At 56.1% G+C, this 56,472-nt stretch carries 63 protein-coding genes and 1 tRNA gene (1 of these 64 only partly in view); 3 read left to right on the top strand and 61 right to left on the bottom strand.

The genetic code is table 11. The features are described 5' to 3' along the window. Both glnL and ntrC read left to right on the top strand, forming a co-directional pair. Positions 1-985 carry the 3' portion of a nitrogen regulation protein NR(II) gene (gene glnL, locus CLH62_RS19035; RefSeq protein ID WP_099619774.1) on the top strand. The gene continues 110 nt to the left of window position 1, outside the view, so 985 of the gene's 1,095 nt are visible here — the last part of the coding sequence; its start codon lies off the left edge, out of view; the stop codon is at positions 983-985. Then, a complete protein-coding gene (ntrC, locus tag CLH62_RS19030; protein ID WP_099619773.1) occupies positions 982-2,409 on the top strand; it encodes a nitrogen regulation protein NR(I) in 1,428 nt (475 codons plus the stop codon). Before glnL ends, ntrC begins: the two co-directional genes overlap by 4 nt. A gap of 100 nt (positions 2,410-2,509) precedes the next feature. Here ntrC and CLH62_RS19025 read toward each other — a convergent pair whose 3' ends face one another. The 19 genes from CLH62_RS19025 to CLH62_RS18935 form a co-directional block, all read right to left on the bottom strand. Further along, the gene (locus CLH62_RS19025; protein ID WP_099619772.1) at positions 2,510-7,174 is read right to left on the bottom strand and encodes a DUF6701 domain-containing protein; all 4,665 of its coding nucleotides are present in this window, start codon (positions 7,172-7,174) and stop codon (positions 2,510-2,512) included. Beyond that, complete coding sequence (locus CLH62_RS19020) at positions 7,171-7,572, bottom strand: pilus assembly PilX family protein (RefSeq protein ID WP_099619771.1); 402 nt, start codon at positions 7,570-7,572, stop codon at positions 7,171-7,173. The genes CLH62_RS19025 and CLH62_RS19020 overlap by 4 nt, the downstream gene beginning before the upstream one ends. Next, entirely contained in the window at positions 7,562-8,350 is a 789-nt protein-coding gene (locus CLH62_RS19015; RefSeq protein WP_099619770.1) for a PulJ/GspJ family protein, read from the bottom strand. Before CLH62_RS19015 ends, CLH62_RS19020 begins: the two co-directional genes overlap by 11 nt. Next, entirely contained in the window at positions 8,350-8,865 is a 516-nt protein-coding gene (locus CLH62_RS19010; RefSeq protein WP_099619769.1) for a type IV pilus modification PilV family protein, read from the bottom strand. The genes CLH62_RS19015 and CLH62_RS19010 overlap by 1 nt, the downstream gene beginning before the upstream one ends. Further along, complete coding sequence (locus CLH62_RS19005; protein ID WP_099619768.1) at positions 8,865-9,344, bottom strand: pilus assembly FimT family protein; 480 nt, start codon at positions 9,342-9,344, stop codon at positions 8,865-8,867. The genes CLH62_RS19010 and CLH62_RS19005 overlap by 1 nt, the downstream gene beginning before the upstream one ends. 124 nt (positions 9,345-9,468) lie before the next feature. Next, entirely contained in the window at positions 9,469-9,975 is a 507-nt protein-coding gene (locus CLH62_RS21600; protein ID WP_099619767.1) for a prepilin-type N-terminal cleavage/methylation domain-containing protein, read from the bottom strand. Positions 9,976-10,010: 35 nt separating this feature from the next. Next, complete coding sequence (locus CLH62_RS18995) at positions 10,011-10,529, bottom strand: type II secretion system protein (protein ID WP_099619766.1); 519 nt, start codon at positions 10,527-10,529, stop codon at positions 10,011-10,013. Beyond that, complete coding sequence (locus CLH62_RS18990; protein WP_228152909.1) at positions 10,526-11,149, bottom strand: hypothetical protein; 624 nt, start codon at positions 11,147-11,149, stop codon at positions 10,526-10,528. Before CLH62_RS18990 ends, CLH62_RS18995 begins: the two co-directional genes overlap by 4 nt. After that, positions 11,150-12,379 (bottom strand): type II secretion system F family protein, encoded by a 1,230-nt coding sequence (locus CLH62_RS18985; protein WP_099619765.1) that lies wholly within the window; start codon positions 12,377-12,379, stop codon positions 11,150-11,152. It lies immediately after the preceding gene. Continuing rightward, positions 12,379-14,148 carry a GspE/PulE family protein gene (locus tag CLH62_RS18980; RefSeq protein WP_099619764.1) on the bottom strand — a complete coding sequence of 590 codons (1,770 nt, stop codon included), beginning with the start codon at positions 14,146-14,148 and terminating at the stop codon, positions 12,379-12,381. Before CLH62_RS18980 ends, CLH62_RS18985 begins: the two co-directional genes overlap by 1 nt. Continuing rightward, positions 14,148-15,194: an MSHA biogenesis protein MshN gene (locus tag CLH62_RS18975; protein ID WP_099619763.1), complete on the bottom strand. Its 1,047-nt coding sequence runs from the start codon at positions 15,192-15,194 to the stop codon at positions 14,148-14,150. The genes CLH62_RS18980 and CLH62_RS18975 overlap by 1 nt, the downstream gene beginning before the upstream one ends. Further along, positions 15,191-16,030 (bottom strand): ExeA family protein, encoded by an 840-nt coding sequence (locus CLH62_RS18970; protein WP_099619762.1) that lies wholly within the window; start codon positions 16,028-16,030, stop codon positions 15,191-15,193. Before CLH62_RS18970 ends, CLH62_RS18975 begins: the two co-directional genes overlap by 4 nt. Before the next feature lies 1 nt (position 16,031). Continuing rightward, entirely contained in the window at positions 16,032-17,741 is a 1,710-nt protein-coding gene (gene mshL / locus CLH62_RS18965; protein ID WP_099619872.1) for a pilus (MSHA type) biogenesis protein MshL, read from the bottom strand. Between the two features lie 17 nt (positions 17,742-17,758). Then, positions 17,759-18,112: a hypothetical protein gene (locus CLH62_RS18960; RefSeq protein ID WP_099619761.1), complete on the bottom strand. Its 354-nt coding sequence runs from the start codon at positions 18,110-18,112 to the stop codon at positions 17,759-17,761. Between the two features lies 1 nt (position 18,113). Further along, a complete protein-coding gene (locus CLH62_RS18955) occupies positions 18,114-18,803 on the bottom strand; it encodes a type II secretion system protein M (RefSeq protein WP_099619760.1) in 690 nt (229 codons plus the stop codon). Continuing rightward, positions 18,803-19,408, bottom strand: a complete 606-nt coding sequence (locus CLH62_RS18950; protein WP_099619759.1) for a PilN domain-containing protein — start codon at positions 19,406-19,408, stop codon at positions 18,803-18,805. The genes CLH62_RS18955 and CLH62_RS18950 overlap by 1 nt, the downstream gene beginning before the upstream one ends. Then, entirely contained in the window at positions 19,405-20,337 is a 933-nt protein-coding gene (locus CLH62_RS18945) for a type IV pilus biogenesis protein PilM (RefSeq protein WP_170005830.1), read from the bottom strand. Before CLH62_RS18945 ends, CLH62_RS18950 begins: the two co-directional genes overlap by 4 nt. Before the next feature lie 231 nt (positions 20,338-20,568). Next, on the bottom strand, positions 20,569-21,102 hold the full coding sequence (ssb, locus tag CLH62_RS18940; RefSeq protein WP_099619758.1) for a single-stranded DNA-binding protein: 534 nt from the start codon (positions 21,100-21,102) through the stop codon (positions 20,569-20,571). Positions 21,103-21,160: 58 nt separating this feature from the next. Continuing rightward, positions 21,161-22,531, bottom strand: a complete 1,371-nt coding sequence (locus CLH62_RS18935) for an MFS transporter (RefSeq protein ID WP_099619757.1) — start codon at positions 22,529-22,531, stop codon at positions 21,161-21,163. Positions 22,532-22,715: 184 nt separating this feature from the next. Between CLH62_RS18935 and uvrA the strand changes: the two genes are divergently transcribed. Then, on the top strand, positions 22,716-25,538 hold the full coding sequence (gene uvrA, locus CLH62_RS18930; RefSeq protein ID WP_099619756.1) for an excinuclease ABC subunit UvrA: 2,823 nt from the start codon (positions 22,716-22,718) through the stop codon (positions 25,536-25,538). A 115-nt stretch (positions 25,539-25,653) separates the two neighbouring features. On the opposite strand, the gene rplQ is transcribed toward uvrA, so the two are convergent. The 42 genes from rplQ to CLH62_RS18720 all read right to left on the bottom strand — a co-directional run. Next, a complete protein-coding gene (gene rplQ / locus CLH62_RS18925; protein WP_099619755.1) occupies positions 25,654-26,052 on the bottom strand; it encodes a 50S ribosomal protein L17 in 399 nt (132 codons plus the stop codon). Positions 26,053-26,085: 33 nt separating this feature from the next. Continuing rightward, on the bottom strand, positions 26,086-27,090 hold the full coding sequence (locus CLH62_RS18920; protein ID WP_099619754.1) for a DNA-directed RNA polymerase subunit alpha: 1,005 nt from the start codon (positions 27,088-27,090) through the stop codon (positions 26,086-26,088). A 35-nt stretch (positions 27,091-27,125) separates the two neighbouring features. Next, positions 27,126-27,746, bottom strand: a complete 621-nt coding sequence (gene rpsD / locus CLH62_RS18915; protein ID WP_099619753.1) for a 30S ribosomal protein S4 — start codon at positions 27,744-27,746, stop codon at positions 27,126-27,128. Positions 27,747-27,764: 18 nt separating this feature from the next. Continuing rightward, positions 27,765-28,154, bottom strand: coding sequence for a 30S ribosomal protein S11 (gene rpsK / locus CLH62_RS18910; protein ID WP_007153992.1), 390 nt, complete (start codon positions 28,152-28,154; stop codon positions 27,765-27,767). Positions 28,155-28,167: 13 nt separating this feature from the next. After that, a complete protein-coding gene (gene rpsM / locus CLH62_RS18905; protein ID WP_099619752.1) occupies positions 28,168-28,524 on the bottom strand; it encodes a 30S ribosomal protein S13 in 357 nt (118 codons plus the stop codon). Positions 28,525-28,666: 142 nt separating this feature from the next. Then, on the bottom strand, positions 28,667-28,780 hold the full coding sequence (gene rpmJ / locus CLH62_RS18900; protein WP_008174902.1) for a 50S ribosomal protein L36: 114 nt from the start codon (positions 28,778-28,780) through the stop codon (positions 28,667-28,669). 30 nt (positions 28,781-28,810) lie between these two features. After that, positions 28,811-30,133 (bottom strand): preprotein translocase subunit SecY, encoded by a 1,323-nt coding sequence (secY, locus tag CLH62_RS18895; protein WP_099619751.1) that lies wholly within the window; start codon positions 30,131-30,133, stop codon positions 28,811-28,813. Positions 30,134-30,150: 17 nt separating this feature from the next. Next, positions 30,151-30,585: a 50S ribosomal protein L15 gene (rplO, locus tag CLH62_RS18890; RefSeq protein WP_099619750.1), complete on the bottom strand. Its 435-nt coding sequence runs from the start codon at positions 30,583-30,585 to the stop codon at positions 30,151-30,153. Position 30,586: 1 nt separating this feature from the next. Further along, positions 30,587-30,775, bottom strand: coding sequence for a 50S ribosomal protein L30 (rpmD, locus tag CLH62_RS18885; protein ID WP_012139786.1), 189 nt, complete (start codon positions 30,773-30,775; stop codon positions 30,587-30,589). Positions 30,776-30,779: 4 nt separating this feature from the next. Beyond that, a complete protein-coding gene (gene rpsE / locus CLH62_RS18880) occupies positions 30,780-31,280 on the bottom strand; it encodes a 30S ribosomal protein S5 (RefSeq protein WP_008174892.1) in 501 nt (166 codons plus the stop codon). A 12-nt stretch (positions 31,281-31,292) separates the two neighbouring features. Then, positions 31,293-31,640, bottom strand: coding sequence for a 50S ribosomal protein L18 (gene rplR / locus CLH62_RS18875; protein ID WP_048497751.1), 348 nt, complete (start codon positions 31,638-31,640; stop codon positions 31,293-31,295). 9 nt (positions 31,641-31,649) lie between these two features. Then, on the bottom strand, positions 31,650-32,183 hold the full coding sequence (gene rplF, locus CLH62_RS18870) for a 50S ribosomal protein L6 (protein WP_048497750.1): 534 nt from the start codon (positions 32,181-32,183) through the stop codon (positions 31,650-31,652). Positions 32,184-32,192: 9 nt separating this feature from the next. Further along, on the bottom strand, positions 32,193-32,585 hold the full coding sequence (gene rpsH, locus CLH62_RS18865) for a 30S ribosomal protein S8 (protein ID WP_099619749.1): 393 nt from the start codon (positions 32,583-32,585) through the stop codon (positions 32,193-32,195). Between the two features lie 88 nt (positions 32,586-32,673). After that, entirely contained in the window at positions 32,674-32,979 is a 306-nt protein-coding gene (gene rpsN / locus CLH62_RS18860) for a 30S ribosomal protein S14 (protein ID WP_099619748.1), read from the bottom strand. A gap of 12 nt (positions 32,980-32,991) precedes the next feature. Next, complete coding sequence (rplE, locus tag CLH62_RS18855) at positions 32,992-33,531, bottom strand: 50S ribosomal protein L5 (protein ID WP_099619747.1); 540 nt, start codon at positions 33,529-33,531, stop codon at positions 32,992-32,994. A gap of 15 nt (positions 33,532-33,546) precedes the next feature. Then, complete coding sequence (rplX, locus tag CLH62_RS18850) at positions 33,547-33,867, bottom strand: 50S ribosomal protein L24 (protein WP_099619746.1); 321 nt, start codon at positions 33,865-33,867, stop codon at positions 33,547-33,549. 17 nt (positions 33,868-33,884) lie between these two features. Beyond that, positions 33,885-34,253, bottom strand: a complete 369-nt coding sequence (rplN, locus tag CLH62_RS18845; RefSeq protein WP_007154005.1) for a 50S ribosomal protein L14 — start codon at positions 34,251-34,253, stop codon at positions 33,885-33,887. An 18-nt stretch (positions 34,254-34,271) separates the two neighbouring features. Further along, positions 34,272-34,538, bottom strand: coding sequence for a 30S ribosomal protein S17 (rpsQ, locus tag CLH62_RS18840; protein ID WP_008174879.1), 267 nt, complete (start codon positions 34,536-34,538; stop codon positions 34,272-34,274). Position 34,539: 1 nt separating this feature from the next. Then, entirely contained in the window at positions 34,540-34,731 is a 192-nt protein-coding gene (gene rpmC / locus CLH62_RS18835) for a 50S ribosomal protein L29 (protein WP_048497745.1), read from the bottom strand. Further along, a complete protein-coding gene (gene rplP / locus CLH62_RS18830; protein WP_048497744.1) occupies positions 34,731-35,144 on the bottom strand; it encodes a 50S ribosomal protein L16 in 414 nt (137 codons plus the stop codon). Before rplP ends, rpmC begins: the two co-directional genes overlap by 1 nt. A gap of 12 nt (positions 35,145-35,156) precedes the next feature. Further along, positions 35,157-35,840, bottom strand: a complete 684-nt coding sequence (gene rpsC, locus CLH62_RS18825) for a 30S ribosomal protein S3 (protein ID WP_048497743.1) — start codon at positions 35,838-35,840, stop codon at positions 35,157-35,159. Positions 35,841-35,851: 11 nt separating this feature from the next. Then, on the bottom strand, positions 35,852-36,184 hold the full coding sequence (gene rplV, locus CLH62_RS18820) for a 50S ribosomal protein L22 (protein WP_048497742.1): 333 nt from the start codon (positions 36,182-36,184) through the stop codon (positions 35,852-35,854). Between the two features lie 16 nt (positions 36,185-36,200). Continuing rightward, positions 36,201-36,476, bottom strand: coding sequence for a 30S ribosomal protein S19 (gene rpsS, locus CLH62_RS18815; protein ID WP_007154011.1), 276 nt, complete (start codon positions 36,474-36,476; stop codon positions 36,201-36,203). 23 nt (positions 36,477-36,499) lie between these two features. After that, positions 36,500-37,327, bottom strand: coding sequence for a 50S ribosomal protein L2 (gene rplB / locus CLH62_RS18810; protein ID WP_099619745.1), 828 nt, complete (start codon positions 37,325-37,327; stop codon positions 36,500-36,502). 17 nt (positions 37,328-37,344) lie between these two features. Further along, positions 37,345-37,638, bottom strand: a complete 294-nt coding sequence (gene rplW / locus CLH62_RS18805; RefSeq protein ID WP_099619744.1) for a 50S ribosomal protein L23 — start codon at positions 37,636-37,638, stop codon at positions 37,345-37,347. Next, on the bottom strand, positions 37,635-38,240 hold the full coding sequence (gene rplD / locus CLH62_RS18800) for a 50S ribosomal protein L4 (protein ID WP_099619743.1): 606 nt from the start codon (positions 38,238-38,240) through the stop codon (positions 37,635-37,637). The genes rplW and rplD overlap by 4 nt, the downstream gene beginning before the upstream one ends. Before the next feature lie 11 nt (positions 38,241-38,251). Next, positions 38,252-38,890, bottom strand: coding sequence for a 50S ribosomal protein L3 (gene rplC, locus CLH62_RS18795; protein WP_099619742.1), 639 nt, complete (start codon positions 38,888-38,890; stop codon positions 38,252-38,254). Between the two features lie 76 nt (positions 38,891-38,966). Next, a complete protein-coding gene (rpsJ, locus tag CLH62_RS18790; RefSeq protein WP_041341420.1) occupies positions 38,967-39,278 on the bottom strand; it encodes a 30S ribosomal protein S10 in 312 nt (103 codons plus the stop codon). A gap of 185 nt (positions 39,279-39,463) precedes the next feature. Continuing rightward, on the bottom strand, positions 39,464-40,660 hold the full coding sequence (tuf, locus tag CLH62_RS18785) for an elongation factor Tu (protein ID WP_099619741.1): 1,197 nt from the start codon (positions 40,658-40,660) through the stop codon (positions 39,464-39,466). Positions 40,661-40,695: 35 nt separating this feature from the next. Then, the gene (fusA, locus tag CLH62_RS18780; RefSeq protein ID WP_099619740.1) at positions 40,696-42,801 is read right to left on the bottom strand and encodes an elongation factor G; all 2,106 of its coding nucleotides are present in this window, start codon (positions 42,799-42,801) and stop codon (positions 40,696-40,698) included. An 18-nt stretch (positions 42,802-42,819) separates the two neighbouring features. Next, positions 42,820-43,290, bottom strand: coding sequence for a 30S ribosomal protein S7 (gene rpsG / locus CLH62_RS18775; RefSeq protein WP_099619739.1), 471 nt, complete (start codon positions 43,288-43,290; stop codon positions 42,820-42,822). Between the two features lie 115 nt (positions 43,291-43,405). Next, a complete protein-coding gene (rpsL, locus tag CLH62_RS18770; protein ID WP_044387678.1) occupies positions 43,406-43,780 on the bottom strand; it encodes a 30S ribosomal protein S12 in 375 nt (124 codons plus the stop codon). Between the two features lie 167 nt (positions 43,781-43,947). Further along, positions 43,948-48,162 carry a DNA-directed RNA polymerase subunit beta' gene (gene rpoC / locus CLH62_RS18765; protein WP_099619738.1) on the bottom strand — a complete coding sequence of 1,405 codons (4,215 nt, stop codon included), beginning with the start codon at positions 48,160-48,162 and terminating at the stop codon, positions 43,948-43,950. Positions 48,163-48,238: 76 nt separating this feature from the next. Beyond that, positions 48,239-52,318 carry a DNA-directed RNA polymerase subunit beta gene (rpoB, locus tag CLH62_RS18760; protein ID WP_099619870.1) on the bottom strand — a complete coding sequence of 1,360 codons (4,080 nt, stop codon included), beginning with the start codon at positions 52,316-52,318 and terminating at the stop codon, positions 48,239-48,241. A gap of 241 nt (positions 52,319-52,559) precedes the next feature. After that, positions 52,560-52,937 (bottom strand): 50S ribosomal protein L7/L12, encoded by a 378-nt coding sequence (gene rplL / locus CLH62_RS18755; RefSeq protein ID WP_099619737.1) that lies wholly within the window; start codon positions 52,935-52,937, stop codon positions 52,560-52,562. A 39-nt stretch (positions 52,938-52,976) separates the two neighbouring features. Beyond that, on the bottom strand, positions 52,977-53,507 hold the full coding sequence (gene rplJ / locus CLH62_RS18750; protein ID WP_099619736.1) for a 50S ribosomal protein L10: 531 nt from the start codon (positions 53,505-53,507) through the stop codon (positions 52,977-52,979). Between the two features lie 225 nt (positions 53,508-53,732). Next, positions 53,733-54,431: a 50S ribosomal protein L1 gene (rplA, locus tag CLH62_RS18745; RefSeq protein ID WP_099619735.1), complete on the bottom strand. Its 699-nt coding sequence runs from the start codon at positions 54,429-54,431 to the stop codon at positions 53,733-53,735. A gap of 1 nt (position 54,432) precedes the next feature. After that, positions 54,433-54,864 carry a 50S ribosomal protein L11 gene (rplK, locus tag CLH62_RS18740; RefSeq protein WP_099619734.1) on the bottom strand — a complete coding sequence of 144 codons (432 nt, stop codon included), beginning with the start codon at positions 54,862-54,864 and terminating at the stop codon, positions 54,433-54,435. A 118-nt stretch (positions 54,865-54,982) separates the two neighbouring features. Further along, positions 54,983-55,516, bottom strand: coding sequence for a transcription termination/antitermination protein NusG (gene nusG / locus CLH62_RS18735; protein ID WP_099619733.1), 534 nt, complete (start codon positions 55,514-55,516; stop codon positions 54,983-54,985). Between the two features lie 12 nt (positions 55,517-55,528). Beyond that, positions 55,529-55,897, bottom strand: coding sequence for a preprotein translocase subunit SecE (gene secE, locus CLH62_RS18730; protein WP_099619732.1), 369 nt, complete (start codon positions 55,895-55,897; stop codon positions 55,529-55,531). 33 nt (positions 55,898-55,930) lie between these two features. Beyond that, positions 55,931-56,006, bottom strand: a tRNA-Trp gene (locus tag CLH62_RS18725). Positions 56,007-56,043: 37 nt separating this feature from the next. Further along, positions 56,044-56,472 (bottom strand): EF-Tu C-terminal domain-related protein (locus CLH62_RS18720; RefSeq protein WP_265734815.1); only part of this gene is annotated, 429 nt, incomplete at its 5' end.

Raw genomic sequence — 56,472 nt, 5'->3', positions numbered from 1 at the left:
TGCTGAAAGCCTGTTCGAAACCAGCATGACCCGCAGCCACGGCCAGCCCTTCCGTGACATCCTTGTCGATTCCGAAGATGCCCTGAAAACATTGTTTGCCGCCGTCGATAACGGCCAGTCCTACACCCGCCGCGAGGCCGAATTCCTGTTAACCAGTGGTTCACGCCTCACCGTGGATTACTCCGTCACCCCGATCAGCCTGGATCCGACCGAATTACTGATCGAAATCCAGCCAAGGGACCGGCTACTGAGGATCAGCCGTGAAGAGGACATCATCTCCCAGCAGGAAACAACCCGCATTCTGGTCCGGGGTATGGCCCATGAGATCAAGAATCCGCTCGGGGGAATTCGTGGCGCCGCCCAGCTTCTGGACCGGGAGCTCAGCAGCGAGGATCAGCGCGAGTATACCCGGGTAATCATCGATGAGGCCGACCGCCTGAGAAGTCTCGTAGACCGGATGCTCGGCCCGAACAAGGCACTCAAACTGGCACCGACGAACATCCATGAGGTGCTGGAACGGGTGGGCACTTTGCTGGAAGCCGAGAGCAAGGGCCGCCTGCAATTCAGCCGGGACTACGACCCCAGCATTCCCGAGTTCCGGGGCGACAAGGAGCAACTGATTCAGGCGTTTCTGAACATTGCCCGCAATGCCATGGAAGCCGCGTTCGAGAACCAGGGCGGCCACCGCAGTGAAGAGCCGCCAACCATTACCTTCCGGACCCGCACCCTGCGCCAATTTACGATTGGTCACCGACGCCATCGCCTGGTGTGCCGGATCGATGTGATTGATAACGGCCCGGGCATACCGCCGGAGCTGTTGCAGAACATTTTCTACCCGATGATCAGTGGCCGTGCCAGCGGCACAGGCCTGGGCCTTTCAATTACCCAGAGCATCATCGGACAACACCATGGACTGGTTGAATGCGAGAGCGAACCAGGACGAACCGACTTCATCATCTTCCTGCCTCTGGAGGACACCCCATGAGCCAACCGGCAAACGTCTGGATCATAGACGACGATCGCAGTATTCGCTGGGTGCTGGAACGCGCCCTTAACCAGGCCGGTATGCAGCCCCGCGTTTTTGACAGTGGCGAAAGCATCATGATGCGACTGGAACACGAGCAGCCGGATGCCATCGTCAGCGATATCCGGATGCCCGGCGTTGACGGGATCACTCTACTCTCACAGATCGTGGAAGTGCACCCGGACGTGCCCGTGATCATTATGACGGCCCACTCTGACCTGGAAAGCGCCGTTACCAGTTACCAGACCGGGGCCTTTGAATATCTTCCCAAGCCGTTCGATGTGGATGATGCCATGGCACTTGTCAAACGCGCCGTTGCCCACAGCCACGAAAGACGTGCCAGCGCCGAGCCGCAGGCAGAAAGCACCCAGCGTGCCGCCGAAATCATCGGTGAAGCGCCGGCCATGCAGGAGGTTTTCCGGGCCATTGGCCGGCTGTCCCATTCAAACATTACCGTACTGATCAATGGCGAAAGCGGCACCGGCAAGGAGCTGGTGGCCCAGGCACTGCACAATCACAGCCCCCGGGCCAAACACCCGTTCATTGCACTGAACATGGCCGCCATCCCGAAGGACCTGATTGAGTCCGAACTGTTCGGCCACGAGAAAGGGGCTTTTACCGGCGCCGGGGCGGCCCGCCAGGGCCGCTTTGAACAGGCCAACAGTGGCACCCTGTTCCTGGATGAAATCGGGGACATGCCCGCCGATACCCAGACCCGCCTGCTGAGAGTACTGGCCGATGGCGAGTTCTATCGGGTCGGCGGCACCACTCCGATCAAAGTGGACGTCCGGATCATCGCCGCCACGCACCAGGACCTGGAAAAACTGGTGCAGGCCGGCTCCTTCCGGGAAGACCTGTTCCATCGCCTCAACGTAATCCGGGTGCACCTGCCGAAACTGGCCGAGCGGCGAGAAGACATTCCCCGGCTGATGCAGCACTTCCTCAAACGGGCCGCCAAGGAACTGGCCGTTGAAACCAAAATTCTGAGGACCGAGGCGGAAGAATACCTCACCACCCTGCCCTGGCCTGGCAACGTCCGCCAGCTGGAAAACACCTGCCGGTGGCTCACCGTTATGGCGAGCGGCCGGGAAATCCACATTGATGACCTACCCCCGGAACTGCTGCACCAGGCCGAGGCTCCCACCACCGGAGCCACCTGGCAGGAGGGCCTGAAAAACTGGGCGGAACAGGAACTCAAGCGTGGCAAGAAAGGCATACTCGATACCGCCGTTCCGGAGTTCGAGAAGATCATGATTGAAACCGCCCTGAAGCACACCGGCGGTCGACGGCGTGATGCTTCAATCCTGCTGGGCTGGGGCAGGAATACACTGACCCGGAAGATCAATGAACTGGGGATGGACCATCCGGAGCATGAGGACGATTGACGATTGGCGAACCACCGGGGTTCGTTGATGTTTGGGGTCAGATGAAAAGGTTATCTGACCCTGTTTTTACCCTGTTTTTACCCTGTTTTTATCCAAGCGTTCAATTCAGAATTTCCTGCCAGTAGATGATGCGGTCGTTGCCGCGATAAACACCAAACGTGGCGACTGCTTCAGGATCCTGAAGTTCATCCTTCCCAGGATCTCCTGGCCCTGACGGCTCACGCCCCCAGTAACCTTTCAGCCAAACAGGCATCTGCCAGCGTACCCGCTCCTCACCCCGCTGCCCTGTTGGAGCAAGCAATAAAGCTGGTGCCTCCCCATCGCTGAGCGTTCCTGTCTCGGATTCGTTTTGCAACTCGTGAAACTGTTGCTCGTTCTGAAGCGGGGTTGGCGTGGAGGTGTCCCAGCTCGAGCAGTTATCAAGAGTATTGCGCACAAACCGGGCACCATTCCAATAGGTTGCCTCCGCAGGCATTATTAGAGGCTGATCGGCATTCTCAGGGCCAAAAACATTAGTCATTTCAAGGCGCCCATAGCGGATATCGCCCTCCGACGCCGGCTCAAACATCAGAGGCATTGGCTGCGACACCAGTGTCATCACCCCATCGAGGTCAACAACACCATCCACGGAAAATGGAAGGACCGGCGTAAACGGCGGGATCCGGGTATTTGTTGACTTGGGCACCAGAAAACTGTCGTCGTTGCTGTAACGGAAGATCACTTCCTGCGCATCGACATCGCCCGAGACGTTGCCAATGCCCTCGTCATAATCAATCGGCACCAAGGCACTATCGTCAGCCAGGCGCGCGGTCCTGTCACTGTCTGGTGCAGTTCTGGCAACGCCCGAAGCAGACAGTTTCATAAAGTCATTGATCAGGTAATTCGTGGTAATCGTGGTGCCATCGGCGGCCCTAGGCACTATTGCCACTTCCGGTGTTAGAGCCCAGTCAAAGGATTGCCCGACATAGGTAAACCCGAGTGGCACCGAGCATACCGAACCGAGCATGCCTGCATCATTCAAAGACACCGTAAATCCGGCAGGTGTGAAACGTCCCACAGGCGCGCTGAATCCGCCGGGTAGTGTCTGGCCAAGATATGGCTGGCCAGTTGGCACGAAAAACTCGAAAACACCCACCTCAGAGACCGACTGATTGACATCCCGGCGTCCTTCACCGGTGGGCAGAATCCCCACCGTTTCATTCAGAATTGTGCCCGGTTGCCCGGTTACCGGTGCCAGCAGTCGATGCCCTATCTCAAGGTCAGCGTACTCGAAGTTGGGAGTAACGGAGTTATCACAAAACTCTGGGCCACTCTCCCCGGCGCCTCCCCACGCAGCAGCAGAAGCGCGCAGATTGAAGATTTCACCAGCCACCGCACCGGCCGAGCATTCCGCGTCTACTGTTGCGCACGCCAGGTCAGGATCGATCGCTTCAACACAGAAGCCGGCAGGGACGACTGGAAACGGTCCGCTGTTACCAACGATTATTTCTCCAGTGGGTATGCCCTGATCATCGACCAAAGGCATCTGGGCGAACAAACTTATCAGACCCGAATCGTTGTAGCTCAGGTTTACAGCTGCGCTACTGTTAGTGTCGTCACCAAAATCAAAGACTACCGGCGTCGAATTGGCAGCATTTCCTGCTGAGTTGTTGCCAACAATGGTTCCATTTACCTCCATAGCTCCAATAGCCGAGCAATTGCCGGGACTCTCGCAAACCTGGCCTATGTTCACTGTTTGTGGGCCTGTCAAATAGGCTTCACAAGAACCTGTCGTGTCACTCTCCCTTACGGCCGTCAACCTCAGGTCTTGGATACCCGGCATGACATTTGAGGGCTTGCCACTAACCTGACTTCCGATTGGGACGGAGAAATCATTGCCCTGATGGAATACAAACCCGGTCCGCTGCACCACAAGGTCTGGATCAGCGCCGGTCAACTCCCGCACGCCTCCGTCTGTAATATCAAGATTCACCGTATCTGGCTGAGTGTGTTTGAGCCCCAGAGTAACCACACCACCATCAGCAGGGTCGAACTGATACGAAGCCTCGCCACTGTCACCCGGAACAAGTGTGAGATTACCGGCTAAGCTGCCCAAAGCCTGCCAGAACCCCTGCCCGGTTGATGTCGACAAAAAGACCTCTCCCGCATAGTCCGTCACGATATCACCCAAGGCGTTCCGGGCCTCAAAGGTAATCGGAGTTGGCTGACAAGTGACCCCGGCACCTCCGTGGAGTATCCGGAAATGATCAACGGCGCCACCGGTATCCGGACACTGGAAAAACGCCGTCGGAGGAATGAGTTCAAACTGGCCCTGTCCCGGACGACGCCAACTTAGCTGGGCAACAGCTCCACCCGCATTCTCATACATCTCCATCCGAATATTGTAGCTGCGCCCTCTTTCCAGGATGATGTCGCCCGATTCGTGATTGGTCGGAGAAAAATCACGCCATTCATCAATAACCGGGGTGGCCAGATCATCCACGTATAGCCGAACCCCATCGTCTGTACGGGTACGGAATTGGTATGCACCGCTTTCAGGCGGCACGATGAACCCACTCCACCTGACAGAAAACTGGTTGGAATTGATGACTCCGGGTACAGGGCTTCCATTGCCCCAGTTATTGTCAATCTGATTGGTGATTTCTGAGTAGACAGGCGGGCCGTCAAGATTTCGATTGTTCCAAAATTGTGTTGCCAGGCCACTAGCCGCAGCAGTGAACTCGAGTTCTGACGGATTCGGCTCAATGGCCACGCCACCAACATCTTGCAAATCAGTAACGACAACCCGATAACTATCATCAAGAGAGAGTTGGTCTGCCAGCTCCAGCATTACGCTGTATCCGTTCTGGCCAGGAGTAGCCCCGAGCACCGATACTGGCTCACCGTCACTCACCCGCTCAATCCGATAAAATTCGGTGTTGGCTAACGATGATTCCAGCAGCGGTCTTGACCGCTGATTTTCGAAGAACGTCAGTTCAACCAGGTCCGAACTGCCGCACACGGCAGCGGCAGACTCCAACCTTGGTGCAGCGACGGGCAGACACCCAAATAGGAACTGCTCTGGAATAACCTCTTCGGTGCCATTCGGGCGGCGCCAACGAAGACGAGCCTCTGCTACACCACCGTTTTCGTAGTACTGCATTCGGATAGCGTAACGCTGACCCGCCTGCAGCATGACGGAAACGGCAGAATTGCCGACGGACCGATCAGACCAATCATCAATAATCGCGGTATCCAGATTATCCACCCAGAGCCGGACACCATCGTCCGTTCTGGCGATGAACTGATACTCTCCGTCCACCGGCACTTCCAGAGATCCCTGCCACTGAACCGCAAACTGATTGCTATTGATGGCAGGATCTGGAGGTCCGCTCCCCCAATTGAAATCCACAACTGGATCCAATCGGGTTAGATCCGGCGTCTCCGGAAAAGGATCGTTCCGGTTGTAATTGTTGTAGTAAGTCGCCTCAAGACCGTTCTGATAACATTCACAGGACACAACGTCTGACCATTGCTGTCCGGCCGCAACTTGCCCCACCTGCACACGGGCATCCCCCGACAGGTTCTCTGACCGAAAACCAATTTCCGAAACTTCGGCTACCTGTGTCGAGGGTGAAGACACAATAGATGCCGACGGAGTTGGTGGCGGACTATCCGTGCATTGGGGATCAACCCAAAGCTCACCCTGCTCGTAGAAGTTGCGACCGTTTTTGGAGAATCGTGCAACGAGCAAATAGGTCTGGCCCGGTTGAAAATCGGTAGAGTAGGCCGCCTGGGTATCCAACCGGACAAAAAAGTCTCTCTGACCACCGCCTCCTTCATTTACCTTGATACCAAACTGCGGCGAATCACCAAAACTGGGGTTCTGAAGCCAGAACCCCAGAAAATCATTATTGCCGGGAGTGCCCTGAAATCGGACCAGCATACTCACGTAAATGGTTTCGCCTTCGTAGATTCCGGAAAGTGGTCGGGTCGCTACACGACTGGCATTCCCGAACACTTCCAGTGTGGTATCGGAACGGATGCTCAAACCATTTGATGCGAGAAATTCAAGGCGATTTGTTGATGTGTCCACAATGCTCTGGCCAGCTGAGCCACTCCAGGTATCGCCCCAACCCGAGCCACCATTGCGACTATCAATCGATCCCGGTGGATAAGACTCGAAATTGTCTCGGACAGGCAAAACACCGGCAGGACCAATGTCGCAAAGCCCTCCCAACAAGGCAGGGCTGAGTGCTTCGGGAACGTTGTTAAAGACAGCGTTTTTGTCCAGATCGACATCGTCCTCACTGCCGATCAAACCATTCACGACGCTGTTATTTTTAAGGTCAACCTCATTCTCTGCATAAAGAACACCATTAAAAATGGCGTTGTTTCCAATTTCGACCTCACCATTAACCAATAGCAGCAGCTGGCCGGCCTGACCGAACTGATTAATGTTGGCGTTGTTTCCAATGTCAAAATCGCCATCCACGAAAATGCGTACCACTGCATCCGTGGCAATTGACAAGACATAGCCATTGTCCAGGTCATCATTATCAAAATAATAGTCGCCACTGGACAAAACGGCAGGAGATTCCGGCCAGTCACTCTCAGCTGGCCAGTCGTCGCTGTCGAAAGTCAGTCTTCGGTTTTCGGGCAAACCTTCGTTAATGCCATTGCCTGAGCGAAAGACTTCAGTGCACTCGGCCGCCAGCAAACTGGTGCTTAGTAAAAACATCAGAAAAAAGGCAAACACCTGGCGGACAACAACAGTCGGGATCATTGCACTCTCACCTCAATGGTTCTTTCGGCACGATCAGCACCGGTTCCACACCTGCCGACACTGACCAGTGTGTGCGCGCCGCCAGACACGGTATCGCAAGCGTATTCAACCGAGCACGATGTCAGACCGAGAGAGGCGCCAAAGCTCGTAATATCGGCAGGGCAGGAAACTGCGGCACCATTGTTCAGCTGGCTGAGAATCCGATGCACTCCCACCTGCGCTCCGCTTTCAGCTGCGAAAAAAGCCCGCTGGGACTGTATCTGCAGGCTGACTGCCTTACCGGAACTTTCCTGTAACTGAGCCATGCCGATCACCAGCAGGGCCAGCACCGTGATGATAAACAGCGCGATGGGAAGGCCAGCACCGGTTTGTTTGTATAGGGGACGCTTAGGGGGCATTCCGGATTTGCACCTCCTGGCTGACCTTGGTGGTTTCGTTGCCATCCTCGTTTACCAATTCGAACCCGAAATTGACTACTGCGGCACGGCGCAATGATGGTGGAACGACTTTCAGATCGAAAGAGTTGGCGACCAGATTGGCACTCATCACTTCCCGGGTTCGGTTGGCACTTCCGTTCAAACTGTTGGCGGTTTGCTGACTCTCGCTTCGGGCGTAGTCACTGAAACGGTATAGCCACGGGCCGATCTGGCAAAGACTGACAGGGCCATCTACCACATACAGCCTTTTTTGGGGTGACCGCTCTCGAAAACGATGGTCCTGGGATAACGTCACCATATCTGAATCTGCCGCAAGAGCCTCGATCCCTGGCGAAACTGGGCCGGGGTTTTCACTGCCGTACAAATCCGACTCGGCCGAACCGTAGCCATAAACCACCAGCCTGGCATCAGCGGAGATGGCCCGTCCAAAGGGCACGATGGAGACTTCATCAAAATCCGGGCCAGTAGTCAGGACCTCATAGCTGGTGGCAGCGATAATTGGCAACCACTCCAGGCATTGGCCATTGGAGCGGACGGACAGAGGAAAGGCTTCCCGCACTTCACGGGTGATCTGCTCACTGATTACCACGCTTTGCAGCGCCCGTTGCTGGCGGCTACTCACATCCAGAGCGCCGCGGGTCGAGAGAGCAACGAACTGGACGGAAATGGTGGCGACAATGCCCAGCAACACGATCACTATCACCAGTTCCACCAACGTAAACCCCGCTTGCCTGGGCATCAGAAATTCCCCCGATAGGCACTGAACAGGTAGGTATTGTTGGATGGGTCGGTGATGGTGATGTCGATACGTTTGGCCTCGTGGTTGGCCAGGCCCACTTCGGTACCGGCACAGGCCACCAAAATGGATGCCCGGAAACGGTTATAACCCGCGAGCTGTTCCTGTTCGCTATTTTCTGGCGGGGAGTCATTCAAGTTATGGTAATCATCCACATCATTAAACGTGCGCCGGCTTTCGCCGTCCGGGCCTAGGTTGGTGCAATCGGCCTTGGCTGCGGACACCAGGCCACCGCCAATGGGCGTTCCATCGGCAAAGGACTTAGCGAGAACTTCATCCATATACAGCTGGGACAAAGCCACTGCCCGGGTCTGGTTGAGGGGGTCAGCACTGCGGCCAGCAATCAGAGCGAAAGCTCCCACTACGCCGGCTATGGCGATGCTGATAATGACGATCGTCATCACCAGCTCCACCAGGGTAGCGCCCTGCTGGCAATTCAATCGAAGCCTGATGGCCATCAACAGCGCCCCTGATAAACCGCACCCAACGAACTCAGACAGAGGAAAAACGTGCTGTCGCCGGTTATCCGGAATTCGGTGCTTTGACGGGGCGCCGGAGAGGCAACACGCCCCAGGGAGTCAAAACCAATGAAATAACCAGAAGACGGAATGGCAGAGTAACCGGATTGGCCCTCAGACTGATAAGCCATTCCAGCACCCTCGCTGCGAATGGAAAACAGGGAGCCGCCAGCTTCAAACTCGAAGGCGTTTGGAAGCTGCCGGATGATAACGGAATTCGAGGAATTGCCCGCCAGCGCTGCTTGCTGAGCAAGCAGCGTGGCGGAGGCAAGTTGTTGCGTGGCCAACAGGGGCGAGAAGGCTGAGCGGCTGGTGAACAGGCCAATGCCCAAAGCGGAGAGAACTCCGATCAGGATAATGACCATGACCAGTTCAACGAGGGTGAACCCCGATGACCTTGGAGCTGCTTCCATTGTCATACCCCCTCCCTAAAACCCGACGATGCAATGACGTAGGTCGGGTTAGCGAAACGTAACCCGACACAGTTTCCACCAACTACCGATATGTCGGATTACGCTTCGCAAATCCGACTTGCCGCACTGCTTAAGGGGCAGGGAATACTCCGTTGCATGTGGTAGCGTCATCCATGGTTCCAACTTCGCTCACTTCAGAAGGCGAGTTCGCTGCACTCGATTCATTAAAATTGAAGCACGGTTTACCCGCCTCGTTTGCGATGGCAACAATTGCTGATGGGGGGGTCGTAGTATCATCGGGGGTCACAACAAAATCACCCAGTTTGGCTGCATCATCAACGGAAGAAGCAGCTAAATAGCCATACACAACATTAATATTGTTGGTTCCTTCCAATGACACGGTTCCGCTGGCCGCAGTTGCGCTATTCGCAAGAGCTGTCGAACGAACGATTCCCATAGCAGACTTCACGCTGCCGCGAGCTCCCTCGATAGCGGCCTCTTCCGCATCACCACTCAAATCCGCAAACCGCGGCAAAGCAAACGCCGCCAGAATCCCCAGAATCACAATCACCATAACCAGTTCGATCAGGGTGAAACCTTTCTCTTTTCTTGCTGCAATGGCTGTCATCGCTTTCATGGTACTTCTCCGTTTTCTCAGTTGATGTCTTTCAATCAGTTAATCGTTGTTACAATCGCACCATCGCTGGTGTCGTATTCAATCGTGCTTCCCTGACCATCAAGTTGGTATTGGTATTCACAGACATCGCCAGTTACCGAGGCCCAGTAGTCGGCATTGGCATCAGCGGCAGTTGCTGTTGAAATGGTTGGCGCGTTGGACTGCAGGAGTCCCCGCCATACCTGAACGCATCTATTTTCGTTCGGCGAGCCAGTGTTGCCGTTGGTGGACGTTGCCCAGCCTTCTGCGTTTACTGCAACATCGTCGTTGCCAAAACCTTGAACCGCCGGGACTGCGCCCGTGATTCCGTTCGTCACCCATTGGGCTTTTACCAACGCCACGCCCGCACTTAACGCACCGGCTGTCGCCCTTATACTGGACTGATGTGCCTGTTCCGAGAGCTGCGCAAAACGCGGCAAAGCAAAGGCTGCCAGGATGCCCAGGATTGCAATAACCACCACCAGTTCTATCAGGGTGAACCCTTGCTGCTTCTGTTCTCTGTTGTACTGCCTCATTCGTCAGCCTCATATCCGTTTATCAAGTTTATGGCCACGCGCGTCCGGGCATCCTGCCGAACCACGGTGGTATCAGCTAACGGTACCGAAACCAGCTTCAGGCCGGTAAGCCGCTCTTCCTGCTCCCGCACGCCATTCCCGTTGCGGTCTGCAAATTCCGTTGTCACTTCCCAGGCCAGAGGCTGTCCGGCTTGTGCCTGCTGGTTATCAACCATCACAGGCTGCCTTGGGTTATAAACTAACCAACCTTTGGGCCCGTTTGCTGTTTCTTTTTGTTCGTCGACCCGGAAACACCAGTCTCCCGGATTCGGCTGAGGCGTCTTACACAGACCCTCGTAGTTCCCCCACTGATGTTCAACCAGCTCAAAGGGGTTGATGCTACGATGCTGGTCCAGGCGCCCGTCTCGGCTCAGCATTACTTCGGCCCCCTTGATAACCAGCGCCGATCTCAGCTGACTGATCACCATGTTGGCAGCACGTCCCTCGGCATTGCGCGTCTCCCGTTCCAGCACTCCGAGCAGGAACCACCAGAGCGTTCCAAGCACCACCAGCACCACCAACAACCGATACTTGCGGACGTGGGTTAATCCGCTTGCGCCAGACAGCGTTGCCGATCTCACTCAGCCCCGCCCCATGGCGGCGGCTCCCAGATCCCAGATCGGGAGGAATACGCCCAGCGCCAGGATTAGAACGAGAACGCCCATGGCAACAATCAGTATTGGCTCGATGGATTCCGCCAGCCGCTTCAGGCCGTAATCCACGTCTTCATCATAGAAATCCGACACGTTGTTGAGCATGTCGTCCATTGAACCGGTTTCCTCGCCCACCGCGATCATCTGCAGAATCAGAGGCGTAAACATCTCACTGTTTCGCGCGGTTCTGAGCAGGCTCTCACCATGCTCGATACCCGTGCGCATTTCCTTGATATGACTCGCTATCCAGGCGTTGTCCGTGGCGTCGGCCACCACTGTCAGGGCTTGGGTCACCGGCATACCAGCGGACAGCATGGTAGCAAAGTTCCTCGCAAACCGACTGAGCGTGATCAATTCAAGCAAGGGTCCGATAATCGGCATCTTGAGTTTGTAGCGATCCCAGGTCAGCCGCCCCTGTTCGGTCTGCTTCCATTGGCGCAGCATCAATCCGCCGGCGGCCGCGGCAAACAGCAACACGTACCAATAGCCCAGCAGGAAGTTGGAGGTACCTACCAACACCTGGGTCAGAAACGGCAGGTCCGCACCCAGCTTGCTAAAGACCGAGGCAAACTTCGGAATCACCAGGAAGTTCACCACCATCAATGCAGCCAGCAACGCAATCATCACAAAGGTTGGGTAACGCATGGCCTGCTTGAGCCGCCGCCTGGTGTCCCGCTCAAGCTCAAGAATCTCCGACAGTCGCTTGAAGGCGTCGTCCAGCATCCCGGTGTTTTCACCCACATGGATCATGGCAATGAACAGTTCCGAGAAGACCTTGGGGTGTGCCTGCATGGCCGTGGCCATGGTGTTGCCGCCTTCGAGCCGACTGGTCACGTCGTCGAGTACTTCGGCCAGCACGGGGGAGCGCGATGTTTCCGCCAGGCCCCGCATGGTGCGAATCAGGGGAATACCTGCCTTGGTCAGTGCGTACATCTGGCGGCAGAACACGATCAGCTCGTCGAGGGTGACCTTTTGCCGGAAGATCGGCAGCCGGTTGAGCCGATCAATGACCGAGTCGTTTTGTTCCTGCTCACGTATCGTGAGCGGTGTAATGCCCCGTCGCATCAATTCAGACGCCGCGGCATCGGCATTGGGCGCCGCCAGGGAGCCTTGCTGAACGCTGCCACGATTGTCCTTACCCCGGTAGCTGAACTGCATCAGGCGTGCTCCCCGATCGGTTCATCCGGCAGAGGAAGTTCATCGTCCGGTGAGAACTCACCTTCGGATGTCGCGGCCACCCGGGCCACTTCTTCCAGGCTGGTCACCCCCTGAAGCGCATAATCCATGGCGCACTGCCCAAGCGGTCGGTAAAGATCGCCTTTACGGGCCGCCTTGGTGAAGCCGGAAACATCCTGCCGGCGCAGGGAATCCAGCATCGCCTCGTTCATTTCCAGCATTTCGTAAACGCCAAGCCGGCCCTTGTAGCCGGTGTTGCTGCACTGGTAACAGCCACGGCCATGAACGAACCCCGCCTCGATGTCTAGCGGATCAAGACTGAAGCTGTCCAGCCATACACGTTCCTGGTCCGTGGGCTGGTAAGGCTCTGAGCAGTTTTCACAGACCCGGCGCACCAGGCGCTGCGCGATCACCCCCAGCAGGGAGCTGGCCACCAGGAACGGCTCCGCGCCCATGTCGATCAGCCGCATGGCGCTGCTGATGGAGTCGTTGGTGTGCAAGGTGGAGAGCACCAGGTGGCCGGTCATCGCTGCCCGCAGGCCGATTTCCACAGTCTCGCGATCACGCATCTCACCCACGAGAATCACATCCGGATCCTGGCGCAGGGCGGCGCGAAGCACATTGGCAAATTCCAGTCCGATCTTTGGGTTCACCTGAACCTGAGTAATCCGGGGCAGGCGATATTCCACCGGGTCTTCGGCCGTGATGATTTTCACTTCCGGGCGATTCAGCTCCGACAGCGCCCCGTAGAGCGTGGTGGTCTTACCGCTACCGGTAGGGCCGGTTACCAGAATCATGCCGTGGGGCTTCTTGATCATCCGCCGGAACCGTTCGAGAAGCTGCGGCGGCATGCCGGTGCCATCCAGGTTCAGCATGCCCTGGCTCTGGTCGAGCAAACGCATCACCACGGACTCGCCATACTGGACCGGCATGGTCGAGACCCGCACATCAATGCTCCGGCCCTTAACCCGAACGTTAAAGCGCCCGTCCTGGGGCATCCGCTTTTCGGAGATATTCAGACCAGCCATCAGTTTCAGGCGCAGGACCAGCGCGGCATTCACCCGCTTCTCCTTCATCACCTGTTCCTGGAGCACGCCGTCCACCCGTTGCCGGATGCGGACTACGGTCTCGTCTGGTTCGATGTGAATATCCGAGCTGCGGGCCTGCACCGCATCTTCGAACAGGGTCTGAAGCAGTTTGACCACCGGCGCTTCAGCACTTTCGGATTCGGCAGAAAGGTCGGCCAGATCGAAGGCGTCATCACCCAACTCGTCTTCCAGCTCTTCGGCCAAAGAGGCGATTTCGTCGGTGCGCCGGTAGACCAGGTCGAGGGTGTTCAGCAGTTCACTTTCACGCACCACCGCCTGTTTGATGGGCTGCCTGAGAATGCGTACCAGCTCGTCGTAAGCAAAGATATCCAGCGGATCGGCCATGCCCACCAGCAATTCACCGCCCTGCTCCGCCAGCACAATACTGCGGAACCGGCGCGCCATGGCTTCTGGCAGTTTCTTCACCAGGTCGTTGTTGAACTGGTAATGACGCAACTGCACAAAGGGCACATCAAGCTGCCGGGACAGGATATTGAGCAGGCTGTCTTCGTCCACATAACCAAGATCGGTCAGGGTTTTGCCCAGCTTCCGGCCGGTGCTTTTCTGCTCGCGCAGGGCCGCCATCAGCTGCTGCTCAGTAATGACATCATTCTGAACCAGTAGGTCGCCTAACCGGACTTTCTTTTTCGGTTCTGTCGTCATCATCCTGCCTGCAGCGTTTTCAGTCGTTCACGAACATAATCCGCCAGGGACGGCGAAAGGCCGGGCAACTGAGCGGCCTGACCATAGGCGCGCACTGCGCCAGTCACCTCGCCACCGGTTTCCAGGGCGATGGCCAGCCCCACCCACCAGGCAGCACGGCTGTCGTCCTGGGCTATCAGCACAGACCATTGCCGGGCAGCCTCGGCGCTGCGGCCTGCCTGTTGGAGCAAGGTAGCCAGAGTCACCCGGTATTCCATGTTCTGCCCCGCGGCGGGTACGTCTCGCTCAAGCGTGGCCACCGCGCCAGGCAGGTCGCTACTGGCATGAAGGGCCCTGGCTCTTAGCAAACGCAAGCCGGCATCGGACGCAGCAGCGGATTCCGGCAACCATACCAGGGCGCGGCCCGGCATCCCCTGCACCAGCATCTGGCGGGCGAAGACTTCCCTGCTGGCGATTGCGGGCTGTGATGCTGCCAGTTGCTGCAACCTCTGTTCGGCTTCACGTGTTGCACCGGATCGCAGCAATGACGCCAGTTCCCGGCTCACCCGCAGATCGATGGATTTCGGCGTTTCGCGGATCTGTTTTACCTGCGGTTCCGGCGCATCAGCCGCTGGTTTCGGGGCGCTTAATTCGGGCTCTGGCTGCGCAACTTTGGCAACCGGTTGCTCGACGATCACTTGTTTTTTCTGCTCTGGCACTGCTGGTTCAGGAATTCTGGTGATTTCTGGCTCAGGCACCGGTTCAGGATCAGATTCAACAGACAGCTCTGGCTCTCTGGCCGGCTGCCTCTCAACGTCTGCCAGAACAGGCTCCGACTCGGCGACCGGCGTGGCGCTGACCAAGGCCGGCGGTTTCTCGCTGCTGGTCTGAGCCTGAAACCAGTATGCGGAAACGGCGATCACCCCGGCCGCCAGCAACAGCACTATGGCCCACAGCCAGGGTTTGCCCCGATCTTTAGCCGAAACCTGTCCGGTATAGGCGCCAGCGACCTCTGGTCGGTTCTGCCGCTGCTCTGCTGCACGCAGGGCATCATTGAGCAGGCTCATAACCACCTCCTGATCAAGCCGGGAGACCGAACGCTTTCGGTGTCCCGAATGGCCTGCAGGGCATGGCCACGCTGAACCACGCGATCGCCCTTACCCCAGGCCGCCAGCATGGACTTGTGGGCAAGTATACTGACCAGACGGGGGATCCCGCCCGAGGCCCGGCTAATCAGGCGAAGAGCGCCGGGAGCGAACAGATCCGCTCCGTTGTAGCCCGCCTGCGCCAGCCGATGTCGCAGGTATTGGGCAACCGAGTGCCTGTCCAGGGGTGCCAGACGGTAGTGAAAGGTAATGCGCTGGTTCAACTGCCGGAGGCTCTGTTTCTGCAACAGCGCATCCAACTCAGGCTGGCCAAACAGCACCACCTGCAGTAACCGTACACTTTCGGTCTCCAGATTCGTGAGCAGCCGTAATGCCTCAATCGTCTCTTCCGGCATTGCCTGAGCCTCGTCGATCACCAGAACGACTTGTTTACGTTCCATGGCGTGGGCGATAAGGCGCTCGTTGATGGCCTTGAGAACCTGGTGAGGATTGGCACAACCGGAAACATCAACGCCCAGCTCTTCAGCCACCGCTTCGTATAGCGTGTCGGGCGTCAGGTGGGGGTTGGGCAAATACGCGGTATAAGCTTGCTGCTCCAGTTCGTTGAGCAACAACCGGCACAGCAGGGTCTTGCCGGTGCCGACCTCGCCGGAGATCTTGATAAAGCCTTCCCGCTCTTTCAGTGCCACCAGCAGCAACTCCAGCGCATCGCCATGGCTGGGCGCCCGCATGAAGTAACGGGTGTTGGGCGTCAATGCAAACGGTGCTTCCTGCAGTCCGAAATGGGATTCGTACATCCTAGCGAACGGCGTTCTCCGGTTCCGGGGTGACAGACTCGGATGACTGCAGCAACTCCCTGAGCACACTCATGCGCTCACGGCTGGCGGCAACCTCGGCATTCATTTGGGGGGATCCCGCCACCACCGGGCGCAACAGGATCACAAGCTCACTTTTTCGGGACTGGAAGCGCCGCTGCTTGAACAGCTCTCCCACCACAGGAATATCACTGAAGAAGGGAACCGCCGAATTGTTGTCCTCGCTGGTGTTCTGGATCAGCCCACCGATTACCACGATCTGCCCGCTTTCGGCTCGGATCACGCTATCGGTTTCACGAACGGTGCTGCTGGCCAGGGGCAGGGTCACATCACGCTCGCCAATGGTAATCAGCTTTTCCTGGTCACTCACTTCACTTACCGAGGGATGAACGTGCAGGGTGATTACACCTTCTTCAGAAATCTGCGGAGTCACGTCCAGGGAGATACCCGAAAAAAACGGTGTCAGTTCGACGGATGTCGAGGTTTGATCGGTCGCCGTGACAGCAGAGTTGTTCTCATCAAAGTCGATGTCTGTTACGAAGAACTCGTCGGTGCCCACCTTGATGACGGCTTTCTGATTATTCAGCGTTGAGATACGAGGGCTGGAGAGAATCTGCACGTTGCCTTGACTTCCCAGCAGCTCGATTAAAGCCGTGAAGCTACCCTCCCGGAAAGTGGCCGAGAACAGCCCACCAATATCTGACGTCTGGATAGCCTGGCCGGCCAACGCTTGAGCCGTGAATTCTGCGGGCAGGCCATCGCTGGCCACCAATGACGATGCGCTCTGGATATCTGACCAGTTAACTCCCTGTTGGTAACTTTCGTTCAGGGCAATCTCCAGAATCTTCGCCTCCAGTATTACCTGGCGCTGCATAATGAGTTCGGTACGGCGCAAATACTCCTCCACCAGCTCAAGGTCTTTGGTGCCGGCACGAACCATTACCAACCCGGCCTCGGGGTTAACAACAACCTGCGCGCCATCGCCGTCGATAATCATGTTCAGGGCGTCGCTGATGCCCTGCCAGAAGTCAGAAGCCGTCTCCGTGGAAATGGCCGTGCCAACCAGGCTGCGGGTTTCGCTTGAACCGCCACTGTCACCGTAGTCGCGGTCACTTCCTGAATTACCGCCCCCGGAGTTGGTTACCTGGCCTGAACTGACCCGCGTTTCGGAGCCACCCCTGCGTTTGAAATGCAGGTAGTCAATGGGAAACAGGCGGGTCTTGATCTGGTTTGTGTCTACGCGGAATAACCTGCCTGTACGTTTGATATCCAGGCCATAGAGGTCGCCGGCAATGTCCATGACTTCCGGTACGGTCACATCTCCCAGTCGAAGCGAAATACTCGTATTTACCTCGGGATGAACCACCACGTTGTAACGGGTGCCCTCTACCAGAGCCTGGAAGAAACTGGCGGCGGGAACGCCACCGGCGTTAACATCAAAGCGCTCATCCAGATCGGCAGTTCCCGACAACGAAGGCAGCAACGCGGCACTGACAGCCGCAGGCACCGGGGCGGCTTTCGAAAGCGCCTCGTTTGCTGCCGGAGACTTTTGCTGCGCGTCTTCCAGGGCCTCGTCGATAGCCTGGGCAGCGTCCGTGGAGGTGGCGGTTGCCGACCGCATCAGCGGGTTGTTGCTACAGGCTGCCAGCATCAGGCTAAGGGCCAGCAAGCAAATTGTTCTGGTCGTTGTCATGAATATCCGATTATCTGTCATTGAGTTCCCCGAACCTGCGGAAGTCTCTCCAGGTACAACACCCGTTCGCGGCCGTTATCCGTTACCAGAACACGATTCTCGTAAATCCGGATAACCCGTATGCGGTCAACACCCTGGCCTTCCCTGAGGGCCTCACCTTCGATAATGGCGACACGTCTGTCCTTGCTGTAAAGAATTGAGTCCAGTGACACCGGCTGTTCTGGCACTGGCGCCACCAGCCGGGATTCAAGGCCAGGCGGTCGAGTCGGATCCTGCAGCACAGCAGCCAGAGCCATGCCCGGAACCAGAATCAGAATGCCCGCAGCCAAACAGGCACATGGGCGGAGCAAGGCACGCACGAGCTTCCTCATATCAAACCCCCAGCCACGCCTGATCCAGGCTCAGTGTCCGGACCCGGATAACGGCCTCACCGGAGGGCCAGTCACCGGCGCTGTATTCGAGCATGACCCAGCCAAGGCGTTCGTCCAGTGCCTCCAGCCTCTCAAGGTAATTCAGAACTTCGAGATAGCTGCCTTCGATACGCATTTCAACATCATGAGCGAACAGCAGAGGCTCTGACCTCGCCTGCTGGTCTTGCTGTGACTGTAAGCTTGCCTCCGGCGCGAATACCGGCGCTGGTGTTTTAAGCTCCATGCCCTGGAGCACCAGGGAGTCCTGGGCCGCCAGAATGTCCCGCAACAGGGCCACCATAGCCGTGGGCGCAATCAGTTGCCCCGTGGTTTCCGAAATCTGCCGGTTCAGCCTGTCCAGCCTCTGTTGCCGGGCAGTCAATTGGTTTCGCAATACCCGGGAGGGGTCTGTGGCAAGTTGCTCATTGAGCATCTGTTGCTGAGCCAGCAGATCATCCCGACTGGCAGACAGGGTCTGCATGCGATTTTCAAGCCTCTGGTTTTCCTGTTGCAGCGGAGTAACGGCAAACTCCCATCCCGCAAAGATCAAAACCACCAGAGCGGTCAGCAGGAGCAGTGCCCGCTCCCGAACCGGCCGTTGATTGTACCAATCAGCAGCCCGTGCAAAAGAATTTCCGAGAGGACCCGCCATCACCCGTCCTCCCCTGTCCGATCGGTGGACACGCGGAAGTCAATCCAGCGGCCTTCTTCGGGCCGCGACAACCGGAACGCACCAAAGGTCCTTCCGGTAAAGGCAGCTTCCTCCCCCAGGCTTTCAAGGTACAACGGCACCAGCGCACCGGAGCGACTGCGACCTTCGATGGTTACCTGGTCAGGTTCTGACTCCAGGGTGAAACCGGTCAACCAGACATTGTCCGGAATCTGTCGGGCTAAGGCCGACATCTGGGGCGAGAAGCGGCGTCCTTCGGAAAGGACCAGGCTTTCCACCTTCTCGAGCAAACGCTGACGTCGGGCCAGGGTCTCAGTGACCCGGGCCAAAGCCTCTTCCACTTCTGAATCCGGCTGCCGGGCACGAACGGCCTCGGAAAGCTCAGCCACGACTCTTTCCAGGCGAATGTTTTGCTGCTCCAGACCTGCGACCTGTGTTGCCATCCCGGCATTTTGATAGCCAAATACGCCAGCCGCGGCAACAACAACAAACAGCCCGAGGGCAAGGATTCCGAGAGCAGCACCGGCCTGAAGCCTTTCTTTGCGCGGCCTCAATTCCTGGGTGTAGAGATTGACCTGCTGGATCATGAGCGCCCGGCCTCCGGCAACGGCAGGCCAGCACTCCAGGCCGGCAGGCAGCGGCTGTCCAGATCAGCCTGTAGGCCAACCGTGCGCCAGTCCAGGGTCTCAATGCCTGCAGCAACATAGGACGAGAGCATTGAGGCCAGAGGCAGGACACTGTCACGTGCGACCAGACGAATAGTCGCAGGCGGCACCTGACCAAGCTGGCTTTCGTAATAATCCAGCGAGCGCTGCATTTCCAGTGCCAGGGACTGAACCGCGGACTCCTGCCGGGCAGCGTCACGCAAGTCTTCAGACGTCACATCCAGGCGACGGGACAAATATAGCGTGTCGTCTTTGCAGATCACCATCTGGCCGTAGTTGTCTTTCAGATGAACCAGCGCCGCGCCGCGCTTGTTCTCATCCAGCCGGCACACCAGGTTACGCAGTGCCAGTTCGGCAATATCAATCCGGTCCAGCTCCAGGCCCGCTTCCTCAACCAGCTCCACAAGCTCGGAAACCAGTGATTTTCTGGCAGCGACAACGTTCACCAGCTCACCACGGCCACGGGAGGCATCCCTTGGAAACGGAAAAACGTCGGAAACCGCTTGAGAAGGGCTGAAATCGAGAAAATCCTTGAGCTTCCACTTCAGTGCGTCGCTCAGCTCGGATTCTTCGATGCCTTCCGGGCGATCCATCTGAAAAACCTGGTACTGATCCAAAGGCAAAACCAGCGTCGTTGAAGCACCCGCCCAGCCATGCTCGTCAACCAGTTCCTTAACAACCGCGTGGCGTTTCGCCGGCAGGCAGTCGATGAACCCGGCGTGATTTTCAGCGGGCCCACCCGAGATCGCCCAGGCAACACCATCAGGACGGACCTCCAGACAGACGCGCCTTTGCGCTCCGGAGCGCCTGAACAAGCCGGTTAACTTGTGTAGCAGAGAACTCTTGGTCATGGGGTCCGTTAAACTGGAACCGGAGGCACTCGCCCGCCTCAAGTGGTTGTTATGCTGCCTGAAAAACAGGCACTTTTTGACAATGAATCACATAGTAGATGAGAAAGTGAACGTAACTCCACGGGTTTTTTGTTAATTTCACGTCCTTTTGCAAGTCCGTAACAGAAAAAGCCTCCCTGAAAGCGGAGGCTTTTTTTCACTCTGATAACTCAAAACTCTCTGATGCGCCCTTTAGAACGGAATGTCATCATCAAAATCGTCAACCGGCTCAGGCATGCTACCACCCTGCGAAGGCTGGTTGCTGTAGCCGCCAGACTGTTGCTGGGGCGGCGGATTGTTCTGTTGGCCGCCCTGAGAGTTATAGTCTGACTGCTGCGGGCGACCTGCGGGAGCGCCTTGATTCGCGCCACCTTCTGCACCACGACTGTCGAGCATCTGCATCTGGCCATTGATATCCACCACTACCTCTGTGGTGTAAACATCCTGACCTTCCTTGTTCTGCCACTTACGCGTCTGCAGCTTGCCTTCGATATACACTTTTGAGCCCTTGCGCAGGTACTGGCCGGCAATTTCGGCAATCTTGCCGAACATCACGATCCGGTGCCACTCGGTTTTTGGCACCAGTTGGCCAGTCTGACGATCCTTGTAGCTCTCGTCTGTCGCAAGATTCAGATTCACCACGGCATTGCCGTTGGGTGTGTAGCGGGTATCCGGGTCCTGCCCCAGATTGCCGATAAGAATTACCTTGTTTACGCCTCGTGCCATGTTCTGCTCCTGACTCTGTTTTCAGGGACAACCCGCGCTCCTTGCGGGCTTCCGGATTTCAAGAATTGCTAGCCTGCCGGACAAAGGAAAAGTCCGCAAGTAACGCTTCATCAAATTGCTGACGATCCACCTTGAGATAGGCGGTGGCAGCGTCCTCAACAATGACCACGTCACGCACGCCCGGCAGGCGACGGAGGTGATCATCAATATCGTCGTACTGGTTACCCATAACCTTGTGCAACTGTACCACGAAACTGGTGGTGTAGCCGGGGGCCGGCATGGTCAATGCGACCAGCAACCACAGGGCGAGCATCACAACCATAAACCAGAGCACGCCTTCTATACCGGCAAGCTCCAGCAGGAAACCACCCAGTGCCCCCCCCAGAAACGCCCCCATAAACTGGGAGGTGGAGTACACCCCCATCGCAGTGCCTTTGCTGGCCGCCGGCGCTTCCTTGCTGATCAGTGATGGCAGGCTGGCTTCCAGCAAGTTGAACGCCATGAAAAAGAAAAACAGCCCGACCCACGCAGCCACCAGGCTGGCGGACACCCCTGCCAACCCGGCAGTGGCCAGGGTCAGAAGGGTGATCGCCCCACACAACACCGGTTTCATTTTACGCTTTTTCTCACCGATAATGATGAACGGCACCATGGCAAAAAAAGACGTTACCATCACACTCAGGTAAAACCACCAGTGCGAACTGCTGGCTAGCCCGAGGGTATCCCGCAACATCGAAGGGAACACCAGAAACAGGGCCGTCAGCACCAGGTGCAGGGCAAAGATTCCGAAGTCTAACCTGAGCAGGCGGCCATCGGAAACCACGCGGCCCAGCATTTCCCTGGCCGGATGGGTATCGGCACTGGTTTTATGCTGATGAGGGGTAGGTACCAGACGATTGACAATTACCAGTGCCACAACGGCCAACGCCGCGGTGACATAGAAAATTCCGGACAACCCCCACCAGCCGCCAAGAAGCGGCCCCAGAACCAGAGACACCGAGAACGACAAACCAATGGTGATTCCCACCGTGGCCATGGCCTTGGTTCGCTCCTCTTCCCGGGTCAGGTCGCTGAGCAATGCCATCAGCACACTGGCAATCGCACCCGCCCCCTGAAGAATCCGCCCGGCAATCACAACGTATATGGAATCCGTGGCGCCAGCCAGAAGGCTACCGGCAGCAAACAGTACGAGACCGATATAGATCATGCGCTTTCGCCCGACCCGATCGGAGAGCATGCCGAAGGGTATCTGAAGCAAGGCCTGGCTGAGGCCGTAGGCGCCCATGGCAAAACCCAGCAAGGCGGGCGTGGCACCTTCAAGCTCGCTACCGAGCAGCATGAACACCGGCATGACCATGAACAGTCCGAGCATGCGCATGGCGTAGACAGACGCCAGGGCCGATACGGAGCGTTTTTCCAGCGTGTTCATGGCAATTACGTACCTCAGCCGGGGTTGAATGCGGTCAGATCGAGGGCACATATCCCTCGCAGGCGGCGCATTGTAACAGAAGGCGCCGAAACGGGGGACCGGCCACGGCGCCTCGCCGCCCCATCATTTTCGCCGCAGCGGGCCCAACGCGGTATAATTTCGGTTTTTATCCGAGCGAGGTGTTATGGACCATATCCAGATCAAAGGGGCACGAACCCACAACCTGAAGAACATCGACCTGGATATGCCTAGGGACAAGCTGATTGTGATAACCGGCCTCTCCGGTTCGGGCAAATCATCCCTGGCGTTTGACACGCTCTATGCCGAAGGCCAGCGGCGTTACGTGGAATCCCTGTCCACTTATGCCCGCCAGTTCCTGTCGATGATGGAAAAGCCGGATGTGGACCACATCGAGGGCCTGTCGCCGGCAATTTCCATCGAACAGAAGTCCACATCCCATAACCCCCGCTCCACCGTAGGCACCATCACCGAGATTTACGATTACCTCCGACTGCTCTTCGCCCGGGCCGGTGAGCCGCGCTGCCCCGACCATGGCCAGCCGCTGGAGGCGCAGACCGTCAGCCAGATGGTGGACCAGGTCCTGGCAATGCCGGAGGACAGCAAGCTGATGATCCTGGCTCCGGTCATTCGTGACCGAAAGGGCGAGCACCTTCAGGTAATCGAAACCATGCGCAGCCAGGGTTTTATTCGCCTCCGGGTGGACGGTACGGTGTACGACATTGACGACGTGCCCGAGCTGGACAAGAAACGCAAACATCAGATTGATGTCGTGGTCGACCGCTTCAAGGTCAAACCGGGTCTGGAGCAGCGCCTTGCCGAGAGCTTTGAAACCGCCCTGGGACTGTCGGATGGCATCGCGCTGGTCGCGCCGATGAGCGGTGAAGGCGAACAACACACCTTCTCCGCCCGTTACGCCTGCACCCAGTGCGGCTATGCCCTGAGCGAACTGGAGCCCAAGCTGTTCTCGTTCAATAATCCGGCCGGCGCCTGCCCCACCTGCGACGGCCTGGGAGTAAAACAGTTCTTCGATCCGGAAAAGATCGTCCAGCACCCGGAAGCAACGCTGGCCTCCGGCGCCATCAAGGGCTGGGACCGGAGGGCCGTGTACTACTTCCAGATGCTTGGCAGCGTAGCAGAGCATTATGGCATCGATCTGGAAACACCCTGGGCGGAGCTGCCTGAGGAATTCCGCAACGTGTTGCTGTTTGGCTCTGGCAGCGAAGACATTCCGTTTCGCTATGTGAATTCCCGGGGCCACATCATGGAAAAGGCGCATCCGTTCGAGGGCATTCTGCCGAACCTGGAGCGCCGCTACCGGGAAACCGACTCCCAGAGCATGCGGGAGGAGCTGGCCCGCAACCTCAGTACCCAGCCTTGCAAGGATTGCCGGGGCTCCCGTCTGAGACGCGGTGCCCGCCACGTATTTATCGAAGAGCACAACATTTCAGACGTCACCCACTTGCCGGTGGGCGAGGCGCACGATTATTTTGAGACCCTGGCCCTGCCCGGTCGCAAAGGTGAAATCGCCGAGAAGATTCTCAAAGAGGTCCGACAGCGGCTTCAGTTCCTGGTCAATGTTGGCCTGGAATACCTGACTCTTGAACGAAGCGCAGATACCCTGTCTGGTGGCGAGGCCCAACGCATCCGTCTGGCCAGCCAGATCGGCGCCGGGCTGGTGGGCGTCATGTACATTCTCGACGAGCCGTCAATTGGCCTGCACCAGCGAGACAACGACCGACTTCTGAAGACCCTCTTTCACCTCAGGGATCTGGGCAACACCGTTATTGTGGTCGAGCACGATGAGGACGCCATCCGTGCCGCCGACCACGTGATTGACATTGGACCGGGCGCCGGTGTCCATGGAGGTCAGATCATTGGTCAGGGCACGCCCCAACAGATTATCGACAACCCCGACTCCCTCACGGGGCAGTACCTGAACGGCACCCGGGAAATTGCCATTCCCAAAGAACGGCACAGAGGGAACGGCCAGACACTGACCCTGTCCGGCGCATCAGGAAATAATCTCAGGGATGTCACCCTCACTCTGCCCCTCGGGGTGATGACCTGCGTCACCGGCGTATCCGGTTCGGGCAAGTCAACTCTGATCAACAGCACACTGTATCCGGTGGCTGCCGCCAAGCTGAACAAGGCCACCAGCCTGAGCCATTCGCCCTATCAGTCCTTGCAGGGCCTGGATCAGCTGGATAAGGTCATTGATATTGACCAGAGCCCCATCGGCCGAACGCCCCGATCCAACCCCGCCACCTACACCGGCCTGTTCACCCCGATCCGGGAACTTTTCGCCGGCACTCAGGAGTCTCGTTCCCGGGGCTACAAGCCCGGGCGTTTCTCCTTCAACGTTAAAGGTGGTCGCTGCGAAGCCTGCCAGGGTGATGGCGTAATCAAGGTAGAGATGCACTTCCTGCCGGATGTCTACGTTCCCTGCGACGTCTGTAAGGGCAAACGCTACAACCGTGAAACCCTGGAAGTGCGATACAAGGGCAAGAACATCAACGAGGTCCTGCAAATGACCGTGGAGGAAGGCCGGGAATTCTTCGATGCGGTGCCGTTCCTTGCCCGCAAACTACAGACCCTGATGGACGTTGGCCTGTCGTATATCCGCCTTGGCCAAAGTGCCGTCACACTCTCAGGGGGGGAAGCCCAGCGGGTAAAACTCGCCAAGGAACTGTCCAAACGAGATACCGGCAAAACCCTGTATATCCTGGACGAACCCACCACCGGCCTGCACTTCTATGATATCCAGCAACTACTCAATGTTCTCGAGCGCCTGCGCGATCACGGCAACACCATCGTGGTGATCGAGCACAACCTGGACGTGATCAAAACCGCAGACTGGATCGTGGATCTCGGACCGGAAGGCGGATCCGGCGGTGGTCAGGTCATCGCCGAAGGCACACCAGAGGAAGTGGCAGAAAACCCGGCCTCGCACACTGGAAAGTACCTGAAAGGCATGCTGAAAAAATGAATACTGGGCCAGATGAACGATTTCATCTGGCCCAGTATCGCAGCACCATATTCCAGACGCAAAAAAACCGGGAACCTTTCGGAACCCGGCTTTTTAATGGACATTTCAGAAGCCGTTACGCTTCGTCTTCGTCCACTTCTTCCGCTTCGATATCCAGCGGGCGACCAACCAGCTCAACAAATGCCATTGGGGCATTGTCGCCGGCACGGAAACCGCACTTCAGGATACGAAGGTATCCACCCGGACGCTCGCTGTAACGGGGACCAAGCTCGTCAAACAGCTTGGCAACCGCTGCATCGTCACGCAGGCGTGAGAACGCCAGACGACGATTCGCGACCGAATCATTCTTGGAGAGCGTGATCAAAGGCTCTGCTACCCGACGAAGCTCTTTGGCTTTCGGCAGCGTTGTTTTGATCAGCTCGTGTTCAACCAGTGACGCAGTCATGTTACGGAACATGGCCTTGCGATGCGCACTGGTCCTGCTGAACTTACGACCACTCTTACGATGACGCATTGCTCTGATTCCTTACCTTAAACTAATCGGCGATTAACCGCCCAGAACCCGGTCATCGCCACGAAGGCTAGCCGGCGGCCAGTTATCAAGACGCATACCCAGTGACAGACCACGGGACGCCAGAACGTCCTTGATCTCGGTCAGCGACTTTTTACCAAGGTTAGGCGTCTTCAACAGCTCAACTTCTGTACGCTGGATAAGATCGCCGATGTAGTAAATATTCTCAGCCTTCAAGCAGTTAGCTGAACGCACTGTCAATTCCAGATCATCAACCGGGCGCAGCAGAATCGGATCAATTTCTTCCTCTTCTTCAACGCGCTCAGGCTCTTTCTCATGATCGAAATCGACAAACACTGCCAGCTGCTGCTGGAGGATGGTTGCCGCCCGGCGAATCGCTTCTTCCGGGTCGATGGTGCCATTGGTCTCCAGGTCAATAACCAGCTTGTCCAGATCGGTCCGCTGCTCTACCCGTGCACTTTCCACGGCGTAAGCCACACGACGAACCGGGCTGAAAGTTGCATCCAGCTGCAGGCGTCCAATGGCGCGAGTTTCGTCCTCGTCAAGACCACGCTGGTCCGCCGGCTCATAGCCACGACCACGGGCAACACGGAGACGCATGTTCACTTCACCATTCTCGCTAAGGTGACAGATCACGTGCTCCGGGTTAGCAATCTCGATGTCGTGGTCCAGCTTGATATCACCGGCTGTCACAACGCCCGGGCCTTTCTTGCTAAGCGTAAGCTCAGCATCGTCCCGACCGTGCATTTTTACGGCGACGCCCTTGAGATTCAGAAGAATCTCAATTACGTCTTCCTGGACACCCTCAATGGCGCTGTACTCGTGCAGGACACCGTCGATCTGCGCTTCAGTCACGGCGCAGCCCGGCATCGAAGACAAGAGAATCCGGCGCAGTGCACTACCCAGGGTATGGCCAAAGCCCCTTTCCAGAGGCTCAAGCGTAACCTTGGCACGTGTGGCGCTTGATTCCTTCACGTCAATGGTACGAGGTGTCAATAACTCATGTACTGAACGCTGCATAGACGCCCCTATCTACTATCGTTGCTAACTGGGCTTTACTTGGAGTAAAGCTCGACGATGAGGTTCTCGTTGATGTCGGCCGGCAATTCAGTACGCTCGGGTACTGACCTGTAAACGCCGGACATCTTGTTGGCGTCGACCTCTACCCAGCTCACCGGTGCACGACTTGCAGACAGATCCAGTGCGCCTTTGACACGCAGCTGGTTTCTGGCCTTCTCACGCACACTCACAACATCACCCGGCTTAACCTGGTAGGAAGCGATATTCACTACCTTGTCGTTTACCAGGATCGCTTTGTGAGAAACGAGCTGACGGGACTCTGCACGGGTAGAACCAAAGCCCATGCGGTATACAACGTTATCCAGACGACCTTCCAGAAGTTGCAGCAGGTTTTCACCGGTTGCACCTTTGATTCGGGCTGCCTCTTTGTAGTAATTACGGAACTGCTTCTCCAGTACGCCGTAGATACGACGGACTTTCTGTTTTTCACGAAGCTGTACGCCGTATTCGGACAGACGACCGCGACGCGCGCCGTGCATACCTGGCGGAGTCTCGATGTTGCACTTTGAATCGAGCGCGCGAACACCGCTCTTCAGAAAAAGATCTGTCCCTTCACGACGAGACAGCTTGCACTTCGGGCCTATATAACGAGCCATAATTCACTGTCTCCTGTGTTAGACGCGGCGCTTTTTGGGCGGACGACAGCCGTTATGGGGAATCGGCGTCACATCTGTGATGTTGGTGATCTTGTAGCCACACGCATTCAGCGCGCGAACTGCAGACTCACGTCCGGGCCCAGGACCCTTAACCTCTACGTCCAGGTTTTTAAGGCCGTATTCAGCAGCCGCATTACCGGCTCTTTCAGCTGCTACCTGCGCAGCAAAAGGTGTACTCTTGCGTGACCCACGAAAACCGGAACCACCAGAAGTGGCCCAGGACAGGACGTTGCCCTGACGGTCAGAAATGGTCACGATAGTGTTGTTGAAGGACGCGTGAATGTGCGCGACGCCATCAACAACCGTCTTTTTCACCTTTTTACGGGTACGTGTACCTGGCTTTGCCATGATTGCCTACCTGTTACTTACGAATAGGTTTGCGAGGACCTTTACGGGTGCGGGCGTTGGTCTTGGTGCGCTGGCCACGGACCGGAAGGCCATGACGATGACGCAGACCACGGTGACATCCGAGATCCTTCAAACGCTTAATGTTCATCTGTACTTCACGACGCAGATCACCTTCAACAGACACCTTGCCCACTTCAGTACGAAGTGCTTCAAGCTGCTCGTCGCTCAGGTCTTTGACCTTAAGGTCCGGCTTGACACCGGTTGCGTCGCAAAGCTTCTGGGCTGTTGTCTTGCCGACACCGAAGATGTAGGTCAGCGAGATAACAGCATGTTTGTGATCGGGTATATTGACACCGGCTATACGTGCCATCCAAATTACTCCGCGTTCAAAGCTTTGCTGTGTGAATTTTCCGCCACTATAAAAGGGCGCGAAATAATAGCGCCTGACCCCGCCTGGGGTCAAGCGCTATTATTAGTACCCTCAACAATGTCAGCACTGGATCCGATGCGGATCAGCCCTGACGTTGCTTGTGACGAGGCTCCGAGCAAATGACTCGTACCGAGCCATTGCGACGAATTACTTTGCAGTTACGGCAAATTTTCTTTACCGAAGCGCGTACTTTCATTGTCGACTCCAGTTTTCAAGGGGAACGGGATTAACCGTTCCGACCATAGCCCTTGAGATTGGATTTCTTCATCAGTGATTCATACTGATGGGACATCAGGTGCGACTGAACCTGAGCCATGAAATCCATCACCACGACTACAACAATCAGCAGTGAGGTACCACCCAGATAGAACGGTACATTCCCGGCCACCATCAGGAACTGAGGAAACAGGGACACTGCTGCAATGTACATTGCACCGAACAGCGTCAGGCGGGTCAGCACACCATCAATATACTTGGCGGTCTGATCACCAGGACGGATGCCCGGAATAAATGCGCCAGAGCGCTTGAGGTTATCCGCAACTTCTTTCGGGTTATACATCAGGGCTGTGTAGAAGAAGCAGAAAAAGACCACTGCTGCTGCAAACAGAATAATGTACAACGGCTGGCTCGGAGCAAGCGCCTGCGAAACATCGCTGAGCCATTCCATGCCCTCGCCCTGACCAAACCACTGGCCGATCGATGCCGGGAACAGCAGGATGGACGACGCAAAGATGGGCGGAATAACACCGGCCATGTTCACCTTGAGCGGCAAGTGGCTGGATTGCTGGGCAAACACCCGACGCCCCTGTTGCCGCTTGGCGTAGTTAATGGTCAGCCGACGCTGCCCACGCTCCATAAAGACCACAAAGCCAATGACTGCAACCGCCAGAACCGCAATACCAAGGACGACCAGCAAGCTCATCTCGCCGTTCCGCGCCTGTTCCAACGTCTGACCGATTGCCCCGGGCAGGCCGGCCACAATCCCTGCGAAAATCAGCAGTGAAATACCGTTGCCTACACCGCGCTCAGTGATCTGCTCACCCAGCCACATCATGAACACCGCGCCACTGACAAAAGACACAACCGCCACAAAGTGGAAGCTGAAGCTATCATTGAAAGTGACACCCTGCGATGCCAGACCGACAGAGATACCAGCGCCCTGAACCAGGGCGAGGATAACCGTACCGTACCGCGTGTACTGACTGATCTTCCGACGACCAGCCTCGCCCTCTTTCTTCAGCTGCTCAAGTTGCGGACTGACCGCAGTCATGAGCTGCATGATAATCGAGGCCGAGATATACGGCATGATACCGAGAGCGAAGATACTCATGCGCTCAAGCGCACCACCGGAAAACATGTTGAACATGCTCAGGATTGTGCCCTGATTCTGCTCAAACAGTGCCGCCAGACGGTCGGGGTTGATACCCGGCACCGGAATGTGGGCACCGATCCGGTACACCAGCAATGCCAGGAAGACAAACCAGAGCCGCGATCGCAGCTCTGCCAGTCCTTTACCCGCGCCCGCAGGCAATGATGCGTTCTTGGCCATTTAGTCCTCGACTCGCCTTAGTCTTCGACTTTACCACCCGCGGCAGAAATTGCCTCGCGCGCGCCTTTGGTTACCCGAAGTCCCTTCACGGTTACCGCGCGGCTCAGTTCGCCGGACAGGATAACCTTGGCTTCGCGAATTTCTTCACGAATAATATCTGCCTTCTTAAGGGCTTCAAGATCAACCACATCGCCTTCGACCTTCGCCAGTTCGTTCAGACGAATTTCGGCAACATAACGCTGCTGACGAGACGTGAAGCCGAACTTCGGCAGACGACGGGCCAACGGCTGCTGACCGCCCTCAAAACCGGGAGCTACGCTGCCGCCAGACCGGGCTTTCAGACCCTTGTGACCGCGACCGCCAGTTTTACCGAGACCACTACCGATACCACGACCAACGCGCCTTGCAGCCGGACGTGAACCGGGTTCTGGACTAAGTTCGTTCAGACGCATCTTAGTTCTCCTCAACCCGAACCAGGTAATCAACCCGGTTGATCATGCCGCGGATAGAAGGCGTATCTTCCACTTCCACGGTGTGACCGATTTTACGAAGACCCAGGCCCTTCACACACAGTTTGTGCTTTGGCTGGCAGCCGATGGGGCTGCGGGTCAGAGTTACTTTGATCGTTTTTGCGTTCGCCATGACTTCAACCCAGAATCTCTTCCACGGTCTTACCGCGCTTGGCTGCAATATCTTCAGGCGCTTGTGTTGCCTGGAGACCCTTGATGGTGGAACGTACAACGTTCACCGGGTTGGTAGACCCGTAACACTTGGACAGTACGTTCTGAACACCCGCAACTTCCAGTACCGCTCGCATCGCACCGCCGGCGATGATACCAGTACCTTCGGAGGCCGGCTGCATGTAGACCTTGGAGCCGCCATGCTGAGCCTTAACCGGATATTGCAGAGTGGTGCCGTCCAGCGGAACCTCTACCATGTTTTTGCGTGCAGCTTCCATGGCCTTCTGGATAGCAACCGGCACTTCACGCGCCTTGCCACGACCGAAACCAACGCGACCTTTACCATCACCCACTACAGTCAGTGCGGTGAAGGCGAAAATACGGCCACCTTTAACTACCTTGGCGACACGATTGACCTGAACCAGCTTCTCCTGGAGCTCAGGCGCCTTCTGTTCGTTAACGCTCATCTTCTCCACCTCTTAGAATTGCAAGCCAGCTTCACGGGCTGCGTCGGCCAAAGCCTGTACACGGCCGTGATAACGGTAACCGGAGCGGTCAAAAGCAACCTGCTCAACACCTGCCGCCTTGGCACGCTCAGCAATCAACTGACCGACCTTCTTGGCAGCGTCCACGTTACCGGTTGCACCCTGGCGCAGTTCCTTATCCAACGTGGAGGCAGTGGCAATAACCTTGCTGCCATCTGCAGTCGTAACCTGGGCGTACATGTGACGCGGTGTGCGATGAACACACAGGCGATTGGTACCCAGCTCACGGATCTTCATGCGCACTTTGCGTGCGCGACGCAATCTTTCGTTATTCGCGCTCATAGTCCCGCCTTATTTCTTCTTGGCTTCTTTGCGTCTGACCTGCTCATCCGCATAACGAACACCCTTACCCTTATAAGGCTCGGGCGGACGGAACGCGCGGACTTCCGCAGCGACCTGGCCAACCTGTTGCTTGTCGATACCGCGAATTACAACTTCCGTATTGGAAGGAGTTTCTGCGGTAATCCCCTCGGGCAGCTCATACTCGACCGGGTGCGAAAAACCCAGTGTCAGATTGAGCTTCTTACCTTGCGCCTGGGCACGGTAACCTACGCCCGTCAGCTGGAGCTTTCGCTCGAAGCCTGTGGAGACACCGGTCACCATATTGTTGACCAGTGCACGAGTAGTACCAGCAAGAGCGCGGGACTGTTTAGCACCATCGCGAGCCGCAAAGCGCAGAACATTTTCTTCCTGCTTTACTTCAACCGCCTGGTGAATGGTGAATTGAAGCGCTCCCTTGGAGCCCTTCACATTAATTTCCTGTCCGTTCAGCTTAACCTCAACACCGGAAGGCAGCACGACAGGATTATTGGCAACCCTGGACATGTGTATCTCCTAGAATACGGTGCAGATGACTTCGCCACCCACGCCAGCAGCACGTGCGGCGCGGTCTGTCATAACGCCCTTGGACGTTGAGACAATCGCGACTCCCAGACCACCGGATACTTTCGGCAATCCCCCAGCGCCTTTGTACTGGCGCAGACTCGGACGGCTGACCCGTTTGATCTCTTCAATAACCGGCTTGCCACCGAAGTATTTCAGAGTAATCGTCAGCTCGGGCTTCGCGTCGGCTGAAACGGAAAAATCTTCAACGTAACCTTCGTCCTTAAGGACCTGGGCTACGGAGATCTTCATCTTTGAGGACGGCATCGCAACGTCTGCTTTTGATGCCATCTGTGCATTACGGATACGGGTAAACATATCCGCAAGCGTGTCTTGCATACTCATTGGTATGAGGCTCCTGATCTTTTTAGTTGTGCAGCGGCGCGCCGCACCGCTTACCAACAGGCACCCGACCGGAGTCAGGGTACCTATCTTACCAGCTTGACTTGGTCAGGCCCGGAACGTCACCACGCATGCCGTATTCACGGAGTTTGATCCGTGAAAGCTCGAACTTGCGCAGAACGCCGTGGGGCCGACCAGTTATCTGGCAACGATTACGAAGACGCGACGGAGACGCATCACGAGGAAGCTGTTGAAGCTTCATCTGTGCGTTCCAACGGTCATCATCGCTGGTATTCGGGTTCTTGATAATCGCCTTGAGCTCAGCACGCTTCGCTGCAAATTTCGCAACGGTCTGCTCGCGCTTGAGCTCGCGGTTCTTCATGGAAACCTTAGCCATTACACTCGTTCCTTATTTCTTGAACGGAAAGCCAAAGGCTTTCAACAGTTCGCGACCTTCATCGTCGGTACCGGCAGTGGTGGTAATGGTGATGTCCAGACCACGGATCTTGTCGACTCTGTCGTACTCGATCTCGGGAAAAATGATCTGCTCACGCACACCCATGCTGTAGTTACCACGACCGTCGAATGACTTGGGATTCAGACCGCGGAAGTCACGAATGCGGGGAACCGCAATGTGAACCAGACGATCAAAGAAATCCCACATACGCTCGCCGCGCAGGGTAACTTTACAACCGATAGGCCAACCTTCACGGATCTTGAAACCCGCAACGGATTTACGTGCCTTGGTAACAACCACTTTCTGACCTGCCAGGCGCTCGAGATCCGCCACGGCATTTTCAATCAGCTTCTTGTCACCAACCGCTTCGCCGACACCCATGTTAAGGGTGATCTTTTCGATACGCGGCACCTGCATAATGTTCTTGTAACCGAACTCTTTCTGCAGGGCGGGTACCACTTCCTTACTGTACTGCTCTTTACTGTTAAGCATCGTAACCACCACCGCTTACTGGTTATCGACAGCTTCGTTCGTGGACTTAAAGATCCGCACTTTCGCGCCGTCTTCCTTGGTCTGGAAGCCTACACGATCGGCTTTGCCGGTCTGCGGATTAAAAATAGCCACGTTGGAAGCCTGGATAGGTGCTTCTTTTTCGACGATGCCACCTGGGGAGCCCAGCATCGGGTTCGGCTTGGTGTGCTTCTTGATCATATTGATCCCAGAAACAACCATACGGCCATCGTCCTGAACCTTCAGGACTTTACCACGTTTGCCTTTATCTTTCCCCGTAGTGACGATTACTTCGTCATCTCGTTTGATCTTTTTCATAACCGGCCTCTGGTCCTCTAAAGTACTTCGGGTGCCAGTGAGATAATTTTCATGAACTTCTCATTACGCAGTTCACGGGTAACCGGTCCGAAGATACGGGTACCAATAGGAGCGTCCTGATTGTTCAGAAGTACTGCCGCGTTTCCGTCGAAACGGATCAGCGAACCGTCGGGACGGCGAACACCCTTGCGGGTGCGTACCACGACAGCTTTCAGGACCTGGCCTTTCTTCACTTTACCGCGGGGGATGGCTTCCTTGACGGTCACCTTGATGATATCCCCTACGCTGGCATAACGCCGATGTGAACCGCCCAGGACCTTAATGCACATCACTTGACGCGCACCGCTGTTATCCGCGACTTCAAGCATTGTTTGAGTCTGAATCATGGTTGTTCTCCGGGCGAATTACACCTTGGATGCACGTTCGGTGACTTCCACCAGGGCCCAACTCTTGGTCTTGGAGACCGGGCGGGTTTCCTGAATAGTCACAGTGTCACCGATGTTGCACTGATTACTCTCATCGTGAGCATGGATCTTGGTTGAACGCTTCATGTACTTACCGTACAGAGGATGTTTCACCTGACGTTCGACCAGCACCACAATGGATTTCTCCATCTTGTTGCTCACGACCTTGCCGCTCAGAGTTCTGGCAGTTTGGGTAGCTTCAGTCATGTCACTGTCCTGCCTTGTCATTCAATACTGTTTTCACGCGAGCGATGTCGCGCTTCACCTTGGCGAGAAGATGAGACTGATTCAGCTGACCTGTCGCCTTACGCATGCGCAGGTTGAACTGCTCCTTCAGGAGGTCGATCAACTCTTTGTTCAGCTCCTCGACGGATTTTTCACGCAGCTCTGTTGCTTTCATCACATCACCGTCCTCGTTACAAAGGTGGTCTGTACGGGCAGTTTGGCCGCAGCGAGAGTGAAGGCTTCGCGTGCTACGTCTTCAGCGACACCTTCCATCTCGTAAAGCATGCGGCCTGGCTGGATTTCAGCCACCCAATACTCGACAGAACCCTTACCTTTACCCATTCGAACTTCAAGCGGCTTTCCGGTAATCGGTTTGTCCGGAAAAACCCGGATCCAGATTTTACCGCCCCGCTTGATCCGACGAGTCATGGTACGACGCGCCGCCTCAATCTGGCGCGCAGTTATACGCCCACGGCTAGTCGCCTTCAATCCGTATTCACCGAAGCTCACCTTGTTGGCGCGGTGAGCAAGACCGGTGTTACGGCCTTTCATTACCTTGCGAAATTTGGTGCGTTTTGGTTGCAGCATAAGAGTGCCCCTTTACTTAGAACCTTTCTTCCCAGAGGCTTTCTTGTCAGCACGGACCTGCTCCATACCACCAAGAATCTCACCTTTGAAGATCCATACCTTGACGCCGATTACGCCGTAAGTGGTATGCGCTTCGTAGGTCGCGTAATCAATATCTGCACGCAGAGTGTGCAGAGGTACACGACCTTCGCGATACCACTCGGAACGCGCGATTTCAGCACCCCCGAGACGCCCACCTACCTGGATCTTGATACCCTTGGCGCCCTGGCGCATGGCATTCTGAACCGCACGCTTCATAGCGCGACGGAACATCACACGACGCTCCAGCTGGCCGGCAACGTTTTGCGCTACCAGGCGGGCATCCAGATCCGGCTTGCGGACTTCTTCGATGTTGATGTGCACAGGCACACCCATCATGTCGCTGACTTCACGACGCAGACGATCAACATCTTCACCCTTCTTACCGATAACAATACCGGGACGGGCAGTATGGATCGTGATACGGGCGTTCTGAGCAGGGCGCTCGATCACAATCTTGCTGACAGACGCCTTAACCAGACGCTTGTCGAGGAATTCACGAACCTGAATATCGTTCAACAGGTTTTTCGCGTATTCCTTTTTGTCGGCATACCAGACTGAGTTGTGCTCTTTTATCACACCCAGGCGCATGCCGGTTGGATTTACTTTATGACCCATCTGAGCATCTCCTACTTGTCGGCGACCTTGACGGTGATATGGCAGGTGCGCTTGAAAATCCGGTCAGCGCGCCCCTTGGCTCGAGCTTTGATTCGCTTGAGCGTCGGACCCTCATCCACCATCACGGTGGAAACCCGCAGTTCGTCAACGTCCAGACCTTCGTTGTGCTCAGCGTTGGCGATTGCAGACTCAAGAGCTTTCTTGATGACTGTTGCCGCCTTCTTCGGGCTGAAAGTCAGAATGTTCAGGGCGTCCTCAACAGCCTTGCCGCGTACTTGGTCAGCGACAAGACGCGCTTTCTGAGCTGAGAGGCGAGCGCCCTTGTACTTGGCTGCTACTTCCATTTCTATTACCTCACAATCAGCGTTTAGCTTTCTTGTCGGCCGCATGACCACGATAAGTACGCGTTGCCGCGAACTCACCCAGTTTATGTCCAACCATATCTTCGGTGACATAAACCGGCACGTGCTGCTTGCCGTTGTGGACTGCAATGGTCAGGCCTACCATCTCTGGAAAAACTGTTGACCGACGCGACCAGGTTTTGATCGGCCGCTTGTCATTAGCTTCCAGAGCTGCCTCGACCTTCTTCAACAGATGCAGGTCTATAAAAGGACCTTTCTTCAAAGAACGTGGCACAGCAATTACCTCTATGTAGTCGTTTACTTGGCCGAACGACGACGTACTATCATCTTGTCAGTACGCTTGTTCTTACGAGTCTTATGCCCTTTGGTCGGAACACCCCACGGAGTAACCGGGTGACGCCCGCCAGAGGTACGCCCTTCACCACCACCATGTGGGTGGTCAACTGGGTTCATAGCAACACCACGTACTGTTGGACGTTTACCGCGCCAACGTGATGCACCCGCTTTACCAAGCTGCTTGAGGCTGTGTTCGCTGTTGGACACTTCACCCAACGTTGCACGACAGTCAACAAGCACCTTACGCATTTCACCTGAACGCAGGCGGATGGTGGCATAAGCCCCTTCCCGAGCAACCAGCTGTACGGATGCGCCCGCGGAGCGAGCCAGCTGGGCACCTTTGCCAGGTTTGAGTTCGACGCAGTGAATCACGGAACCGACCGGAATATTCCGGAGCGGAAGCGTGCTTCCTACTTTAATCGGCGCGTCGATGCCGGAGCGCACAGGATCACCGATCTGCATGCCTTTGGGAGCGATAATGTAACGGCGCTCTCCATCGGCGTACTTGACCAGCGCAATGTGCGCAGAGCGGTTGGGATCATATTCCAGGCGTTCAATGACTGCCGGAATACCGTCTTTGGTCCGCTTAAAGTCGATTACACGGTAGTGCTTCTTGTGGCCACCACCAATATGACGGGTAGTGATGCGACCAAAATGGTTGCGACCACCCGATTTGCTCAATGTTTCTACCAACGGCGCGTAAGGGCTCCCCTTGTGAAGATCAGGGTTAAAGAGCTTAACAACGTGACGGCGGCCGGCAGATGTTGGCTTGGTTTTGACGATCGGCATTTTACGACCCCTTTACCTTATTCCACATCCAGAAAATCAATGTCCTGACCGTCCGCAAGCTTTACATAAGCCTTACGAATGTCAGTACGCTTGCCGAAGCCGCGAACGGTACGCTTGAGCTTACCCTTACGGTTCAGAACCTGAACACCTTCGACTGTGACGTTGAACAGCTGCTCAACGGCTTTCTTGATCTCAGGCTTGGTGGCATCCGGGGCAACCCGGAAAACAACCTGGCCGTGCTCGGCCACCAGAGAAGCTTTTTCCGATACGTGCGGCCCAAGCAGGACCTTATAAATGCGTTCCTGGTTCATCCCAGCATCTCCTCGATCTTCTTCAGAGCGGGAACAGTCACAACGACTTTCTCGAAGGCAACCAGGCTAACCGGATCCAGACCAGCAATGTCACGCACGTCAACGTGCGGGATGTTGCGTGATGCCAGGTGCAGATTCTGCTCGACGTTGTCGGACAGAATCAGTGCGTTGGTCACACCGATATCCTTCAGCTTGGCGTTGAATGCCTTGGTCTTGGGGCTGTCAACGTTCATGTCGTCAACAACAACCAGACGATCCTGGCGAACCAGCTCGGAAAAAATGGAGCGCATCGCTGCGCGGTACATCTTGCGGTTAACCTTCTGCTCAAAACCGCGTGGCTTTGCTGCAAAGGTAACACCACCGGAGCGCCAGATCGGGCTACGGATAGTACCGGCACGGGCACGACCGGTGCCCTTCTGACGCCATGGCTTTTTACCGCCACCGCTAACTTCAGAACGTGTCTTTTGAGCCTTGGTACCCTGGCGTGCGCCTGCCATGTAGGCAGTTACAACCTGGTGAACCAGCGACTCGTTAAAATCTTTGGCGAATGCGGCGTCGGAAACAGAGATTCCCTTGCCGCTACCTGTAATAGTCAATTCCATCGCACCGCTCCTCAGGCTTTAACTGCAGGCTTGATGACAACATCGCCGCCAGTTGCGCCGGGGACGGCACCACTTACCAGCAGCAGGTTGCGCTCGGCGTCGACACGGACAATTTTCAGGTTCTGCACAGTCACCTGAGCATTACCCATCTGGCCCGCCATCTTTTTGCCCTTGAATACCTTGCCCGGAGTCTGGTTCTGACCAATGGAACCCGGAGCACGGTGAGACAGAGAGTTACCGTGAGTGGCATCCTGCATCGAGAAGTTCCAGCGCTTGACACCGCCCTGGAAGCCCTTACCTTTGGACTGACCGATGGCATCTACCATCTGGCCATCTTCAAAGACAGTTGCAGTGATTTCGCCACCGGCAGCAAGGTCTTCACCTTCGCCATCAGCAAGACGGAATTCCCACATACCACGGCCGGCTTCAACGCCCGCCTTGGCAAAGTGGCCCGCTTCGCTCTTGGTAACACGAGAGGAACGACGAGTACCGACAGTCACCTGTACGGCGCGGTAGCCATCGCTTTCAAGAGTTTTCAGTTGGGTAATCCGGTTGGGCTCAACCTCGATTACCGTTACGGGCAGCGCCTGCCCGTCTTCCGTAAAAATACGGGTCATACCGGCCTTACGACCGACAACACCAATTGCCATGTTTCACCTCTTAAGTGTACGGGGCTCTCACCCTCTATGGCCTTATGACAGTTACACAGACTAATACCGGGCGGTATTAGCCGAGGCTGATCTGAACGTCTACACCTGCTGCCAGGTCCAGCTTCATCAAAGCATCTACTGTCTTCTCCGTCGGCTCAACAATGTCGAGCAGACGCTTATGAGTACGAATTTCATATTGATCGCGCGCGTCTTTATTGACGTGCGGAGAAACCAATATTGTGTACTTTTCCTTCCGCGTCGGCAGAGGAATAGGCCCACGCACCTGAGCGCCGGTCCGCTTGGCGGTATCGACGATCTCCTGCGTGGACTGGTCGATAAGGCGATAATCAAACGCCTTCAACCGGATTCGAATTTTTTGGCTTTGCATGTTGCACCAAACTCCACTCGTAGCAGCTACTAGTTAGCCGACCTTCAAAAAAGGAGCCGCATTGTATGCATAATACCCAACCGTGTCAACTGCCATGCAGATTGACACGGTTGGGTAACATGTGCGGCTTTAACAGAAAAAGGGGCTGAAGTATCAGCCCCTTTTTCCTGGACCAAACGAGCGAATTACTCGATGATCTTGGAGACCACGCCGGCACCAACGGTACGGCCGCCTTCGCGAATCGCGAAGCGCAGACCATCTTCCATGGCAATCGGGTTGATCAGGGTAACACTCATCTTCACGTTGTCACCCGGCATAACCATTTCCACGCCTTCCGGCAGTTCACAGGAACCAGTTACGTCGGTCGTACGGAAGTAAAACTGCGGACGATAGCCCTTGAAGAACGGAGTATGACGGCCGCCCTCTTCTTTGGACAGTACGTACACTTCGCATTCGAACTTGGTGTGCGGCTTGATGGTGCCCGGCTTGCACAACACCTGACCACGCTCAACGTCGTCCCGCTTGGTACCACGCAGCAGAACACCAACGTTCTCACCAGCACGGCCTTCGTCCAGCAGCTTGCGGAACATCTCAACGCCGGTGCAGGTGGTCTTGACGGTATCCTTGATACCGACAATCTCGATTTCCTCACCAACTTTGATTACGCCACGCTCAACACGGCCGGTAACAACAGTACCACGACCGGAGATGGAGAATACGTCCTCAATCGGCATCAGGAACGGCTGATCAACCGCACGCTGAGGCTCAGGAATGTAGTCGTCCAGGGCTTCTACCAGCTTCTTGACCGCGGTAGTACCCATCTCATTGTCGTCCTTACCTTCCAGCGCCATCAGCGCGGAACCGGTAATGATCGGCGTGTCGTCACCCGGGAAGTCATACTGCTCCAGCAGTTCACGAACTTCCATCTCTACCAGCTCAAGCAGCTCTTCATCATCCACCATGTCCGCTTTGTTCAGGAACACAACGATGAAAGGAACGCCTACCTGACGGGACAGCAGGATGTGCTCGCGAGTCTGCGGCATGGGACCGTCAGCTGCGGAGACAACCAGGATGGCGCCGTCCATCTGAGCCGCACCGGTGATCATGTTCTTCACATAATCAGCGTGGCCCGGGCAGTCTACGTGAGCGTAGTGACGGGTCGGAGAATCGTACTCAACGTGAGAGGTCGCAATGGTAATACCACGCGCACGCTCTTCCGGTGCGTTATCGATCTGGTCAAACGCACGGCTTTCGCCTGAACCCCACACTTCATGACACACACGAGTCAGGGCTGCTGTCAGAGTGGTCTTGCCATGGTCAACGTGACCGATGGTGCCCACGTTCAAGTGCGGCTTATTACGCTCAAATTTTGATTTAGACACGGTTACACCTCTTCCTGTTTCTTAAGTCCTGGGGATCAACCCTTTTTAATGATCGCTTCGGCAATGTTCGAAGGAGCTTCCATATAGCGAGAGAACTCCATCGCATAAGACGCCCGACCCTGAGTTGCTGAACGCAGGTCAGTGGCGTAACCGAACATCTCCGACAACGGAACTTCTGCACGGATGACTTTACCCGAGGGGCCTTCATCCATACCCTGAATCAGGCCGCGACGACGGTTCAAATCACCGACGACATCACCCATGTATTCCTCAGGGCTGACGACTTCAACTTTCATGATCGGCTCGAGAAGCGCTGGACTGGCTTCCAGAGCACCTTTCTTCATCGCCATGGAGCCAGCGACTTTGAAAGCCATCTCGTTGGAGTCAACATCGTGATACGAGCCGTCATACAGGGTCGCCTTGATGCGCAGCAGCGGATAGCCGGCCAGACAGCCGTTCTGCATCTGCTCGGAAATACCCTGCTGAACTGCTGGGATGTATTCCTTGGGAACCACACCACCAACAATCTCGTTCACGAAGATAAAGTTTTCGCCTTCTTCATCATCCAGCGGCAGCGGCTCAAGCTTGATCTTGACGTGACCGTACTGACCACGACCACCAGACTGACGAACAAACTTGCCTTCGACGTCTACCGGCTTGCGGATACATTCACGATAAGCTACCTGCGGCTTGCCGATGTTGGCCTCAACCTTGAACTCGCGACGCATACGGTCAACGATGATATCCAGGTGAAGCTCACCCATACCGGAGATAATGGTCTGCCCGGATTCCTCGTCGGTACGTACCCGGAATGACGGATCTTCCTGGGCCAGCTTACCCAGCGCAACACCCATCTTCTCCTGGTCGGCCTTGGACTTCGGCTCAACTGCTACCGAAATTACCGGCTCCGGGAATTCCATACGCTCAAGGATGATCTTGTGGTTTTCGTCGCACAAGGTGTCACCGGTGGTCACACTCTTGAGGCCGATGGCCGCAGCGATATCACCCGCCAGAACCTCTTTGATCTCCTGGCGATCTTTGGAGTGCATCTGAACCATACGGCCGACACGCTCTTTCTTGCCCTTCACGGAGTTGTAAACCGCATTGCCGGATTCCAGCTTGCCCGAATACACCCGGAAGAAGGTCAGGGTGCCAACGAACGGGTCAGTCGCGATCTTGAAGGCAAGCGCGGCAAAAGGCGCATCGTCATCCGCCTGACGGGTTTCTTCGTTACCGTCTTCGTCCACCTCACCTCGGATAGCCTTGACTTCATCCGGAGCCGGAAGGAACTCGATAACGGAGTCGAGCACGGCCTGAACGCCCTTGTTCTTGAACGCAGAGCCGCAAGTAGCAACAACGATTTCGTTCGCCAGGGTGCGCATGCGCAACCCTTTCTTGATATCGTCGACGTTGAGCTCGCCCTCGTCGAGGTAACGCTCCATCAACTCTTCGTTCGCTTCAGCTGCTGCTTCCATCATCTGCTCACGATACATGGCAACTTCGTCGACCATTTCCTCGGGAACGTCTCGCTGATCGTAAGTAGCGCCGGAATCTTCTTCATTCCAGTAGATCGCCTTGTTACGGATCAGGTCGACGATGCCCGCGAAGTTGTCTTCGGAACCGATCGGCAGCTGAATGGGAACCGCGTTTGCACCCAGACGGGTCTTGATCTGGTCAACAACGCGCAGGAAGTTGGCACCAGCACGGTCCATCTTGTTGACAAACACCATGCGCGGCACTTCGTACTTGTTGGCCTGACGCCACACAGTCTCGGACTGGGGCTCAACACCAGAGGAGCCGCAGAACACAACAACCGCACCGTCGAGTACGCGCAGTGAGCGCTCTACTTCGATGGTAAAGTCAACGTGCCCCGGGGTATCGATGATGTTGATCCGATGCTCCGGATACTGCTTGTCCATGCCTTGCCAGAAACAGGTTGTCGCAGCTGAGGTAATGGTAATACCACGCTCCTGCTCCTGCTCCATCCAGTCCATGGTAGCCGCACCATCATGAACCTCACCGATTTTATGGGAAATGCCTGTGTAGAACAGGACCCGCTCGGTGGTTGTGGTTTTGCCCGCATCAACGTGCGCACAAATACCAATGTTTCTGTAACGCTTGATAGGAGTCTTGCGTGCCACTGTATAAACCTCGGCTGATTAGAAACGGAAGTGAGAGAACGCCTTGTTGGCTTCTGCCATGCGGTGAACATCTTCACGCTTCTTAACAGCGGAGCCTTTGCTGTCAGCGGCGTCCAGGATTTCACCAGCCAGACGCTGTGCCATGGACTTCTCACCGCGCTTCCGTGAAAATTCTACGAGCCAGCGCATGGCCAGCGCGTTCTGACGGGAAGGCCGTACTTCTACGGGCACCTGGTAGGTAGCACCACCCACACGACGGGACTTGACTTCGACCATCGGCTGGATGTTTTCCAGGGCCTTCTCGAACATGTCGATCGGCTCTTCCTTTGATTTCTCGGCAACAATGTCCAGGGCGCCGTAAACAATGCGCTCTGCAACGGATTTCTTGCCACTTTCCATCACGTGGTTGATGAATTTGGCCAGACGTGCACTGCCGAATTTGGGATCCGGGATAATTTCCCGTTTTGCTGCAACTCTTCTTCTAGGCATCGATAAGCCCTTATATATCTAAAAGGTCTTCAGGAACCCCTGAGATAGCAAACTGCTACTCAGCCTTACTCTTACCGTTCTGACAAGCAACGATAAAAGGCACCCGTCCGGGAGATCAGGACTTGGGTCGTTTTGTACCGTACTTGGAGCGGCCCTGTTTACGGCTCTGCACACCCTGGGTGTCCAGCGTTCCGCGAACAGTGTGATAGCGCACACCCGGAAGGTCTTTTACTCGACCGCCACGGATCAGCACGACACTGTGCTCCTGAAGGTTGTGACCTTCACCACCAATGTATGAGGAAACCTCGAAGCCGTTGGTCAGACGAACACGGCACACTTTACGCAGTGCTGAGTTCGGCTTCTTCGGCGTTGTGGTGTACACACGAGTGCAAACACCACGGCGCTGAGGGCAGGCCTGGAGAGCAGGAACATCGCTCTTGGCTACCTTGCGCTTACGAGGCTTACGCACCAACTGATTAATCGTTGCCATGTAAGCAAACTCCAAAAAACCATATCAATGAAACTTACCCCCTGTGCAGGGGGTAAAATTTAAGGGACGCAAGTGTAAGCCTGCGCCCCCGGACAGTCAAGACGACTGGTCTCTTTTTGACCACCTCTCGAGTAGGTAACTACCCGGAGGCGCCACACCGACCCAACTCAGCTTTCGCGGTTGAGCTCGGCGCTCAGAGCTTCTTCCACATCTGCCGCAGTCACGCCCTGCTCTTCCAGTTCGCGTTTGCGACGACGCTCGGCGTGGTAAGCCAGACCGGTACCTGCCGGAATCAATCGACCAACCACAACGTTTTCTTTCAGGCCGCGGAGGTAATCCCGCTTACCGGTAACCGCACCTTCGGTGAGTACCCGGGTGGTTTCCTGGAACGAAGCCGCTGAAATGAACGACTCGGTGGCCAGGGAAGCCTTGGTGATACCCAGCAGCAGACGCTCGAACCGTGCCGGCTCCTTGTCTGCCACATCGGCCTTTTCGTTTTCTTCCAGTACCTGGGTGATTTCCACCTGATCACCGGACAGCAGAGTCGTATCACCCGGATCGGTGATTTCGACCTTGCGCAGCATCTGACGAACGATAACCTCAATGTGTTTATCGTTGATGACAACGCCCTGCAGACGGTAAACGTCCTGGATTTCGTTGGTGATGTATTTCGCCAGCGCGACAACACCCAATAGACGCAGGATGTCATGCGGGTTGGACGGGCCATCCGAAATCACTTCACCCTTTTCAACGGTTTCGCCTTCGAACACGTTCATCTGACGATGCTTCGGAATAAGTACTTCGTAGACATCGCCATCTTTCGGCGTGATCACCAGACGCTTCTTACCCTTGGTCTCCTTGCCGAAGGACACCATGCCACTGATCTCGGCGAGGATAGACGACTCTTTCGGACGACGGGCCTCGAACAAATCGGCAACCCGCGGCAGACCACCGGTGATATCCCGCGTCTTGGAGCTTTCCTGAGGAATCCGGGCAACCACGTCACCGAGTTCGATCTTGGCGCCGTTCGCCATGGTAACCAGAGCGTTCGCGGGCAGGAAGAAGATTGCGGTGCCGCCACCCGGCAGCTCCACTTCTTCGCCTTTCGCATCAATCAACTGGATTGCAGGACGGATATCCTTGCCAGCCGCAGGACGCTCTTTCGGATCGATGACCTCCATGGTGGACAGGCCGGTCAGCTCATCGGTCTGGGTCCGGACGGTAATGCCCTGATCCATATTGACGAACCTTGCGGTACCTTCCGCTTCGGCGATGATCGGGTGAGTGTGTGGATCCCACTTGGCAACCGCAACACCGGCTTCAACCGTATCACCGTGCTTAACGGACAGTACGGCACCGTAGGGCAGCTTGTACCACTCACGCTCACGACCCTGGTCATCCGCGATGGCCAGTGCTGAGGAACGGGATACCACGACCAGCGAACCGTCGCTCTTTTCAATCGATTTCAGGTTGTGCAGGCGTACTTTACCACCATGCTTGACCTGGATGTTGTCAACCGCTGAAGCCCGGCTCGCAGCGCCACCAATGTGGAAGGTCCGCATGGTCAGCTGGGTGCCCGGCTCACCAATGGATTGGGCAGCAATAACGCCGACGGCCTCGCCTACGTTCACCCGGTGGCCACGGGCCAGATCGCGGCCGTAGCACTTCGAGCAGATGCCGTGACGGGTTTCACAGGTAATCGCGGAACGAACCCAGACTTCGTCGACACCGGCCTGCTCAAGGGACTCAACGGCTTTCTCGTCCAGCAGAGTGCCTGCCTCAACAACTGCGTTATCCTTGTCGGTCGGGGTGAACGCGGCACGGGCAGTAACACGACCCAGCACCCGGTCGCCCAGCGGCACAACAACGTCGCCGCCTTCGATATGCGGCGTCATCAACAGACCTTCGTCGGTACCGCAATCTTCCTCGGTAACAACGAGATCCTGGGAAACGTCAACCAGGCGACGAGTCAGGTAACCGGAGTTCGCAGTCTTCAGTGCGGTATCCGCCAGGCCTTTCCGCGCGCCGTGCGTCGAGATGAAGTACTGAAGTACGTTCAGACCCTCACGGAAGTTCGCTGTGATCGGTGTCTCGATGATGGAGCCGTCCGGCTTCGCCATCAGACCACGCATACCCGCCAACTGACGAATCTGGGCCGCGGAACCCCGGGCGCCGGAGTCGGCCATCATGTAGACGGAGTTGAAAGACTCCTGCATCTCGTACTCGCCGTCTTCACCCTTGACAGGTTGGCCGTCAGGACCAATCACCTGCTCCTTGGAAAGACGCTCCATCATGGCCTTGGACACTTTGTCGTTAGCCCGGGACCAGATGTCGATTACCTTGTTGTACTTTTCACCCTGGGTTAGCAGACCGGAAGCATACTGGGTTTCGATATCCTTCACTTCCGCGGAAGCCGCATCGACCAGTTCGTACTTCTCCGGCGGGATCTCGAAGTCATTGAAGCCAATAGATATGCCGGACACAGTCGCGTAGTGATAACCCATGTACATCAGCTGGTCAGCGAAGATAACGGTATCTTTCAGGCCAGCATCGCGGTAACAGGTGTTGATCAGGTTTGAGATTGCCTTCTTGACCATGGGCTTGTTCACCAGGTCATAAGACAGGCCATCCGGAACGATGTCGAACAACAGGGCGCGACCAACGGTGGTATCAACGATCTTGTACTCTTCAGTACGCTCACCGCTTTCGTGGATGGTCACTTCCTTCACGCGCACCTTGACGATGGCCTGGAGGTCGACCTTGCCGGCACCGTAGGCGCGATGCGCCTCTTTCACGTCGGCAAACACCATACCTTCCCCGACGGCGCTCTTGCGCTCACGGGTCATGTAATAAAGGCCAAGTACCACGTCCTGGGACGGCACGATGATCGGCTCGCCGTTGGCCGGAGACAGTACGTTGTTAGTGGACATCATCAACGCACGGGCTTCGAGCTGGGCTTCCAGGGTCAGCGGTACGTGTACCGCCATCTGGTCACCGTCAAAGTCGGCGTTGTAGGCCGCACAGACCAGCGGGTGCAGCTGGATTGCTTTACCTTCGATCAGAACCGGCTCGAACGCCTGGATACCCAGACGGTGCAGAGTCGGTGCGCGGTTCAGCATGATCGGGTGCTCACGGATGACTTCATCCAGGATATCCCAGACCACGCCTTCCTCTCGCTCGACCATCTTCTTGGCGGCCTTGATCGTGGTCGCTAGACCGCGGTGCTCCAGCTTGGAGAAAATGAACGGCTTGAACAGCTCAAGAGCCATCTTCTTGGGCAGACCACACTGGTGCAGACGCAGGTAGGGACCCACCACGATCACGGAACGACCGGAGTAGTCCACCCGCTTACCGAGCAGGTTCTGACGGAAACGACCCTGCTTACCCTTGATCATGTCGGCCAGGGATTTAAGCGGGCGCTTGTTGGTACCGGTGATGGCACGACCGCGACGGCCGTTGTCCAGCAGTGCATCCACAGCTTCCTGCAGCATGCGCTTTTCGTTGCGCACGATGATGTCCGGCGCGTTCAGCTCGAGCAGGCGCTTGAGGCGGTTGTTCCGGTTGATTACGCGACGGTACAGATCGTTCAGATCCGAAGTGGCAAAACGACCACCATCCAGCGGTACCAGCGGACGAAGATCCGGCGGCAGAACCGGCAGCACGGTCATTACCATGTCGCCTGGCTTGTTGCCGGAGTACAGGAACGCCTCAAGAATCTTCAGACGCTTGCTGAACTTCTTGATCTTGGTTTCAGAGTTTGTCTGGGGGATTTCTTCACGCAGGCCGTCAACTTCCGCCTGCAGGTCAATACCCTCCAGCAACTCCTTGACCGCTTCGGCACCCATGCGGGCGTCAAACTCGTCACCGAATTCTTCCAGGGCTTCGTAATACTGCTCGTCATTCAGCAGCTGCCCTTTCTCCAGGGTGGTCATCCCCGGCTCGATAACAATAAAGGATTCGAAGTACAGGACCCGCTCAATGTCGCGCAGGGTCATGTCCAGCATCAGCCCGATACGGGACGGCAGTGACTTCAGGAACCAGATGTGTGCCACCGGGCTGGCAAGCTCGATGTGGCCCATGCGCTCACGACGAACGCTGGCCAGAGCAACCTCAACACCACACTTCTCGCAGATGACACCGCGGTGTTTCAGACGCTTGTACTTGCCACACAGGCACTCATAGTCCTTGATCGGGCCGAAGATCTTGGCACAGAAAAGACCGTCACGCTCCGGCTTGAAGGTACGGTAGTTAATGGTCTCAGGCTTCTTCACTTCGCCAAAGGACCAGGAACGAATCATGTCAGGCGACGCCAGACCAATTCGGATGGCGTCAAATTCCTTGCTTTGGTTCTGGCTCTTGAGAAGATTCAGCAAATCTTTCATCAGTAAAAGCTCCGGATGGCGTTAATCTCGGGCGGGCACAGGTCGTGCCCGCTCACGCTGCCAAAAACAATTCGGCTCACTCGGATTCCAGCTCGATGTCGATACCCAACGAGCGGATTTCCTTGACAAGAACGTTGAAGGATTCGGGCATGCCCGGCTCCATACGATGATCGCCATCGACAATGTTCTTGTACATCTTGGTCCGACCATTTACGTCATCAGACTTGACGGTGAGCATCTCCTGCAGCGTATAGGCTGCACCGTAGGCTTCAAGAGCCCACACTTCCATCTCACCGAAGCGCTGGCCACCGAACTGCGCCTTACCACCCAGCGGCTGCTGGGTAACCAGGCTGTAGGACCCGGTGGAACGAGCGTGCATCTTGTCGTCGATCAGGTGGTTCAGTTTCAGGATGTACATATAACCAACCGTCACCGGGCGATCGAACATATCACCGGTCCGACCATCGTACAGCATGGTCTGGCCAGTGGTGCTCAGCCCCGCCAGTTCAAGCATCCGCTTGACCTCAGCTTCCTTGGCGCCGTCAAATACCGGTGTCGCCATGGGTACGCCGCCACGCAGGTTGTGGCACATCTCCAGGATTTCCTTGTCATTCAGGGAATCCAGGTCCACCTTGAACACCTCGTCCGAATGATTGTAGATCTCATCCAGAAGCTTGCGTAATTCCGCCACCTTGCGCTGCTCGTCCAGCATCTGACTGATTCTCTCACCCAGACCCTTGGCCGCTGCACCCAGATGGGTCTCAAGCACCTGACCTACGTTCATCCGCGACGGAACACCCAGCGGGTTCAAAACGATGTCGACGGTATTACCATGCTCATCGTACGGCATGTCCTCAATCGGCATAACCGCAGAGATAACACCCTTGTTACCATGGCGGCCGGCCATCTTGTCACCCGGCTGGATACGACGCTTGATCGCCAGGTATACCTTGACGATTTTCAGCACGCCCGGAGCCAGATCATCACCCTGCTGAAGCTTGCCTTTCTTGTCATCAAAGCGTGCTTCGTGCTCTTTCTTGCGATCTTCCAGACCCTGCTCGGACTTCTCCAGCAGCTCGTTCAGGCTCTCGTCTTTCATCCGGAGCTTGAACCAGTCGGAACGCGGCAGCTCGGCCAGGTAGCCTTCCTCAAGGGTCGCGCCCTTCTTAAGGCCCGGACCGCTGATCACTTCCTGACCGTTGAGGGCACTCATCAGGCGCTCGAAGGTGGCACCTTCAACAATGCGGTATTCGTCCTTCAGATCCTTTCGATACTGATCCAGCTGTTCCTTTTCGATGTACTGGGCACGCTGGTCTTTCTCGATACCGTCACGGGTAAATACCTGAACATCGATGACCGTACCTCGGGTGCCGGTTGGCACCCGTGAGGAGGTGTCCTTAACGTCGGACGCCTTCTCACCGAAGATAGCCCTCAGGAGCTTTTCCTCTGGAGTCAGCTGGGTTTCGCCCTTCGGCGTTACCTTACCGACCAGGATATCGCCAGGCCCGACTTCCGCACCGATATACACAATGCCGGACTCGTCCAGCTTGGACAGCGCACTTTCACCAACGTTCGGAATATCCGCGGTAATTTCTTCGCTGCCCAGCTTGGTATCCCGAGCCACACAGGTCAGTTCCTGAATGTGGATGGTGGTCAGGCGATCTTCCTGAACCACTTTCTCGGAAATGAGGATGGAGTCCTCGAAGTTGTAACCGTTCCAGGGCATGAACGCGATTCGCATGTTCTGCCCCAGGGCCAGCTCACCCAGATCAACCGACGGACCGTCAGCCAGTACGTCACCGCGGGCAATAGCGTCGCCCTGGCGCACGATCGAGCGCTGGTTAATACAGGTGTTCTGGTTCGAACGGGTGTATTTGGTGAGGTTGTAGATATCCACACCGGCATCACCCGCTTCCGTTTCCTCGTTGTTAACACGAACCACGATACGGGCCGCATCAACACTCTCGATCACACCGCCGCGACGGGCCGTTACACAAACGCCGGAATCCTGAGCCACAGTGCGCTCAACACCGGTACCGACCAGCGGCACTTGCGAGCGCAGGGTCGGAACCGCCTGACGCTGCATGTTTGCACCCATCAGTGCGCGGTTGGCGTCGTCGTGCTCCAGGAACGGAATCAGTGACGCGGCCACCGACACCACCTGGCGCGGAGACACGTCCATGAAGTTGACGCTTTCCGGCGGCGTAACCGTGAATTCGTTCTGGTGACGCACGGTGACCAGCTCATCGGTCAGACGCTTGGACTTCTCGTCCATGGCAGCACTGGCCTGAGCGATCACGTAATTGCTTTCTTCAATGGCAGACAGGTACACCACTTCGTCGGTGACCACACCTTCCACCACTTTCCGGTACGGACTTTCAAGGAAGCCGTAGGAGTTGGAGCGGGCATAGGTCGCCAGCGAGTTGATCAGACCGATGTTCGGGCCTTCCGGTGTCTCGATTGGACATACGCGACCATAGTGGGTCGGGTGTACGTCGCGAACCTCGAAGCCTGCACGTTCACGGGTCAGACCGCCGGGGCCAAGGGCCGAGATGCGGCGCTTGTGAGTCACCTCGGACAGCGGGTTGTTCTGATCCATGAACTGGGACAACTGGCTGGAGCCAAAGAATTCTTTAACCGCTGCCGCTACGGGCTTGGCGTTGATCAGGTCCTGAGGCATCAGGCCTTCACTCTCGGCCAGGCTCAGACGCTCGCGAACGGCGCGCTCAACCCGCACCAGACCCACACGGAACTGGTTTTCGGCCATTTCGCCAACACAGCGGACGCGACGGTTACCCAGGTTATCGATGTCATCGACATTGCCCTGGCCGTTACGGATATCGATCAGGGTTTTGAGGACATCAATGATATCTTCGTGGGTCAGCGTGCCCTCTCCGGTGCTCTCCTCACGGCGCAGACGGCGGTTGAGCTTCATGCGGCCTACCGCTGACAGGTCATAGCGCTCTTCGGAGAAGAACAGGTTGTTGAACAGGTTCTCAGCCGACTCTTTGGTGGGCGGCTCGCCCGGGCGCATCATCCGGTAAATCTCGACCAGCGCTTCCAGCGGCGTGCGCGTCGGATCGATGCGCAGGGTGTCGGACATGAACGGACCGCAATCCAGATCGTTGGTGTAAAGGGTTTCGATCTCCGTAACACCGGCGTCCAGAATCTTGGTGATCAGCTCTTCGGTAAGCTCCGAGTTACACTCAACCAGCACTTCACCGCTGGCCTGATCGATCATGTCCTTGGCCAGGACACGGCCGTACAGGTACTCGGTCGGCACCTCAAGCTCATTAATGCCGGCTTTTTCCAGCTGCTTGATATGACGAGCGGTAATCCGGCGACCTTCCTCGACAATCACGTTACCGTCATTGTCCTTGATATCGAAGGTGGCAATATCACCCCGCAAACGGCTTGGCACCAGCTCCAGCTTGCACACTTCCGCGCCCAGGCTGAATTTACTGGTTTCAAAGAACATCTCAAGCATCTGCTCGGAGGTGTAGCCAAGTGACCGCAGCAGGATAGACGCCGGCAGCTTGCGACGACGATCGATACGAACGAACACGGAGTCCTTCGGATCAAACTCGAAGTCCAGCCACGAACCACGGTAAGGAATCACCCGGGCCGAATACAGCAGCTTGCCGGACGAATGGGTCTTACCCTTGTCATGGTCGAAGAACACACCCGGTGACCGGTGGAGCTGGGAAACAATAACGCGCTCGGTACCGTTGATAACGAAGGTACCGTTTTCGGTCATCAGGGGCATTTCGCCCATGTACACTTCCTGCTCTTTAATGTCCTTGATCGCCTTGTTGGACGATTCCTTATCGTAAATGATAAGGCGGACTTTCACCCGCAGCGGTGCTGCGTAGGTTACGCCCCTAAGCTGGCATTCCTTGACATCAAAAACCGGCTCGCCAATACGGTAACTCACGTATTCGAGTGCGGCATTGCCAGAATAACTGACAATCGGGAATACGGATTTGAATGCTGCGTGAAGACCGGTTTCCCGGCGGTCTTCAGGAGCGGCTTCCATTTGGAGGAAGTCCCTGAACGAATCCAGCTGAATAGACAGCAAATAGGGGACGTCCATCACGGAAGGCAATTTACTGAAATCTTTGCGAATCCGCTTTTTCTCGGTGTAGGAGTAAGTCATCTGCATTCCCCAGCTTTAGACCTGATACCTGGTATCAAGAAGCAACCATTGTTCTGCTTCGGGGCCGAATTGCTCGGCTTATCGCGCCGTCTTGAACAAGACTCTGGCTGTAGGTTATGGATCTGACATCAACCTGCAATTGCTCACCAGACTCTATAGCATATACAACAGAAAAAGGCCGGTGGCACAAAGCCACCAGCCTGTCCATGCTTATCGCACGGTTTCAATCAACAGCCGACTCTTACTTAAGCTCAACAGAAGCGCCTGCTTCCTCAAGCTTCTTCTTGGCTGCTTCAGCGTCGTCTTTGCTAGCTGCTTCCTTGATAACGGAAGGAGCGCTGTCGACCATTTCCTTAGCTTCTTTCAGACCCAGGCCGGTCAGTTCACGAACGGCCTTGATAACGTTTACTTTCTTCTCACCAGGACCGGTAAGTACAACGTCGAACTCGGTCTGCTCTTCAGCGGCAGCTTCGCCACCACCAGCAGCGGCCGGCGCAGCAGCAACAGCTGCAGCGGCAGACACACCGAATTTCTCTTCCATTGCTTCAACCAGCGCAACAACGTCCATTACGCTCATTTCTGCAATTGCGTTCAAAATGTCTTCGTTAGACAGAGCCATGACTTTCTCCCAAAAATATAAAAATGGTGTTCAACAGAATCAAGCAGCTTCTTGCTTCTGGTCGCGAACTGCCGCTACAGCACGAGTCACTTTCGAAGGAACTTCGTTCAGTGTCCGTGCCAGCTTGGTGATCGGTGCCTGTGTTACAGCGGCCAGCATTGTCAGCGCTTCGTGACGTGTTGGCAGCTTGGCAAGACGGTCGATCTGGTCTGCACCCATCAGCTCTCCGCCGACGGCCAGTCCCTTGATCTCGAACGCCTCTTTCTCTTTGGCAAAATCCTTAAGCAGACGCGCTGCCGCGCCCGGATCTTCCATAGAGAATGCCAGAATGGTCGGACCAACCAGCGCTTCATCAATGCACTCGTACTCGGTACCGCGAATCGCGATCTTTGCCAGGTTGTTACGAACAACCTTCAGACGCACGTTTTCGGCACGAGCCTTGGCGCGAAGCGCCGTCATGTCACCAGAGGTAACACCACGGTAGTCAGCCAGAACCACAGACAGAGCACCACCGGCAGTCTCGTTGACTTCAGCGACGATCGCTTTCTTGTCTTCGAGTCTAATTGCCACTGGATTTCTCCTCGATTTCGCCGGGGATATCCCGGCAAACCCACATATACCCCTCACGGGGCTCCTAACGGTGTTTGGGTTCAGAGAGAACGTCTTCACACCGTCTGCGCAGGCGTTGCTTTAACCCTTGTGGCGCCTCCGGAAAACCAGATGCGCTTCGGGGGCCTGCGGTCTTTGACAGCCTTGGCTTCCGCCCAGACTACAAAGTGACTACCGCTCAGAGAATCAGATGTTCAGACCGCTCTGATCGATAGTCAGGCCAGGACCCATAGTCGAGGAAACGGTGATCTTCTTCAGATACACACCTTTCGCCGACGAGGGCTTGGCCTTTTTCAGATCTGCCACCAGAGCCTCAAGGTTCTCCTTGATGTTCTCGGCAGAAAATTCAACGTTACCCAGCGGGGCATGGATAATGCCGTTTTTGTCGGTGCGGTAACGAACCTGACCTGCCTTGGCGTTTTTGACCGCAGTCTCAACGTCAGGAGTCACAGTACCCACCTTCGGATTCGGCATCAGGCCACGGGGACCCAGGATCTGACCCAGCTGACCTACAACACGCATGGCATCCGGAGTGGCGATAACCACGTCGAAGTCCATGTTGCCTTTTTTAACTTCGTCCGCCAGATCATCCATACCGACAATATCTGCACCGGCAGCTGTCGCTTTCTCGGCATTGGCGCCCTGGGTAAAGACGGCAACCCGGACAGTCTTGCCGGTGCCGTGTGGCAGAACAGTGCTGCTACGAACAACCTGATCGGATTTACGTGCATCAACGCCCAGGTTTACAGCCACGTCTACAGACTCTTTGAACTTCACGTTCTGACCCAGCTCAACCAGCAGCGCAACTGCCTCATCAATCGAGTAGGAACGGGTAGAGTCTACCTTTTCACGAATAAGCTTCTGACGCTTGCTCAGCTTTGCCATGTTACAGGCCCTCCACGTTCAGGCCCATACTACGGGCAGTTCCTGCAATGGTACGCACCGCTGCGTCCATATCGGCAGCAGTCAGATCCGGCTCTTTGGTCTTGGCGATCTCTTCGAGCTGCTCACGGGTCACGGTACCAACCTTGTCGGTATTCGGACGGCCGGAGCCACTCTTGATACCAGCGGCCTTTTTGAGAAGAACCGGCGCAGGCGGAGTCTTGGTGATAAAGGTAAAGCTGCGATCACTGTAAACTGTGATAACAGTAGGAATCGGCAAGCCCGGTTCCATATCCTGGGTCTGAGCGTTAAACGCCTTACAGAACTCCATGATGTTTACGCCGCGCTGACCCAATGCAGGACCAACGGGGGGACTTGGGTTGGCCTTACCGGCAGCAACCTGAAGCTTGATATAGGCATCGATCTTCTTAGCCATGATACATCTCCTGTGGGTTCAGACGCCTTTCGGCTCCCCTTTAGTTACAACTGCAAAAAGCAGACACAAAAAGCCCGCGTCGCCATAGCGCGCGAGCTTTCAGCTTTCGTGTTGCCCGTCAGTCCTTCTCGACCTGCCCAAACTCCAGCTCTACCGGAGTTGAACGGCCAAAAATCAAAACGGCAACCTTGACACGACTCTTGTCGTAGTCAACTTCTTCTACAACGCCGTTGAAATCAGCAAAAGGCCCTTCAACGACACGAACAACTTCACCTGGCTCAAACAGGGTCTTGGGCTTGGGCTTGTCCGCACCACTCTCGACACGACGCAGAATTGCATCTGCCTCTTTCTCAGTGATGGGTGCCGGCTTATCTTTGGTACCACCAATAAAGCCCAGGACTCGCGGCGTATTTTTTACAAGGTGCCACGTTGCGTCGTCCATTTCCATCTGGACCAGTACGTACCCGGGATAGAATTTGCGCTCACTCTTGCGCTTCTTCCCTTCACGCATTTCGACGACTTCCTCGGTCGGAACCAGGATTTCGCCGAACCTGTCTTCCATGCCATCAAGAGCAACACGCTCTTTCAGAGTGCGCATTACTTGCTTTTCGAAGCCAGAATACGCATGAACGACGTACCAGCGCTTAGCCATTGCCCACTCCTGTTAGCCGATAAACCCGGCGACCAGCAAGCTGATCAGCGAATCCATACCCCACAACAACAGCGCAACGACCAGCACAAACACCACAACAATCGCAGTTGTCTGCACCAATTCGGGCCTGGTGGGCCATACCACTTTCCGGATCTCTACCCTCGCTTCCTTCAGCAGCGTCGCAAAACGACGACCACGATCAGTTTGAAGGGCAACAAGCGCCGCAACAATCGCGAGGCCTACAAGAGCCAGAACCCGATACAGCAGAGACTCGGCACTATAATACTGATTCCCCACCACACCGATGGCGATCAGAACGAAAACAACCAGCCACTTCACGAAATCGAAACGGCTGGTTGACTGAACGGCTTTTGACTCCATAGGAATCAACTTATGTATCCGGATGTTAAAAAATGGCAGGCCAGGAGGGAATCGAACCCCCAACCTGCGGTTTTGGAGACCGCTGCTCTGCCAATTGAGCTACTGGCCTGCACCGAAACAACTCAGCGCACTTACTCTCGAGTAACTTACTCGATGATCTTGGAGACCACGCCGGCACCAACGGTACGGCCGCCTTCGCGAATCGCGAAGCGCAGACCATCTTCCATGGCAATCGGGTTGATCAGGGTAACACTCATCTTCACGTTGTCACCCGGCATAACCATTTCCACGCCTTCCGGCAGTTCACAGGAACCAGTTACGTCGGTCGTACGGAAGTAAAACTGCGGACGATAGCCCTTGAAGAACGGAGTATGACGGCCGCCCTCTTCTTTGGACAGTACGTACACTTCGCACTCGAACTTGGTGTGCGGTTTGATGGAGCCCGGCACACACAGGACCTGACCACGCTCAACGTCGTCACGCTTGGTACCACGCAGCAGAACACCAACGTTCTCACCAGCACGGCCCTCGTCCAGCAGCTTGCGGAACATCTCAACGCCGGTGCAGGTGGTCTT

The sequence above is a fragment of the Marinobacter guineae genome (assembly GCF_002744735.1).
GTDB classification, from domain to species: domain Bacteria; phylum Pseudomonadota; class Gammaproteobacteria; order Pseudomonadales; family Oleiphilaceae; genus Marinobacter; species Marinobacter guineae.
The sequence above is the reverse complement of the archived record's forward strand: the minus strand, read 5'-3'. Positions and strand labels throughout refer to the sequence as shown.

Coding starts and splice junctions, on each gene's coding strand:
- ntrC (WP_099619773.1), top strand. CDS start 982: ATGAGCCAACCGGCAAACGTCTGGATCATAGACGACGATCGCAGTATT.
- CLH62_RS19025 (WP_099619772.1), bottom strand. CDS start 7,174: ATGATCCCGACTGTTGTTGTCCGCCAGGTGTTTGCCTTTTTTCTGATG.
- CLH62_RS19020 (WP_099619771.1), bottom strand. CDS start 7,572: ATGCCCCCTAAGCGTCCCCTATACAAACAAACCGGTGCTGGCCTTCCC.
- CLH62_RS19015 (WP_099619770.1), bottom strand. CDS start 8,350: ATGCCCAGGCAAGCGGGGTTTACGTTGGTGGAACTGGTGATAGTGATC.
- CLH62_RS19010 (WP_099619769.1), bottom strand. CDS start 8,865: ATGGCCATCAGGCTTCGATTGAATTGCCAGCAGGGCGCTACCCTGGTG.
- CLH62_RS19005 (WP_099619768.1), bottom strand. CDS start 9,344: ATGACAATGGAAGCAGCTCCAAGGTCATCGGGGTTCACCCTCGTTGAA.
- CLH62_RS21600 (WP_099619767.1), bottom strand. CDS start 9,975: ATGAAAGCGATGACAGCCATTGCAGCAAGAAAAGAGAAAGGTTTCACC.
- CLH62_RS18995 (WP_099619766.1), bottom strand. CDS start 10,529: ATGAGGCAGTACAACAGAGAACAGAAGCAGCAAGGGTTCACCCTGATA.
- CLH62_RS18985 (WP_099619765.1), bottom strand. CDS start 12,379: ATGCAGTTCAGCTACCGGGGTAAGGACAATCGTGGCAGCGTTCAGCAA.
- CLH62_RS18980 (WP_099619764.1), bottom strand. CDS start 14,148: ATGACGACAGAACCGAAAAAGAAAGTCCGGTTAGGCGACCTACTGGTT.
- CLH62_RS18975 (WP_099619763.1), bottom strand. CDS start 15,194: ATGAGCCTGCTCAATGATGCCCTGCGTGCAGCAGAGCAGCGGCAGAAC.
- CLH62_RS18970 (WP_099619762.1), bottom strand. CDS start 16,030: ATGTACGAATCCCATTTCGGACTGCAGGAAGCACCGTTTGCATTGACG.
- mshL (WP_099619872.1), bottom strand. CDS start 17,741: ATGACAACGACCAGAACAATTTGCTTGCTGGCCCTTAGCCTGATGCTG.
- CLH62_RS18960 (WP_099619761.1), bottom strand. CDS start 18,112: ATGAGGAAGCTCGTGCGTGCCTTGCTCCGCCCATGTGCCTGTTTGGCT.
- CLH62_RS18955 (WP_099619760.1), bottom strand. CDS start 18,803: ATGGCGGGTCCTCTCGGAAATTCTTTTGCACGGGCTGCTGATTGGTAC.
- CLH62_RS18950 (WP_099619759.1), bottom strand. CDS start 19,408: ATGATCCAGCAGGTCAATCTCTACACCCAGGAATTGAGGCCGCGCAAA.
- CLH62_RS18945 (WP_170005830.1), bottom strand. CDS start 20,337: ATGACCAAGAGTTCTCTGCTACACAAGTTAACCGGCTTGTTCAGGCGC.
- ssb (WP_099619758.1), bottom strand. CDS start 21,102: ATGGCACGAGGCGTAAACAAGGTAATTCTTATCGGCAATCTGGGGCAG.
- CLH62_RS18935 (WP_099619757.1), bottom strand. CDS start 22,531: ATGAACACGCTGGAAAAACGCTCCGTATCGGCCCTGGCGTCTGTCTAC.
- uvrA (WP_099619756.1), top strand. CDS start 22,716: ATGGACCATATCCAGATCAAAGGGGCACGAACCCACAACCTGAAGAAC.
- rplQ (WP_099619755.1), bottom strand. CDS start 26,052: ATGCGTCATCGTAAGAGTGGTCGTAAGTTCAGCAGGACCAGTGCGCAT.
- CLH62_RS18920 (WP_099619754.1), bottom strand. CDS start 27,090: ATGCAGCGTTCAGTACATGAGTTATTGACACCTCGTACCATTGACGTG.
- rpsD (WP_099619753.1), bottom strand. CDS start 27,746: ATGGCTCGTTATATAGGCCCGAAGTGCAAGCTGTCTCGTCGTGAAGGG.
- rpsK (WP_007153992.1), bottom strand. CDS start 28,154: ATGGCAAAGCCAGGTACACGTACCCGTAAAAAGGTGAAAAAGACGGTT.
- rpsM (WP_099619752.1), bottom strand. CDS start 28,524: ATGGCACGTATAGCCGGTGTCAATATACCCGATCACAAACATGCTGTT.
- rpmJ (WP_008174902.1), bottom strand. CDS start 28,780: ATGAAAGTACGCGCTTCGGTAAAGAAAATTTGCCGTAACTGCAAAGTA.
- secY (WP_099619751.1), bottom strand. CDS start 30,133: ATGGCCAAGAACGCATCATTGCCTGCGGGCGCGGGTAAAGGACTGGCA.
- rplO (WP_099619750.1), bottom strand. CDS start 30,585: ATGCGTCTGAACGAACTTAGTCCAGAACCCGGTTCACGTCCGGCTGCA.
- rpmD (WP_012139786.1), bottom strand. CDS start 30,775: ATGGCGAACGCAAAAACGATCAAAGTAACTCTGACCCGCAGCCCCATC.
- rpsE (WP_008174892.1), bottom strand. CDS start 31,280: ATGAGCGTTAACGAACAGAAGGCGCCTGAGCTCCAGGAGAAGCTGGTT.
- rplR (WP_048497751.1), bottom strand. CDS start 31,640: ATGAGCGCGAATAACGAAAGATTGCGTCGCGCACGCAAAGTGCGCATG.
- rplF (WP_048497750.1), bottom strand. CDS start 32,183: ATGTCCAGGGTTGCCAATAATCCTGTCGTGCTGCCTTCCGGTGTTGAG.
- rpsH (WP_099619749.1), bottom strand. CDS start 32,585: ATGAGTATGCAAGACACGCTTGCGGATATGTTTACCCGTATCCGTAAT.
- rpsN (WP_099619748.1), bottom strand. CDS start 32,979: ATGGCTAAGGTTTCCATGAAGAACCGCGAGCTCAAGCGCGAGCAGACC.
- rplE (WP_099619747.1), bottom strand. CDS start 33,531: ATGCTTAACAGTAAAGAGCAGTACAGTAAGGAAGTGGTACCCGCCCTG.
- rplX (WP_099619746.1), bottom strand. CDS start 33,867: ATGAAAAAGATCAAACGAGATGACGAAGTAATCGTCACTACGGGGAAA.
- rplN (WP_007154005.1), bottom strand. CDS start 34,253: ATGATTCAGACTCAAACAATGCTTGAAGTCGCGGATAACAGCGGTGCG.
- rpsQ (WP_008174879.1), bottom strand. CDS start 34,538: ATGACTGAAGCTACCCAAACTGCCAGAACTCTGAGCGGCAAGGTCGTG.
- rpmC (WP_048497745.1), bottom strand. CDS start 34,731: ATGAAAGCAACAGAGCTGCGTGAAAAATCCGTCGAGGAGCTGAACAAA.
- rplP (WP_048497744.1), bottom strand. CDS start 35,144: ATGCTGCAACCAAAACGCACCAAATTTCGCAAGGTAATGAAAGGCCGT.
- rpsC (WP_048497743.1), bottom strand. CDS start 35,840: ATGGGTCATAAAGTAAATCCAACCGGCATGCGCCTGGGTGTGATAAAA.
- rplV (WP_048497742.1), bottom strand. CDS start 36,184: ATGGAAGTAGCAGCCAAGTACAAGGGCGCTCGCCTCTCAGCTCAGAAA.
- rplB (WP_099619745.1), bottom strand. CDS start 37,327: ATGCCGATCGTCAAAACCAAGCCAACATCTGCCGGCCGCCGTCACGTT.
- rplW (WP_099619744.1), bottom strand. CDS start 37,638: ATGAACCAGGAACGCATTTATAAGGTCCTGCTTGGGCCGCACGTATCG.
- rplD (WP_099619743.1), bottom strand. CDS start 38,240: ATGGAATTGACTATTACAGGTAGCGGCAAGGGAATCTCTGTTTCCGAC.
- rplC (WP_099619742.1), bottom strand. CDS start 38,890: ATGGCAATTGGTGTTGTCGGTCGTAAGGCCGGTATGACCCGTATTTTT.
- rpsJ (WP_041341420.1), bottom strand. CDS start 39,278: ATGCAAAGCCAAAAAATTCGAATCCGGTTGAAGGCGTTTGATTATCGC.
- rpsG (WP_099619739.1), bottom strand. CDS start 43,290: ATGCCTAGAAGAAGAGTTGCAGCAAAACGGGAAATTATCCCGGATCCC.
- rpsL (WP_044387678.1), bottom strand. CDS start 43,780: ATGGCAACGATTAATCAGTTGGTGCGTAAGCCTCGTAAGCGCAAGGTA.
- rpoC (WP_099619738.1), bottom strand. CDS start 48,162: ATGAAAGATTTGCTGAATCTTCTCAAGAGCCAGAACCAAAGCAAGGAA.
- rpoB (WP_099619870.1), bottom strand. CDS start 52,318: ATGACTTACTCCTACACCGAGAAAAAGCGGATTCGCAAAGATTTCAGT.
- rplL (WP_099619737.1), bottom strand. CDS start 52,937: ATGGCTCTGTCTAACGAAGACATTTTGAACGCAATTGCAGAAATGAGC.
- rplA (WP_099619735.1), bottom strand. CDS start 54,431: ATGGCAAAGCTGAGCAAGCGTCAGAAGCTTATTCGTGAAAAGGTAGAC.
- rplK (WP_099619734.1), bottom strand. CDS start 54,864: ATGGCTAAGAAGATCGATGCCTATATCAAGCTTCAGGTTGCTGCCGGT.
- nusG (WP_099619733.1), bottom strand. CDS start 55,516: ATGGCTAAGCGCTGGTACGTCGTTCATGCGTATTCTGGCTTCGAAAAG.
- secE (WP_099619732.1), bottom strand. CDS start 55,897: ATGGAGTCAAAAGCCGTTCAGTCAACCAGCCGTTTCGATTTCGTGAAG.